Source organism: Streptomyces luteireticuli (assembly GCF_041519305.1).
Taxonomy (GTDB): Bacteria; Actinomycetota; Actinomycetes; order Streptomycetales; family Streptomycetaceae; genus Streptomyces; species Streptomyces luteireticuli.
The window spans coordinates 3932928-3986047 of the sequence record NZ_CP167927.1; the positions used below are offsets into that span (position 1 = coordinate 3932928).

General features: G+C 69.4%; 69 protein-coding genes (2 of these 69 cut by a window edge). 18 read left to right on the forward strand and 51 right to left on the reverse strand.

Annotated elements, in window-relative coordinates:
• Positions 1-272, reverse strand: the 5' portion of a protein-coding gene (gene alr / locus AB8735_RS17265) for an alanine racemase (protein ID WP_372408308.1). 883 nt of this gene lie to the left of the window's left edge; the window shows 272 of its 1155 coding nt (coding positions 1-272); it begins with the start codon at positions 270-272; its stop codon lies off the left edge, out of view.
• Positions 273-339: 67 nt separating this feature from the next.
• Here alr and AB8735_RS17270 point away from each other — a divergent pair, with 67 nt between their 5' ends.
• The 3 genes from AB8735_RS17270 to AB8735_RS17280 are packed head-to-tail and all read left to right on the forward strand — an operon-like array spanning position 340 to position 2457.
• Positions 340-1773: an NAD(P)H-hydrate dehydratase gene (locus AB8735_RS17270; RefSeq protein WP_372408309.1), complete on the forward strand. Its 1434-nt coding sequence runs from the start codon at positions 340-342 to the stop codon at positions 1771-1773.
• A 52-nt stretch (positions 1774-1825) separates the two neighbouring features.
• Entirely contained in the window at positions 1826-2080 is a 255-nt protein-coding gene (locus tag AB8735_RS17275) for an Arc family DNA-binding protein (RefSeq protein WP_372408310.1), read from the forward strand.
• Positions 2077-2457 (forward strand): hypothetical protein, encoded by a 381-nt coding sequence (locus tag AB8735_RS17280; protein ID WP_372408311.1) that lies wholly within the window; start codon positions 2077-2079, stop codon positions 2455-2457. The genes AB8735_RS17275 and AB8735_RS17280 overlap by 4 nt, the downstream gene beginning before the upstream one ends.
• On the opposite strand, the gene AB8735_RS17285 is transcribed toward AB8735_RS17280, so the two are convergent.
• On the reverse strand, positions 2447-5704 hold the full coding sequence (locus AB8735_RS17285; protein ID WP_372408312.1) for an NACHT domain-containing protein: 3258 nt from the start codon (positions 5702-5704) through the stop codon (positions 2447-2449). The two genes, AB8735_RS17280 and AB8735_RS17285, sit on opposite strands and share 11 nt — an antisense overlap.
• 41 nt (positions 5705-5745) lie before the next feature.
• The gene (locus AB8735_RS17290) at positions 5746-6711 is read right to left on the reverse strand and encodes a TetR/AcrR family transcriptional regulator C-terminal domain-containing protein (protein ID WP_372408314.1); all 966 of its coding nucleotides are present in this window, start codon (positions 6709-6711) and stop codon (positions 5746-5748) included.
• Positions 6712-6846: 135 nt separating this feature from the next.
• Here AB8735_RS17290 and AB8735_RS17295 point away from each other — a divergent pair, with 135 nt between their 5' ends.
• Entirely contained in the window at positions 6847-7959 is a 1113-nt protein-coding gene (locus AB8735_RS17295) for an FAD-dependent monooxygenase (RefSeq protein WP_344030969.1), read from the forward strand.
• A 71-nt stretch (positions 7960-8030) separates the two neighbouring features.
• On the opposite strand, the gene AB8735_RS17300 is transcribed toward AB8735_RS17295, so the two are convergent.
• From AB8735_RS17300 to AB8735_RS17310, 3 genes are read right to left on the reverse strand one after another with little or no spacing between them, the layout of a single operon-like run.
• Complete coding sequence (locus AB8735_RS17300; protein WP_344030971.1) at positions 8031-8399, reverse strand: holo-ACP synthase; 369 nt, start codon at positions 8397-8399, stop codon at positions 8031-8033.
• Positions 8396-10243, reverse strand: coding sequence for a glutamine--fructose-6-phosphate transaminase (isomerizing) (gene glmS / locus AB8735_RS17305; RefSeq protein WP_372408315.1), 1848 nt, complete (start codon positions 10241-10243; stop codon positions 8396-8398). The genes AB8735_RS17300 and glmS overlap by 4 nt, the downstream gene beginning before the upstream one ends.
• A gap of 38 nt (positions 10244-10281) precedes the next feature.
• Positions 10282-10557: a hypothetical protein gene (locus AB8735_RS17310; RefSeq protein ID WP_344030975.1), complete on the reverse strand. Its 276-nt coding sequence runs from the start codon at positions 10555-10557 to the stop codon at positions 10282-10284.
• A gap of 209 nt (positions 10558-10766) precedes the next feature.
• Between AB8735_RS17310 and coaA the strand changes: the two genes are divergently transcribed.
• Positions 10767-11756 carry a type I pantothenate kinase gene (gene coaA / locus AB8735_RS17315; RefSeq protein WP_344030977.1) on the forward strand — a complete coding sequence of 330 codons (990 nt, stop codon included), beginning with the start codon at positions 10767-10769 and terminating at the stop codon, positions 11754-11756.
• A gap of 168 nt (positions 11757-11924) precedes the next feature.
• On the opposite strand, the gene glmM is transcribed toward coaA, so the two are convergent.
• From glmM to AB8735_RS17335, 4 genes are all read right to left on the reverse strand, one after another.
• Positions 11925-13283, reverse strand: a complete 1359-nt coding sequence (gene glmM, locus AB8735_RS17320) for a phosphoglucosamine mutase (RefSeq protein WP_372408316.1) — start codon at positions 13281-13283, stop codon at positions 11925-11927.
• A gap of 250 nt (positions 13284-13533) precedes the next feature.
• The gene (gene rpsI / locus AB8735_RS17325) at positions 13534-14046 is read right to left on the reverse strand and encodes a 30S ribosomal protein S9 (RefSeq protein ID WP_344030981.1); all 513 of its coding nucleotides are present in this window, start codon (positions 14044-14046) and stop codon (positions 13534-13536) included.
• A gap of 39 nt (positions 14047-14085) precedes the next feature.
• The gene (rplM, locus tag AB8735_RS17330; protein ID WP_344030983.1) at positions 14086-14532 is read right to left on the reverse strand and encodes a 50S ribosomal protein L13; all 447 of its coding nucleotides are present in this window, start codon (positions 14530-14532) and stop codon (positions 14086-14088) included.
• A gap of 356 nt (positions 14533-14888) precedes the next feature.
• Complete coding sequence (locus tag AB8735_RS17335) at positions 14889-16508, reverse strand: ATP-binding cassette domain-containing protein (protein ID WP_344030985.1); 1620 nt, start codon at positions 16506-16508, stop codon at positions 14889-14891.
• Between the two features lie 56 nt (positions 16509-16564).
• On the opposite strand from AB8735_RS17335, the gene AB8735_RS17340 reads away from it, so the two are divergent.
• Positions 16565-17416 (forward strand): hypothetical protein, encoded by an 852-nt coding sequence (locus AB8735_RS17340; RefSeq protein WP_372408317.1) that lies wholly within the window; start codon positions 16565-16567, stop codon positions 17414-17416.
• A 15-nt stretch (positions 17417-17431) separates the two neighbouring features.
• On the opposite strand, the gene AB8735_RS17345 is transcribed toward AB8735_RS17340, so the two are convergent.
• The gene (locus tag AB8735_RS17345) at positions 17432-18241 is read right to left on the reverse strand and encodes a hypothetical protein (RefSeq protein ID WP_372408318.1); all 810 of its coding nucleotides are present in this window, start codon (positions 18239-18241) and stop codon (positions 17432-17434) included.
• 380 nt (positions 18242-18621) lie between these two features.
• Between AB8735_RS17345 and AB8735_RS17350 the strand changes: the two genes are divergently transcribed.
• On the forward strand, positions 18622-20721 hold the full coding sequence (locus AB8735_RS17350) for a glycosyltransferase family 4 protein (RefSeq protein ID WP_372408319.1): 2100 nt from the start codon (positions 18622-18624) through the stop codon (positions 20719-20721).
• A gap of 24 nt (positions 20722-20745) precedes the next feature.
• Here the strand turns inward: AB8735_RS17350 and truA are convergent, their stop codons facing one another.
• The 31 genes from truA to rpsJ all read right to left on the reverse strand — a co-directional run bounded on the left by truA (position 20746) and on the right by rpsJ (position 38148).
• Positions 20746-21600 (reverse strand): tRNA pseudouridine(38-40) synthase TruA, encoded by an 855-nt coding sequence (truA, locus tag AB8735_RS17355; RefSeq protein ID WP_372408320.1) that lies wholly within the window; start codon positions 21598-21600, stop codon positions 20746-20748.
• A 79-nt stretch (positions 21601-21679) separates the two neighbouring features.
• Positions 21680-22144 (reverse strand): 50S ribosomal protein L17, encoded by a 465-nt coding sequence (gene rplQ, locus AB8735_RS17360; RefSeq protein WP_344030995.1) that lies wholly within the window; start codon positions 22142-22144, stop codon positions 21680-21682.
• Positions 22145-22349: 205 nt separating this feature from the next.
• Positions 22350-23372, reverse strand: coding sequence for a DNA-directed RNA polymerase subunit alpha (locus AB8735_RS17365; protein WP_004946635.1), 1023 nt, complete (start codon positions 23370-23372; stop codon positions 22350-22352).
• Positions 23373-23530: 158 nt separating this feature from the next.
• The gene (gene rpsK / locus AB8735_RS17370) at positions 23531-23935 is read right to left on the reverse strand and encodes a 30S ribosomal protein S11 (protein ID WP_003948617.1); all 405 of its coding nucleotides are present in this window, start codon (positions 23933-23935) and stop codon (positions 23531-23533) included.
• Between the two features lie 65 nt (positions 23936-24000).
• A complete protein-coding gene (gene rpsM / locus AB8735_RS17375) occupies positions 24001-24381 on the reverse strand; it encodes a 30S ribosomal protein S13 (protein WP_344030998.1) in 381 nt (126 codons plus the stop codon).
• 201 nt (positions 24382-24582) lie between these two features.
• Positions 24583-24696 carry a 50S ribosomal protein L36 gene (rpmJ, locus tag AB8735_RS17380; protein ID WP_003956441.1) on the reverse strand — a complete coding sequence of 38 codons (114 nt, stop codon included), beginning with the start codon at positions 24694-24696 and terminating at the stop codon, positions 24583-24585.
• A gap of 59 nt (positions 24697-24755) precedes the next feature.
• Entirely contained in the window at positions 24756-24977 is a 222-nt protein-coding gene (gene infA, locus AB8735_RS17385) for a translation initiation factor IF-1 (protein ID WP_003956442.1), read from the reverse strand.
• A gap of 380 nt (positions 24978-25357) precedes the next feature.
• Positions 25358-26197, reverse strand: a complete 840-nt coding sequence (map, locus tag AB8735_RS17390; protein ID WP_344031001.1) for a type I methionyl aminopeptidase — start codon at positions 26195-26197, stop codon at positions 25358-25360.
• Between the two features lie 121 nt (positions 26198-26318).
• Positions 26319-26978, reverse strand: a complete 660-nt coding sequence (locus AB8735_RS17395) for an adenylate kinase (protein WP_344031003.1) — start codon at positions 26976-26978, stop codon at positions 26319-26321.
• Positions 26978-28291 (reverse strand): preprotein translocase subunit SecY, encoded by a 1314-nt coding sequence (gene secY, locus AB8735_RS17400; protein WP_372408326.1) that lies wholly within the window; start codon positions 28289-28291, stop codon positions 26978-26980. The genes AB8735_RS17395 and secY overlap by 1 nt, the downstream gene beginning before the upstream one ends.
• Before the next feature lie 213 nt (positions 28292-28504).
• Complete coding sequence (rplO, locus tag AB8735_RS17405; RefSeq protein ID WP_344031007.1) at positions 28505-28960, reverse strand: 50S ribosomal protein L15; 456 nt, start codon at positions 28958-28960, stop codon at positions 28505-28507.
• A 1-nt stretch (position 28961) separates the two neighbouring features.
• Positions 28962-29144 (reverse strand): 50S ribosomal protein L30, encoded by a 183-nt coding sequence (gene rpmD / locus AB8735_RS17410; protein WP_171169730.1) that lies wholly within the window; start codon positions 29142-29144, stop codon positions 28962-28964.
• On the reverse strand, positions 29144-29746 hold the full coding sequence (gene rpsE, locus AB8735_RS17415; RefSeq protein ID WP_190066381.1) for a 30S ribosomal protein S5: 603 nt from the start codon (positions 29744-29746) through the stop codon (positions 29144-29146). Before rpsE ends, rpmD begins: the two co-directional genes overlap by 1 nt.
• 46 nt (positions 29747-29792) lie before the next feature.
• The gene (rplR, locus tag AB8735_RS17420; RefSeq protein ID WP_199892313.1) at positions 29793-30176 is read right to left on the reverse strand and encodes a 50S ribosomal protein L18; all 384 of its coding nucleotides are present in this window, start codon (positions 30174-30176) and stop codon (positions 29793-29795) included.
• Between the two features lie 3 nt (positions 30177-30179).
• Positions 30180-30719, reverse strand: a complete 540-nt coding sequence (rplF, locus tag AB8735_RS17425; RefSeq protein ID WP_344031014.1) for a 50S ribosomal protein L6 — start codon at positions 30717-30719, stop codon at positions 30180-30182.
• Between the two features lie 22 nt (positions 30720-30741).
• Positions 30742-31140, reverse strand: coding sequence for a 30S ribosomal protein S8 (rpsH, locus tag AB8735_RS17430; RefSeq protein ID WP_189454761.1), 399 nt, complete (start codon positions 31138-31140; stop codon positions 30742-30744).
• A gap of 208 nt (positions 31141-31348) precedes the next feature.
• A complete protein-coding gene (locus tag AB8735_RS17435; protein WP_004946670.1) occupies positions 31349-31534 on the reverse strand; it encodes a type Z 30S ribosomal protein S14 in 186 nt (61 codons plus the stop codon).
• A 5-nt stretch (positions 31535-31539) separates the two neighbouring features.
• Complete coding sequence (gene rplE / locus AB8735_RS17440) at positions 31540-32100, reverse strand: 50S ribosomal protein L5 (RefSeq protein WP_344031017.1); 561 nt, start codon at positions 32098-32100, stop codon at positions 31540-31542.
• Positions 32100-32423: a 50S ribosomal protein L24 gene (rplX, locus tag AB8735_RS17445; RefSeq protein WP_344031019.1), complete on the reverse strand. Its 324-nt coding sequence runs from the start codon at positions 32421-32423 to the stop codon at positions 32100-32102. Before rplX ends, rplE begins: the two co-directional genes overlap by 1 nt.
• A gap of 2 nt (positions 32424-32425) precedes the next feature.
• A complete protein-coding gene (gene rplN / locus AB8735_RS17450; RefSeq protein ID WP_087927567.1) occupies positions 32426-32794 on the reverse strand; it encodes a 50S ribosomal protein L14 in 369 nt (122 codons plus the stop codon).
• 94 nt (positions 32795-32888) lie between these two features.
• Entirely contained in the window at positions 32889-33170 is a 282-nt protein-coding gene (rpsQ, locus tag AB8735_RS17455; protein WP_019888756.1) for a 30S ribosomal protein S17, read from the reverse strand.
• Positions 33170-33394 (reverse strand): 50S ribosomal protein L29, encoded by a 225-nt coding sequence (gene rpmC, locus AB8735_RS17460; RefSeq protein WP_030368408.1) that lies wholly within the window; start codon positions 33392-33394, stop codon positions 33170-33172. Before rpmC ends, rpsQ begins: the two co-directional genes overlap by 1 nt.
• On the reverse strand, positions 33394-33813 hold the full coding sequence (rplP, locus tag AB8735_RS17465; protein ID WP_106677952.1) for a 50S ribosomal protein L16: 420 nt from the start codon (positions 33811-33813) through the stop codon (positions 33394-33396). The genes rpmC and rplP overlap by 1 nt, the downstream gene beginning before the upstream one ends.
• 5 nt (positions 33814-33818) lie before the next feature.
• Positions 33819-34646, reverse strand: coding sequence for a 30S ribosomal protein S3 (rpsC, locus tag AB8735_RS17470; RefSeq protein WP_199892309.1), 828 nt, complete (start codon positions 34644-34646; stop codon positions 33819-33821).
• Positions 34646-34993, reverse strand: a complete 348-nt coding sequence (gene rplV / locus AB8735_RS17475) for a 50S ribosomal protein L22 (RefSeq protein WP_043264895.1) — start codon at positions 34991-34993, stop codon at positions 34646-34648. Before rplV ends, rpsC begins: the two co-directional genes overlap by 1 nt.
• Positions 34994-35034: 41 nt before the next feature.
• A complete protein-coding gene (gene rpsS, locus AB8735_RS17480) occupies positions 35035-35316 on the reverse strand; it encodes a 30S ribosomal protein S19 (RefSeq protein ID WP_004950443.1) in 282 nt (93 codons plus the stop codon).
• Between the two features lie 12 nt (positions 35317-35328).
• Positions 35329-36165: a 50S ribosomal protein L2 gene (gene rplB / locus AB8735_RS17485; RefSeq protein WP_344031031.1), complete on the reverse strand. Its 837-nt coding sequence runs from the start codon at positions 36163-36165 to the stop codon at positions 35329-35331.
• Positions 36166-36205: 40 nt separating this feature from the next.
• The gene (rplW, locus tag AB8735_RS17490; RefSeq protein ID WP_344031033.1) at positions 36206-36523 is read right to left on the reverse strand and encodes a 50S ribosomal protein L23; all 318 of its coding nucleotides are present in this window, start codon (positions 36521-36523) and stop codon (positions 36206-36208) included.
• Positions 36523-37173 carry a 50S ribosomal protein L4 gene (gene rplD, locus AB8735_RS17495; protein ID WP_344031034.1) on the reverse strand — a complete coding sequence of 217 codons (651 nt, stop codon included), beginning with the start codon at positions 37171-37173 and terminating at the stop codon, positions 36523-36525. Before rplD ends, rplW begins: the two co-directional genes overlap by 1 nt.
• Positions 37174-37181: 8 nt before the next feature.
• A complete protein-coding gene (rplC, locus tag AB8735_RS17500) occupies positions 37182-37826 on the reverse strand; it encodes a 50S ribosomal protein L3 (RefSeq protein ID WP_344031036.1) in 645 nt (214 codons plus the stop codon).
• Between the two features lie 13 nt (positions 37827-37839).
• Positions 37840-38148, reverse strand: a complete 309-nt coding sequence (gene rpsJ, locus AB8735_RS17505; protein WP_003948644.1) for a 30S ribosomal protein S10 — start codon at positions 38146-38148, stop codon at positions 37840-37842.
• Between the two features lie 596 nt (positions 38149-38744).
• On the opposite strand from rpsJ, the gene AB8735_RS17510 reads away from it, so the two are divergent.
• The gene (locus tag AB8735_RS17510; RefSeq protein ID WP_372408334.1) at positions 38745-40889 is read left to right on the forward strand and encodes a PIG-L family deacetylase; all 2145 of its coding nucleotides are present in this window, start codon (positions 38745-38747) and stop codon (positions 40887-40889) included.
• 239 nt (positions 40890-41128) lie between these two features.
• Here the strand turns inward: AB8735_RS17510 and tuf are convergent, their stop codons facing one another.
• The 5 genes from tuf to AB8735_RS17535 all read right to left on the reverse strand — a co-directional run bounded on the left by tuf (position 41129) and on the right by AB8735_RS17535 (position 46293).
• A complete protein-coding gene (tuf, locus tag AB8735_RS17515; RefSeq protein ID WP_372408336.1) occupies positions 41129-42322 on the reverse strand; it encodes an elongation factor Tu in 1194 nt (397 codons plus the stop codon).
• Positions 42323-42493: 171 nt separating this feature from the next.
• Positions 42494-44617: an elongation factor G gene (gene fusA, locus AB8735_RS17520; protein WP_344031042.1), complete on the reverse strand. Its 2124-nt coding sequence runs from the start codon at positions 44615-44617 to the stop codon at positions 42494-42496.
• Positions 44618-44656: 39 nt separating this feature from the next.
• On the reverse strand, positions 44657-45127 hold the full coding sequence (rpsG, locus tag AB8735_RS17525) for a 30S ribosomal protein S7 (RefSeq protein ID WP_030368420.1): 471 nt from the start codon (positions 45125-45127) through the stop codon (positions 44657-44659).
• Positions 45128-45129: 2 nt separating this feature from the next.
• Positions 45130-45501, reverse strand: a complete 372-nt coding sequence (gene rpsL / locus AB8735_RS17530) for a 30S ribosomal protein S12 (protein ID WP_003948652.1) — start codon at positions 45499-45501, stop codon at positions 45130-45132.
• 315 nt (positions 45502-45816) lie between these two features.
• Positions 45817-46293: a helix-turn-helix domain-containing protein gene (locus AB8735_RS17535; protein WP_372408340.1), complete on the reverse strand. Its 477-nt coding sequence runs from the start codon at positions 46291-46293 to the stop codon at positions 45817-45819.
• A gap of 263 nt (positions 46294-46556) precedes the next feature.
• On the opposite strand from AB8735_RS17535, the gene AB8735_RS17540 reads away from it, so the two are divergent.
• Together AB8735_RS17540 and AB8735_RS17545 are read left to right on the forward strand one after the other, a co-directional pair.
• Complete coding sequence (locus AB8735_RS17540) at positions 46557-47174, forward strand: hypothetical protein (protein WP_372408342.1); 618 nt, start codon at positions 46557-46559, stop codon at positions 47172-47174.
• 8 nt (positions 47175-47182) lie between these two features.
• Positions 47183-47389 (forward strand): hypothetical protein, encoded by a 207-nt coding sequence (locus tag AB8735_RS17545; RefSeq protein WP_372408343.1) that lies wholly within the window; start codon positions 47183-47185, stop codon positions 47387-47389.
• A 47-nt stretch (positions 47390-47436) separates the two neighbouring features.
• Here the strand turns inward: AB8735_RS17545 and AB8735_RS17550 are convergent, their stop codons facing one another.
• Positions 47437-47697 (reverse strand): hypothetical protein, encoded by a 261-nt coding sequence (locus AB8735_RS17550; protein ID WP_372408344.1) that lies wholly within the window; start codon positions 47695-47697, stop codon positions 47437-47439.
• 264 nt (positions 47698-47961) lie between these two features.
• On the opposite strand from AB8735_RS17550, the gene AB8735_RS17555 reads away from it, so the two are divergent.
• Positions 47962-48636 (forward strand): hypothetical protein, encoded by a 675-nt coding sequence (locus AB8735_RS17555; protein ID WP_372408346.1) that lies wholly within the window; start codon positions 47962-47964, stop codon positions 48634-48636.
• Between the two features lie 9 nt (positions 48637-48645).
• Here AB8735_RS17555 and AB8735_RS17560 read toward each other — a convergent pair whose 3' ends face one another.
• Together AB8735_RS17560 and AB8735_RS17565 are read right to left on the reverse strand one after the other, a co-directional pair.
• A complete protein-coding gene (locus AB8735_RS17560) occupies positions 48646-48834 on the reverse strand; it encodes a DUF397 domain-containing protein (RefSeq protein ID WP_372408347.1) in 189 nt (62 codons plus the stop codon).
• Positions 48752-49675, reverse strand: a complete 924-nt coding sequence (locus AB8735_RS17565; protein WP_372408348.1) for a helix-turn-helix transcriptional regulator — start codon at positions 49673-49675, stop codon at positions 48752-48754. The genes AB8735_RS17560 and AB8735_RS17565 overlap by 83 nt, the downstream gene beginning before the upstream one ends.
• A gap of 116 nt (positions 49676-49791) precedes the next feature.
• Here AB8735_RS17565 and AB8735_RS17570 point away from each other — a divergent pair, with 116 nt between their 5' ends.
• The 7 genes from AB8735_RS17570 (at position 49792) to AB8735_RS17600 (ending at position 52805) form a co-directional block, all read left to right on the forward strand.
• The gene (locus tag AB8735_RS17570) at positions 49792-49965 is read left to right on the forward strand and encodes a hypothetical protein (RefSeq protein ID WP_372408349.1); all 174 of its coding nucleotides are present in this window, start codon (positions 49792-49794) and stop codon (positions 49963-49965) included.
• Positions 49962-50219 carry a DUF6255 family natural product biosynthesis protein gene (locus AB8735_RS17575; protein ID WP_372408351.1) on the forward strand — a complete coding sequence of 86 codons (258 nt, stop codon included), beginning with the start codon at positions 49962-49964 and terminating at the stop codon, positions 50217-50219. Before AB8735_RS17570 ends, AB8735_RS17575 begins: the two co-directional genes overlap by 4 nt.
• Entirely contained in the window at positions 50216-50785 is a 570-nt protein-coding gene (locus AB8735_RS17580) for a hypothetical protein (protein WP_372408353.1), read from the forward strand. The genes AB8735_RS17575 and AB8735_RS17580 overlap by 4 nt, the downstream gene beginning before the upstream one ends.
• Positions 50786-50980: 195 nt before the next feature.
• Positions 50981-51385 carry a hypothetical protein gene (locus AB8735_RS17585; protein ID WP_372408354.1) on the forward strand — a complete coding sequence of 135 codons (405 nt, stop codon included), beginning with the start codon at positions 50981-50983 and terminating at the stop codon, positions 51383-51385.
• 70 nt (positions 51386-51455) lie between these two features.
• Positions 51456-52034, forward strand: a complete 579-nt coding sequence (locus tag AB8735_RS17590; RefSeq protein ID WP_372408356.1) for a phage tail protein — start codon at positions 51456-51458, stop codon at positions 52032-52034.
• A gap of 73 nt (positions 52035-52107) precedes the next feature.
• Positions 52108-52398 carry a hypothetical protein gene (locus tag AB8735_RS17595; protein WP_372408357.1) on the forward strand — a complete coding sequence of 97 codons (291 nt, stop codon included), beginning with the start codon at positions 52108-52110 and terminating at the stop codon, positions 52396-52398.
• Positions 52399-52511: 113 nt separating this feature from the next.
• On the forward strand, positions 52512-52805 hold the full coding sequence (locus AB8735_RS17600) for a hypothetical protein (RefSeq protein ID WP_372408359.1): 294 nt from the start codon (positions 52512-52514) through the stop codon (positions 52803-52805).
• A gap of 9 nt (positions 52806-52814) precedes the next feature.
• Here AB8735_RS17600 and AB8735_RS17605 read toward each other — a convergent pair whose 3' ends face one another.
• On the reverse strand, positions 52815-53120 hold the 3' portion of the coding sequence (locus tag AB8735_RS17605) for a hypothetical protein (protein ID WP_372408360.1). 162 nt of this gene lie beyond the right edge of the window; only the last 306 of its 468 coding nucleotides appear in the window; the start codon falls outside the window, past its right edge; its stop codon occupies positions 52815-52817.

A 53120-nucleotide genomic window follows, 5' to 3' on the forward strand; every position in this document is an offset into this window, starting at 1 on the left:
GGCCCGCCCGGCGTCCACAGCCAGCACAGCATCCGGCCGGTGTCCCCGGCGGCCCGCAGCGCCAGCGCCTCCTCCGGCGTGGCCGTGCCGACCCAGGCCGCACCGGCCTGCCGCGCCGCCCGGGCGCAGGGCACCGCCCCGTGCCCGTACGCGTCCGCCTTGACCACTGCCATCAGCTGCGCCCTGGGGGCACGGGCCCGCAGAGCACGCACATTGGCCCGGAGCGCGGCCAGATCGACCACGGCACGGGCGCGCATCGGTGTCTCGTTCATCCCCGCCAGTGTCTCAGGCCCGGGGGCCGGAGGTGCGGGCCCGGGGGCCACGGGGAGACTGGGAACCATGAGGACTGGTTTCAGCGTCGAGACCGTAAGGGCCGCCGAGCGCGCGCTCATGGCCGAACTCCCCGAGGGCGCCCTGATGCAGCGCGCCGCGGCCGGACTCGCCGCCGCCTGCGCCGGCCTGCTGGGCCGGGTGTACGGGGCGCGGGTCGCGCTCCTGGTCGGCAGCGGCGACAACGGCGGCGACGCCCTGTACGCCGGGGCGCGCCTGGCCCGGCGGGGCGCCGGTGTGACCGCGGTGCTGCTGGCGCCCGAGCGCACGCACACGGGCGGACTGCGCGCCCTGCGCGCGGCCGGCGGCCGCGCGGTGGAGGCCTCCGCGGGGGTACCGGCCGTCGAACGGGCCGACCTCGTCGTCGACGGCATCGTCGGCATCGGCGGCACGGGCGGCCTGCGCCCCGAGGCACTGCCGCTGGTCCACGCGGCGGAGGGCGCGCTCGTGGTCGCCGTGGACCTGCCGAGCGGGGTGGACGCGGACACGGGCGAGGTCCGGGGGGACGCGGTCCGGGCCGACGCGACGGCCACCTTCGGCGCGTACAAACCCGGTCTCCTCATCGACCCGGCGCGCGAGCACGCGGGCGCGCCCCACCTCGTCGACATCGGCCTGGCCCTCCCCGCCGCCCCCGACGTCGAGGCCCTCCAGCACGCCGACGTCGCCCGGCTGCTCCCCCGCCCCGCCGCGGAGAGCGACAAATACCGCCGCGGCGTCGTCGGCGTCGTCGCCGGCTCCGCCCGCTACCCCGGTGCGGCCGTCATGGCCGTCGCGGGCGCGCTGTACGGCGGCGCGGGCGCGGTCCGCTACGCGGGCCCCGCGGCGGACGCGGTGATCGCCCGCTTCCCCGAGACGCTGGTGACGGCCGGCCCCCCGGCCGCCGCCGGCCGCGTCCAGTCCTGGGTCGTGGGCCCCGGCCTCGGCGACGACCCCCAGGGCCGGCAGGCCCTGGCCGACGTCCTCGCCTCCGACGTCCCCGTCCTCGCCGACGCCGACGCCCTGCGTCTGCTCTCTCCCGAAGCGCTGTACGACCGCCGCGCGGAGACGGTCCTCACCCCCCACGCGGGCGAGGCGGCCGCCCTCCTCGGCCTCTCCCGCGAGGAGGTCGAGTCCTCCCGCCTCGCCTCGGCCCGCGCCCTCGCGTCCCGCTACGGCGTGACCGCGCTGCTGAAGGGCTCGACCACCCTCGTCGCCCCGCCGGCCGGCGGCCCCGTCCGCGTCAACCCCACCGGCACCGGCTGGCTGGCGACGGCCGGCAGCGGCGACGTCCTCAGCGGCCTGGCCGGCGCCCTGCTGGCGGCGGGCCTGCGGGGCGTGGACGCGGCATCGGTGGCGGCCTACCTCCACGGCCTGTCGGCCCGTGCGCTGGGGGCGGCGCCGTTGACGGCGATGGAGGTGGCGGGGGGGTTGCGGGGGGTGTGGCGGGACGTCTCGATCGGGTGATGTCCCGGCAGGAAGGGTACGGGTACGCACCCGTCCCCATACCCTGGGCAACATGACCGACGCCAACATCCGCATCCCGGCCGAAGCGCGTGATCGGCTCGCCGAAGTCGCCGCGGCCGAGGGCCTGTCGCTGCGCGCCTATCTCGCCAGGCTCGCGGACAGCCTCCTCACACCGGCCGAACGCGCCGAAAGGGCCGAACGAACCCGCCGCATGCTGCAGGCATGGAACGGCTACGACCCGAGCCCGGAGGAGGAAGCTCAGCTGGACGCCGAGCTGGACCGCCGCCTTGCCGAGGCGGCCCGGTGAGCGACCACGTCCACATCGTCCTCGACGAAACGGCGATGGTCGCCGCAGGCCAGGGCAACGCCATCACCTCCCGCCTGATCCACCGGGCCAACACCGAAGCCGACTGGTACCTGTACGCGCCGACGTGCGCCCTGGTGGAAGCCGATCGCACCCGCCCCGGCACAGCGGAGCACTTGGCCGCCCTGCCCGGCATCATCGTCCTCGACCTGGATCTGCCCGGAGCGTTGGCCGTCGCACGGGGAGACGCCTGGGCCGCGGCCCACACCCGGCACTCGGCGGAGCCGACCGCGGAACGCCCCGACGGCGCGTTCATCGCCACGGCCGCGCCGGGACATTGGACGGGGCATCCGGTGCGGGTGCTGGACGTCAGTCCCTGACCGAGATGCGGTGACGCCCCTCGACCACATACTGCCCGTTGCACAGCGGCCCGGCATGCTTGATGGACACGTCCACGTCCGCCAAGTCCCGCAGGAACGCAAGGTCGAGGGGCTCGGGGCTCTCGTTCTCGGTGAAGAGCTCGAGGAACCGGAGCCCGGGGTACGCCCGAGGAAGATGGTCCAGGTCATCCCACGTCCATGCGTACATCCTCCGCAGGACCAACCGCTCCACCTGGGGAACCGGAGTCATGCTGGCAAAGTTCCGGATTTCCTCGCCCCGGATCTCCACCTCGCACAGCAGGGGGAAAGTGACCAGACCGTCGCGGTCCAACCCTGGGGCCGTGAACGCCAAGGTACTGAGGGCGGGATGACACCGCAGACCGGCGAACCGGTCCTCGCAGGACGGCCCACTGCCAAGGAACAAGCTCTGCAGGCCTTCCGGCAGCAACACCATCCCTGCCGTGTCCGCTCCGGCCAAGGGCCGCCGCCAGTCGAGACGCAACGTATGAAGCTGCTTCATCCAGAAGAGCGCATTGTCCAAGTCCTCGGGCCGTACTCGCAGTTCGAGATCGAGCAGCCGCAACCCGTCCGGGTTCAGTGACCCCAGGCCCACCGCCCCCTCTGTGTCCGTAACCCGCAAGGACCGCAGCGGTGGGCAACCCTCCAACACCCGCAGGTCGACCGTCCCCGCATGTCCCTGAATCCGCAGATCCCGCAGCACCGGCGTCACCACCTCCCCCAACTCCCCCTCCGCGAACGTCCCCCGGCACCACACCTCCGGCCGCCCGCCCAGCCTCCTCAACGCCCTCAGCTGCGCACCGCTCTTCGCGACGAACGCCAGCCCGTCGTCGTACCGCAGCCGTCCGATCACCGCGTCCGCATAGTGATCCGTGTCGAACCGGTCCCAGGACCAGACCAGTTGGGCCCGCACCTCCCGCCAGGGATGCGTCGCGTACCGCGCCAGCAACGGAATCGCCCGATCGTCCCCCACCGCCGTCGCCGTGACGACCACCGCGTGCGCCACCTCGTCCGGCAGCCCCTCCGGCCCCGGCAGCAGGTCGAGCACCACCTCGCCCGCCTCCGCGAGCGCCTTCGCCGACGCCACGTCCCTCGGGGGGACGAGCTCGGCCGCGGCCCGCTCGACGCGGGTCCGTATCTCCGGGGCGACCTCGGTCGCATGCTCCAGGCAGACCGCGGCCAGCAGGTGCAGCCGACGGCGGTACGACGGCTCCGCCTCGCCGCGCGCCAGCAGCTTGTCCAGCAGTTCCGCCCGCGCCCGCGGCGCCGCGTGGCCGACCGCCATGCGCAGCACGTCCTCCCACTGGGGGTCGTGCGCGTTGTGGACCAGCAGGTCGAAGTCCCAGTCCTCCACCGCCGCCCGGGCGCCCAGGTAGTCCTGGAAGGTGCGGTGGACGAAGTCCAGCGTCCCGTCCGTCGGGCGGCGCAGCAGCCCGCTCCGCAGGACCAGGTGCTTCAGAATCTCCTCCGCGCCGCCCCGTGCCGCGACCGCCGGCATCGCCGGGAGCGCCCGCTCCAGGATCTCCACGGCCTTGTGCCACTCGATCTCCGAACGGCCGTTCCTGATCAGCCAGTAGGCGATCTTCTGGAGGAGGGCGAGCTGGGCCTGCTCCAGCTCCGGACCCTCGATCCCGACCACGATCTCCCGCTCCCGGTCCCGCCGGACGAGGAGCAGGTCGAGCGCCGCGCGGTACAACTCCATCCGGCCGTGCGGCAGACACCCCCGCCGGGCGCGGTTGAGCGCGCAGATCAGCGCGCACATCAGCGGATTGGTGGCCAGCCGCCCCAGATCCCGCTTCTGGACCACGGCCGCGCCCAGCACGTCCCGGAAGCCGCGCAGTTCCCCGTCCGCCGCGGCCCCCGCCGCCTCGTGCCAGCGGCCGATGAACGCCAGCACGTCCGACCGGCTCATCGGCAGCAGCTCCAGCTCCGTGAAACCCAGCTCCGAGAGCCGGCCCTCGCGGACCGCCGACGGACGGGTGGTGACCACGTACCGCGCGTCGGGGTACGCGTCGAGCAGGCCCTTGAGCCACTGCAGGGTGCGGCGGCGGTACGCCTCCGGAACCTCGTCCAGCCCGTCGATCAGCAGCAGGGCCGTGCCCTCGGCCAGCCGCCGGGTCACCCAGCCGCGCGCGCCGGGCAGCCCGGCCAGCGGCCCGGCGACCGTCGTCAGGAACTCCTCCGGGCCGGGGAGGATTCCGTCGCGCACCAGCGTCCGCAGCGGCAGGGTCAGCGGGAAGCAGCCGCTCAAATGACCGAGCCCCGGGGGTAATTCGCCCCTGGCCGCGACCGTGGCGAGCCACTGGAGCAGGGTGGTCTTGCCGGAGCCGGCCGCCCCCCGGAGCAGGACGCGCTTCTGCCCGGCGAGGGCCTCCTCGACCCGCCGCGGGGCGGGCCCCGGCCCCTCGCGGTCCCCGCCCACCAGCTCCAGGCTCAGATAGGCCGTGTCCAGCGGCCAGGTCTCGCCGCTGCCGTCCGAGAGCGTCAGCCCGATGATGGTCAGCTCACCGGCCCGCCGCACGGTGAACTCGCGCAACCGCCGCTCGAACTCCTCGGTTTCGAGCTGCCGCGCCGTGGCCAGCGACCGCGACTCCGGTCTGTGCCCGGCCAGCAGGCACTCCTTCAGAAACCCGAAGTCGGACCAGAGCGCGGCCGCCGGCGTCACCGTCAGCCGCCCGTGCCGCCAGCCGCCCGGGTCCGCGTCCACGACACCGGCCAGCAGCCCGTCCACGAAGACCGCCGCGCCGGACATCCCGGCCCACGGCGAACCGCCGTCGGCCGGCGGCTCGGGCGCGCCGCCCTCGCAGGCCAGGACGTACCGGCCGCCGAGCAGGCCGCTGCCCGGTTTGAGCGTGCCGACGAGCTGCTCGGTGTCCAGTTCCCCACACCCGTCGCGCTGCATCTGCGGATAGCCGATCGCCTGCGCCCCGGGCCAGGTCCGCAGGTCGTACGCCCGTCCCCAGACGAGCGGCTCGAACCCGTCCGCGGCCTCCTCCGGCACGACGCTCCGCTCCGCGAGGAGCAGCGCGGCGTCGCACCGCCGGTCGTCGTCGCGCGCCCACACCACCCGGCAGGGGACCGGCCCGGCCCCGCCGGGGACGATCACCCGGGGCGCGGCGCACTCCCCCACCACATGGGCGGCGGTGAGCACGACGTACGGCGTCAGCAGATAGCCGCTGCCCTGCCCGCTCCCGAAGACCGCCGCGATTCGTTCCTTCGCCGGGTGCACCGCGACCCTCTCCCCTCACTCGGGACGCCAGCGTACGGGCGTCAAGGGCGAGTTGCTCCGGGATCCCCGAGCCCGGCCCCGAGCCCGACCGCGATCCCGTCCAGCAGCCGCCGCAGCCCGAACTCGAAGAGCTCGTCCAGCCGCAGGTCGTACCCGCCCACGGCCTCCAGCTCCCCGATCACCTTGGTGAACGCCGGATAGCGGCCGGACGCCGCCAGCGCCGCGAAGTCGGCCGCCTGGTGGTCCATCCACTCGTCGCCCGTGAGGCCCGTGGCCGCCTCGGCCCGGCGCTCGCCCTCCAGGTGGACCGCGATGCCCACGACATAGCTGTACAGCAGGACGTGCAGGTCGAAGCGAGCCCGTACGTCGAGGCCGAGCTCGTCCAGGGCGGCCAGCAGCCAGTCGCCGTACGCGAGCAGATTGGGAACCGCCAACGGGCGGGTGACGGGCCCGAGATGGGCCAGCCAGGGGTGCTTGCGGTAGAGGGACCACAGGGTGCGCGCGGCCAGTTCGACCCGCGCGCGCCAGCCCTCCGGCGGGTCGTCGGGGAACGACGCCTCGCCGAACGCCGCGTCGGCCATGAGCAGGACGAGGGCGTCCTTGCCGTCGACGTAGCGGTACGGCGACATCGTCGCCACCCCCAGCTTCGCGGCGACACCGCGCATGGACAGGGCTCCCAGCCCCTCCTCGTCCGCGATCCCGACGGCGGCGCGGACGATGCGCTCGCGCGTGAGGTCGCGGTCGGCGGCGGGCGCGTCCGGCGCCGGGGCGGCGGCCCGCCGCGCGGCCGGCTCGCGCGGGGCGACGACGCTGCCGACCCGGGGGCGGGCCTGGATCAGCCCTTCCTGCTGGAGCGTGGTGAGCGCCCGCGCGGCGGTGGCCAGGGCGACGCCCCAGTCCTGGGCGATGCGGCGGGTCGAGGGGACGCGGTCGCCGGGGGCGAGGTCGCCGGCGGCGATGCGGCGCCGGATGTCGTCGGCGATGCGCTGGTAGGGCGGCGCGGTCACGGTTCCTCCTTGAACACCCTGTACTAGAACAGAAGCTAGCACGAGGCCTGCCGGAAGAAGCCTTGGCAAGGCTGTACGTACGTTGTACATTCAGAGCAGTACAGCACGTACACCGTACGAAACGGGGGGACTCCCATGACCACCACTGTTCTCGTCTCCGGCGGCGGCCTCGCCGGCCCCGCCCTCGCCCACTGGCTGCGCCGGCACGGCTTCGCACCCACGGTCGTCGAGCGCGCTCCCGCCCTCCGCCCCGGCGGCCAGGCGGTCGACGTCCGCGGCGTCGCCCTGGACGTCGTCGACCGGATGGGCCTGCTGGAGAAGGTGCGCGGCGCCCGCACCCGGCTGCGGGGCATGTCCGTCCTCGACGGGGAGGGCAACGAGGTCCACCGCAGCACGGAGGCGGTCCTCAGCAGCGGCCGGCTCGACAGCGACGACGTCGAGATCCTGCGCGAGGACCTGGTGCGGTTCCTGTACGAACTGACCGCCGACGGCGTCGAGTACGTCCACGACGACTCGATCACCGCCCTGGAGGAGACCGGCTCCGGCGTCCGCGTCGCCTTCGAGCGCGGCCCGGACCGCGAGTTCGACCTGGTGATCGGCGCGGACGGGCTCTACTCGAACGTGCGCCGCCTGGTGTTCGGCCCGCACCGGGACTTCCTGCACCATCTCGACGCCCACCTCGCGGTGTTCACCGCCGACAACTTCCTGGAGCTGACGGACTGGGAGGTGTACCTCAAGGACGGCGGGAGCGCGTACGTCGTCTACCCGGCGCGCGAGAACCGGGAGTTGCGTGTCACCTTCGGCTTCGAGTCCGGCCCGCTCGACCTCGACCACCGCGACACGGAAGCCCAGCGGCGCCTCGTCGCCGAGCGGATGGAACGCTGCGGCTGGCAGACGGCGCCGATGCTCAAGGCGCTCGCGGACGCGGAGGACTTCCACTTCTCCGCCATGGCCCAGGTGCGGATGGACCACTGGTCCCGGGGCCGGGTCGCCCTGCTCGGCGACGCGGGCTACTGCGGCTCGCCGCTGACCGGCCAGGGCACGAGCCTGGCACTGGTGGGCGCGTACGTCCTGGCGGAGGAACTGGCCCGGGCGGACGGGGACCATGTGGCGGGCTTCGCGGGATACGAGCGGCGGATGCGGCCGTTCGTCACGCTCAACCAGGCGCTGGCGACGGAGAACCCGGGGGCACCGGCGTCGGAGGAGTCGATGGAGCGGGCGAAGTGGGCGATCGGGCTGGACGGGTGAGGGGGTGGAGGGTGGAGGGTGCGCCCCGGCCAGGGCGGGGCAGGGGCAGACCCCCCACCAGAGGCGCACCCTCACCCCTCCGCGATCACCACCGCCGACGCCACCCCCGCGTCATGGCTGAGCGACACATGCCACGACCGCACCCCCAGCCGCTCCGCACACGCCGCCACCGTGCCGGTCACCACCAGCCCCGGGCGCCCGTTCTCCCCGGTCACCACCTCCGCGTCCGTCCACAGCAGCCCGGGCGGCGCGCCCAGCGCCTTCGCCAGGGCCTCCTTGGCGGCGAACCGGGCCGCCAGCGAGGCGGCGCCCCGCCGCTCCCCGCTCGGCAGGTGCAACTCCCGGTGCAGGAACAGCCGTTCCGCCATCTGCGGCGTCCGCCGCAGCGCCGCGTCGAAGCGCTCGATCTCCGCGACGTCGATACCGACCCCGACGATCATTCGACGGTCACCGACTTCGCCAGGTTGCGCGGCTGGTCGACCTCGTTGCCCCGGGCCGTGGCCAGCTCGCACGCGAAGACCTGCAACGGCACGGTGGCGACCAGGGGTTGGAGCAGCACGGGGGTGGCGGGGATCTCGATCAGGTGGTCCGCGTACGGCCGGACCGCCTCGTCGCCCCGCTCGGCGATCACGATCGTCCGGGCGCCCCGCGCCCGGATCTCCTGGATGTTGGAGACGATCTTGTCGTGCAGGACCGACCTCCCGCGCGGCGACGGCACGACGACCACCACCGGCAGATCCTGCTCGACCAGCGCGATCGGCCCGTGCTTGAGCTCGCCCGCCGCGAAGCCCTCGGCGTGCATGTACGCCAGCTCCTTGAGTTTGAGCGCGCCCTCCAGGGCGACGGGATAGCCGACGTGCCGGCCCAGGAACAGCACGGTCCCGGCGCCGGCGAGCGAACGCGCCAGCTCCCGCACGGGCTCCATGGTCCCCAGCACCTCCTCCACCTGGGTGCCGATCCCGTCCAGCTCGCGGATCACCGCCCCGACCTCGTCGCCCCACTTGGTGCCGCGCACCTGCCCCAGGTAGAGGGCGACCAGATAGCAGGCCACCAGCTGCGTCAGGAACGCCTTGGTCGAGGCGACGGCGACCTCGGGCCCGGCGTGCGTGTACAGCACGGCGTCCGACTCCCGGGGAATCGTCGAGCCGTTCGTGTTGCAGATGGCGAGCACCTTCGCGCCCTGCTCCCGCGCGTGCCGCAGCGCCATCAGCGTGTCCATCGTCTCGCCGGACTGCGAGATGGCGATCACCAGCGTCCGCTGGTCCAGGATCGGGTCCCGGTAGCGGAACTCGCTGGCCAGCTCGGTCTCGCAGGGGATCCGGGTCCAGTGCTCGATCGCATACTTGGCGATCATCCCCGCGTGGTACGCCGTGCCGCAGGCCACGATGACGACCTTGTCGACCTCCCGCAGCACGGACGCCGGGATGCGGACCTCGTCCAGCGTCAGCTGCCCGGCGGCGTCGATGCGGCCGAGCAGGGTGTCCGCGACGGCCTTGGGCTGCTCGGCGATCTCCTTGAGCATGAAGGAGGCGTAGCCGCCCTTCTCGGCGGCGGAGGCGTCCCAGTCGACGTGGTACGTCCGCACCTCCGCCGGGGCGCCGTCGAAGTCCGTGACGGTCACCCCTTCCCGGCGCAGCTCGACGACCTGGTCCTGGCCGAGTTCGACGGCCTCGCGGGTGTGCGCGATGAAGGCGGCGACGTCGGAGGCGAGGAACGCCTCGCCGTCGCCGAGGCCGACCACCAGCGGGGAGTTGCGACGGGCCCCGACGACCACGTCGGGGTCGTCGGCGTGCACCGCGACGAGCGTGAAGGCGCCCTCCAGCCGGCGGCACACCTGCCGCATGGCCTCGGCCAGGTCGCCGCAGGAGGAGAAGGACTCGGACAGCAGATGGGAGACGACCTCGGTGTCCGTCTCGGAGACGAGGACGTGCCCGCGCTCCGCGAGCTCGGCGCGCAGGGCGGCGAAGTTCTCGATGATGCCGTTGTGGACGACGGCGACCCGGCCCGGATTGTCCAGGTGCGGATGGGCGTTGACGTCGTTGGGGGCACCGTGCGTGGCCCATCGCGTGTGGCCGATGCCGGTCGGGCCGGACGGCAGCGGCCGGCCGGCGAGCTCCTTCTCCAGGTTGGCGAGCTTGCCCGCCTTCTTCGCGGCGGCGAGCCCGCCGTCGGCCAGCACCGCGACCCCGGACGAGTCGTAGCCGCGGTACTCCAGCCGCCGCAGCCCGGCCAATACGACATCGAGGGCGGACTGCCCTCCCACATAGCCAACGATTCCGCACATGGAGTGCAGCGTACGGCCCCCGGCTCACCGCCGAGGGCTCAACGCCCGCGCTCGATGCGGTCGATGGCGTCCTGGACGAGCTCCAGGTACTCGACCTCCTCGCAGCGCGGCTTGCTGCCCAGGTGGTACTGGTCGAGGCAGTCGCCGAGGTCCTGGCCCAGGTCCTCGTCGGGCAGGTCGTCGCCCAGCTCGGCGAGGACGTCGTCCGCGGTGCACCCCACGGAGGCGTCGTACGTCACGGAGCCGTCGCGCGGCCGCGCCAGGTGCAGGACGGTCTTCCTGATGAGCCTGAGGACGAGCCGGAGTACGAACACGGGGGGTTCCTCGCAGGGTGCCGGGCTGCCGAAGGCTGGGACCGTATTCCCGACCCGCGAGTAGGTACAGGGTTCCGGCGAGAACTTCACCCTCGCGCGTCGACGGCCCCCACAGCTGCCCTACGGGTGCCCTACTCCCACCCCGCAAACCCCGCCGAAACCCTCCAACCCCACACCCCGCAGTGACCCCACCACGGCTCCCGCGCACAATGGGCCCCGTGCCCACCACCTCAGAGCCGTCGCAGCAACGACGCCGCGCAGACTCCTCGCCCTTCGTCGACCTGACCCGGTCCGAGTGGAGCGCGCTCCGCGAGAACACCCCCCTGTCGCTGACGGCGGAGGAGGTCGAGCGCCTGCGGGGCCTCGGCGACGTCATCGACCTGGACGAGGTCCGGGACGTCTACCTGCCGCTCTCCCGGCTGCTCAACCTCTACGCGGTCGCCACGGGGCAGCTGCGCGGCGCGCTGAACACCTTCCTGGGCGAGAAGGGGGCCCAGCGGGGCACTCCATTCGTCATCGGCGTCGCGGGCAGCGTGGCGGTCGGCAAGTCGACCACGGCCCGGCTGCTGCGCGCCCTGCTGGCCCGCTGGCCCGAGCACCCGCGCGTCGAGCTGGTCACCACGGACGGCTTCCTGCTGCCCAACGCCGAGCTGCACCGGCGGGGCCTGATGTCCCGCAAGGGCTTCCCCGAGTCGTACGACCGGCGGGCGCTCACCCGCTTCGTCGCGGACGTGAAGGCCGGCAAGGACGAGGTCTCGGCGCCGGTCTACTCGCACCTGATCTACGACATCGTGCCGGACGAGCGGCTGACCGTGCACCGCCCGGACATCCTGATCATCGAGGGCCTCAATGTCCTCCAGCCGGCCCTGCCCGGCGGGGACGGCCGCACACGGGTGGGCCTGGCGGACTTCTTCGACTTCAGCATCTATGTGGACGCGCGGGCCGAGGACATCGAGCGCTGGTACTACGCGCGCTTCCGCAAGCTGCGCGCGACGGCCTTCCAGGACCCCGACTCCTACTTCCGCCGCTACACCCAGGTCTCGGAGGAGGAGGCACTGGACTTCGCGCGCCGCAACTGGCGCACGATCAACAAGCCCAACCTCCTGGAGAACGTGGCCCCCACGAGGGGCCGCTCCAACCTGATCCTGCGAAAGGGCCCGGACCACAAGGTGCAGCGGCTTTCGCTGCGCAAACTGTGACGTCGCGCGCGCCGTCCTCAAGCGCCGGAGGGCAATTCAGCCCGTCCGGCGCTTGAGGACCTCGCGGCGAAGCCGCGATGCCCCGCGCGGGAGCGCAGGAAACGGTGAAATGGGGGTGCCCCCTCTGAGGGAGGGGCGGGGAGAAAACCCCTTGAGGGACGAACCCCCTTACCCCAGCGCCGACTTCACGACATCGGCCAGCCGCTGAGCAACAGCCCGAGCCTGCTCGATGTCGGCCGCCTCGACCATGACACGAACGAGCGGCTCGGTACCCGAGGACCGAAGCAACACCCGCCCCGTCGCCCCCAGTTCCCGCTCCGCGTCCGTGACCACCTCCGCCAGCTCCTGCGAGGAGCCGACCCGCGACTTGTCCACGTCGCGCACATTGATGAGCACCTGCGGCAGCCGCTCCATGACGCCCGCCAGCTCCCGCAGCGGCCGCCCCGTCGCGGCGACGCGCGCGGCCAGCATCAGGCCGGTCAGCGTGCCGTCGCCCGTCGTCGCGTGGTCGAGCACGATCACATGCCCGGACTGCTCGCCGCCGAGGGCGAAGCCGTTCGCCTTCATCTCCTCCAGGACGTACCGGTCACCGACCGCCGTCTGGACGAGCGAGACGCCCTCCCGCTCCATGGCGAGCTTGAAGCCGAGGTTGGACATGACGGTGGCCACCACGGTGTTCTTCCGCAGCGACCCCGCCTCGCGCATCGCGAGCGCCAGCACGGCGAGGATCTGGTCGCCGTCGACCTCCGCACCGGTCGCGTCCACCGCGAGGCAGCGGTCCGCGTCCCCGTCGTGGGCGACGCCCAGGTCGGCGCCGTGCTCGACGACCGCGGCACGCAGCTTGTCCAGATGCGTGGAGCCGCACTCGTGGTTGATGTTGAGCCCGTCCGGCTCGGTCCCGATGGTGACGACCTCGGCACCGGCCCGCGAGAACGCCTCCGGCGAGACCCGGGACGCGGCCCCGTGCGCGCCGTCGATGACGACCTTCAGCCCGTCCAGGCGGTTCGGCAGCACGCCGATCAGGTGGGCGACATAGTTGTCGAAACCCTGGTCGTAGTCGCGTACGCGCCCGACGCCGGCGCCCGTCGGCCGCTCCCAGGGCTCGCCCGTGGCGTGCGCCCGGTACGTCCGCTCGATGCGGTCCTCCAGCTCGTCGGCGAGCTTGTGCCCGCCCCGGGCGAAGAACTTGATGCCGTTGTCGGGCATCGCGTTGTGGCTGGCGGAGAGCATCACGCCGAGGTCGGCGCCGAGCGCGCCGGTCAGATAGGCGACGGCCGGGGTGGGCAGCACGCCGACCCGCAGCACGTCCACGCCGGCGCTGGCCAGGCCCGCCACCACGGCGGCCTCCAGGAACTCCCCGGACGCCCGCGGATCGCGGCCCACCACCGCCACCGGGCGATGGCCCTCGAACGTACCCGCCTCGGCGAGCACATGCGCCGCCGCGACCGACAGGCCGAGCGCCAGCTCGGCCGTGAGGTCGGCGTTGGCGACGCCGCGCACACCGTCCGTACCGAAGAGTCGTCCCACTGGTGTCCTCCGAAAAACGCGGGAGTTCGGGGCCCGGGGGAGCCCCCTTGTGCATAGAGGTGTCGAGCTGCTGGAGGTTTCGGTTCCCGGTCGGGGGTTTTGCCTCCAGGTATACGCCCCAATACGCCCCGGGGCGCGGGCGCCGATGCGCAGGCGCCCGCACGCGGGCGCCCGGCCGCCAATAGCCGAACGCCCCGGCGGCACGATCCGTGCCGCCGGGGCGTTCGAGCAGTAGCAGCGAACCGCCGGATTAGCGCTTGCTGTACTGCGGGGCCTTGCGGGCCTTCTTGAGACCGGCCTTCTTGCGCTCGACCGCACGGTCGTCGCGCTTGAGGAAGCCGGCCTTCTTCAGGGCGCCGCGGTTGTTGTCCACGTCCGCCTCGTTCAGCGCGCGGGCCACGCCCAGGCGCAGGGCGCCGGCCTGGCCGGAGACGCCGCCACCCGCGATGCGGGCGATGACGTCGTAGCGGCCGTCGAGCTCGAGCACCTTGAAGGGCTCGTTGACTTCCTGCTGGTGCACCTTGTTCGGGAAGTAGTCCTCGAGGGTGCGACCGTTGATCTTCCACTTGCCGGAGCCCGGAACGATCCGGACGCGGGCGATGGCGTTCTTGCGACGGCCCAGGCCGGCGGCCGGCTGCGGGTCGCCGAAGCGGGACGCGAGGGACTCGGAGGTGTACTCCGACTCGACGACCTCGGTCTCGGTGGTGTACTCCTCGACGGCCTCGTCTTCGATGACGGGGGTCTCGGCGGTGGTCTCAGCCACGATTCTCCTCAGACTTTCTGGTTCGGCGGTGGCCGGGACTTAGCCCTGCTTGACCTGGGTGATCTCGAACGGAGCGGGCTGCTGGGCGGCGTGCGGGTGCTGGTCGCCCGAGTAGACCTTCAGCTTCGAGAGCATCTGACGGCCGAGGGAGTTCTTGGGCAGCATGCCCTTGATGGCCTTCTCGACAGCCTTCTCGGGGTTCTTGTCGAGCAGCTCGTCGTAACGGACGGAGCGCAGACCGCCCGGGAAGCCGGAGTGGCGGTAGGCCATCTTCTGGGTCTTCTTGTTGCCGGACAGGTGCACCTTGTCGGCGTTGATGATGACGACGAAGTCACCCATGTCCATGTGCGGCGCGTACACGGGCTTGTGCTTGCCGCGGAGCAGGGAGGCGGCCTGGGAGGCCAGACGGCCCAGGACGACGTCCTGCGCGTCGATGATGTGCCACTGGCGCGTGACATCGCCGGGCTTGGGGCTGTACGTACGCACGGTCGTAGCCTTCGCTTCTTCAGTGAATTGGGTCCTGACACGGTCCGTACCGGACGATCACACAACCTTGGCCGCACAACGGGGACGCAACCCGCGCACGGACCGCCGGCGATCAGACCTGACGGACAAGCGTAAGGGCCCCTCGCGTGAGAACGACCAAGCCAATACGCATAACGAACTCGTAGAGTACCGGGCGGGCACTGCCGGGGTCAAAACACATGGTCCCACCGGGGCCGGGCGGGGGCCAGCCGACCAAACAGCCCGTCCGGCGTTTGAGGACTTCGCCCGAAGGGCGAATGGGGTCCGGGGTCTCCCCGGAAGAAACGGTGAAAGGGCGGGCCAGGGGCAGACTCCCCCTACCTCCGCCGCACCACCCGCTTCTCGTCCCACACCGGCTCCCCCGCTTCCCGCACCACCCCGTCCGACCCGAAGACCAGGAAGCGATCGAACGAACGCGCGAACCAGCGGTCGTGCGTCACCGCCAGCACCGTCCCCTCATACGCCTCCAGTCCCTCCTGGAGCGCCTCGGCGCTCTCCAGGTCCAGGTTGTCCGTGGGTTCGTCGAGCAGCAGGGCCGTCGTGCCGGCCAGCTCCAGCAGCAGGATCTGGAAGCGCGCCTGCTGCCCGCCGGAGAGCCGGTCGAAGGGCTGGTCGCCCTGGCGCTCCAGCTCGTAGCGGCGCAGCGCGGACATCGCCCCGCCCCGGTCCTTGGCGTGCTCCGTCCACAGGATGTCGACGAGGGTGCGGCCCAGCAGCTCGGGGTGGGCGTGCGTCTGGGCGAAGTGCCCGGGCACGACCCGCGCCCCCAGCTTCCACGCGCCCGTGTGCGCCACGTCCTCCCCGGCCAGCAGCCGCAGGAAGTGCGACTTCCCCGAGCCGTTGGACCCGAGCACGGCCACCCGCTCCCCGTAGAAGACCTCCAGGTCGAACGGCCTCATCAGCCCGGTCAGCTCCAGCCCCTGGCAGGTCACGGCCCTCAGGCCGGTGCGCCCGCCGCGCAGCCGCATCCGGATGTCCTGCTCGCGCGGCGGCTCCTGCGGCGGCCCGGCCTCCTCGAACTTCCGCAGCCGGGTCTGCGCGGCCTGGTAGCGGGAGGCCATGCCGTCGTTGTACGCCGCCTTCTGCTTGAGCGTGAGCACCAGCTTCCTCAGCTGGGCGTGCTGCTCGTCCCACCGCCGCCGCAGCTCCTCGAAGCGGGCGAAGCGCTCCTTCCGCGCCGCGTGGTACGTGGCGAAGCCACCGCCGTGCACCCACACATCGCTCCCCGCGGGCCCCGGCTCGACGCTGATGATCTTCTCCGCGGCCCGGGCCAGCAGCTCCCGGTCGTGGGAGACGAACAGCACCGTCTTCGCCGTCTCCCGCAGCCGCTCCTCCAGCCAGCGCTTGCCGGGGACGTCGAGGTAGTTGTCCGGCTCGTCGAGCAGCAGCACCTCGTCCGTGCCGCGCAGCAGGGACTCCAGCACCAGCCGCTTCTGTTCGCCCCCGGAGAGGGTGCGCACCTGCCGCCACTGCGCCTTCTCGTACGGGACGCCGAGCGCGGCCATCGTGCACATGTCCCAGACGGTCTCGGCCTCGTACCCCCGCGCCTCGGCCCAGTCGGAGAGCGCCTGCGCGTACTCCATCTGCGCGGCCTCGTCGTCCCGCTCCATGATCGCGAGCTCGGCCCGGTCGACCGCCCCCGCGGCCTCCCGGATGCGCGGCGGCGCCACGGACACCAGCAGGTCCCGCACCGTCCGCCCGTCCCGCACGGACCCGACGAACTGCGGCATCACCCCGAGCCCGCCGCTGACCGTGACCGACCCCCCGTGCGGCTGGAGCTCCCCCGCGATCAGCCGCAGCAGCGTCGTCTTCCCGGCCCCGTTGGCCCCGACCAGCGCGATCGCGGCGCCCTCGCCGACCCGGAAGGAGACGTCCCCGAGCAACGGCCGCCCGTCGGGCAGGAAGTACTCGAGGTGGCCGGCTTCCACATGTCCCATGCCTCCGCATTCTGGCGCCTGCCGGGGCCCGGACCAACCGGATTACGATGCGCCCCATGAGTTTTGGGCAGGGGGACCCGCAGGGACAGCGCCCGTGGGGGCCGCCGCAGGGGCCGGGGAACACCCCGGACTGGGCGGCGCTGGCGGACGACACGGCGGCCCGCGGACGGCGGCGCCGGCTGCTGCTGATCGGCGGGGGCGTGCTGGCCGCCGCCGGTGTGGCGGCGATCGTGGCGACGGCGATCGTGGCCAGCGACAAGGGCGGCGACGGGCCGAAGAAGCAGGCCGCCGCCGGGCCCACGGCGAGCGGAACGCCCGCCGCCGCCGAACCCACCTTCGCCCCGGTCGCCCCGCCCTCCCCGCTGGACCCGCGCGACTTCATATCCGACAAGGGCAAGGACACCGCCCCGCTGACCCCGGCCACGCTCTTCCCCGAGGCCAAACCGTCGGTCGCGGGCCGGGCGTACGAGCGGACCGCCACCTCGTCCGGCACGGACTGCGCGGAGGTGACACAGGGCGGCCTCGGCTCCGTCCTCGCGGAGAACGGCTGCCGCCAGGTCCTGCGGGCCACCTATGTGCGCGACGGCGTGGCCGTCACCGTCGGCGTCGCCGTCTTCGACAACAAGGCCGCGGCGGACCGGGCCAAGGACCGGTCCACGGGCAACATCGCCGCCCTGACCGGCGGGAAGAGCCCCGACTTCTGCCGGGCGACGGCTTGCCGGCTGACCGCCAACGCCGAGGGCCGCTACGCCTACTTCACCGTCGCGGGCTACACCGGCAACAAGCCTGTGACCAGTGACGACACCAAGGCGCTGACCGCCGGGCGGGACATCTCGACATACGCCTTCGGACGGGTCCTGACCCGCGGACGGGCGGCGGCAGCGGCCGCGGCGGCGACGCCCCGCTAGCCCGTCGGACACCCCCTAGCCCTCCTCGGTACCGGCTCCCTCCGCGTCGTCCCCGTCCTCGCCCGTCCCGCCCCGCTGGACCGCGACGGCCTTGCGGACCTGGGCCGAGACCAGCCGGTCGGGGATCTGCACGCGCTCGGGGTCGCCCAGACCGGTGGCGAAGAACATCGACAGCACATCACCCGTACGGACCACGGTGATCAGGCTGGGCGCCTCCTCCACCGCGTTCGACAGCCGGAAGGCCGCCGCCTCGTCGCCCAGCTTCGGCGCGGCCACGGTCTCCACGGCGTCGAACACCTGGGACTCGCCCTCGCCGGTGCGCATCCGGAAGCCGCCCGTGCAGGCCCCCGCCGCGTCGCGCAGCCGCCGGAAGACGGCCGCGGCCTCGCCGGGCCGGTACTCGGAGACCCGGATGGTGCCGAGCAGACCCTCCAGATCGTCGTCCTCCCCCGCCCCCGCGAAGGTGCTGACCACCGAGCCCAGCGGCTTGGGGTCCGGCTCGGAGCCCAGCGCGTTGGCCAGCGGCAGGCACGCCGGCTGGTCGCTGCCCGGGGTGCCGCGGCCGGCCGTGCCCGGCGGGGCCTCCTCGATCACCAGGCCCGGGACCTCGGTCTTCTCCAGCTCGGCGCGTCTGAGGCGGCCGGTGGGCCCGTCCTCGTCGGCCTTCTTCGGTCCGACGGCCCCGGCGGCTCCGGCGGCCTCTTCGGGCGCCCGCCCGCCGGCGCTCCCGCTCGCGCTCTTGCCGTCGCCCTCGTGGCCCGTCCGGCCGCCTCCGCAGCCGAGCGTCAGTCCCAGCACCACGGCCACGGAGACCGCAGCCGTCACTCTCGCCTTCACTCCCCCAGCCTCCCAGTCCCACGGGGCCGGTCCGCCCGCGCCACACCGGCGCATCCGCGGTGCCGTCCCACCCCTCCCCCGGTCGAAAGACCGCCCGGCACCGGCGTGCCGACGGCCCCTCCCCGCAGTATCGACAGAGCAGTCATATTTCGCATGCGGATTCGAAACCGGGTACCCCACAACCACCCCCGCGTGATGCAGGCCACAATGTAGGCTGCGCGGGCAACCGAAACCCCTGCCAGCAGCTCTAACCGATACGAAACGGCCGCCTTCAGCACGGAGCGGACCGGCAGGGGACGGACCCCACACCCAGGCCAGGGGGAAGGACGGACGCGACGCCGGCATCAGCGGGCCGCGCACACACCGCCATGAAGATCTCTTTCCTGTTGCAGAACGCCTACGGCATCGGCGGCACCATCCGCTCCACCTTCAACGTCGCCGGCGCGCTCGCCGCCCGGCACGACGTGGAGATCGTGTCGATCATCCGGACCGGCAAAGCCCCCCGCCTGCCCCTGCACCCCAAGGTCAAGCTGGTCAATCTGATCGACAACCGCCCCGAGGAGGGCACCGACCGGGAAGACCCGCTGCTCGCGCAGGACAGCGCCTACATCCCGCCCAAGGAGGCCAAGGGCGCCCACTTCAGCGCCCTGACCGACCAGCGCGTCGCCGAGCACCTCGCCCAGACCGACGCCGACGTCGTGGTCGCCACCCGCCCCGGCCTGGTGATGTACCTCGCCGGCTTCGGCCAGGAGGGCAGCTACCTCAAGGTCGGCCAGGAACACCGGATCTACGGCACCCACGAGCCCGGCATCCGTGCCGCCCAGGACCGTGCCATCCCCTTCCTGGACGCCCACACCACCGTCTCCGAGGCGGACGCCCGCACCCACCGCGAGCAGTTCCCCGACGTCAAGACAAAGATCATCTGCATCCCCAACGGCTGCCCGCCCTCCGAGGTCGAGCCCGCCGACCCGGCCACCAAGCTCGTCGTCGCCGCCGGCCGCCTCATCCCGGTCAAGCGCTACGACCTGCTCGTCGCCGCCTGGGCCACCGTCCACGCCACGCGCCCCGACTGGAAGCTGCGCATCTACGGCCGCGGCCCCGAGCTCGCCAAGCTCCGCGCCCAGGTGGAGAAGCTCGGCCTCGTCGAGACGATCACCCTCATGGGCGCCCACTCGCCCATCGAGACCGAGTGGGCCAAGGGCTCCATCGCCGCCGTCACCTCCCGCGAGGAGTCCTTCGGCATGACGATCGTGGAGGCCATGAACTGCGGCGTCCCCGTCGTCGCCACCGACTGCCCGCACGGTCCCGGCGAGATCATCTCCGACGGCAAGGACGGCCTCCTCGTCCCCGTCGGCGACAGCGAGGGCATCGCCCGGGGCCTGCTGAAGCTGATCGAGGACGACGAGCTCCGCCGCTCCATGGGCGCCGCCGCCAAGATCTCGTCCCAGCGCTACGCCCCCGAGGCCATCGCCGACGCCTACGAGGACCTGATCCGCAGCCTCGGCGTGGACACCACCCCGGCGTCGGCCGCCTCCGCCCCGGAGAAGGCCGCGCCCTCCCGCACCCTGCGCAGCACGATCGGCAGGATGATCCGCCCGCTGCGCGCCAAGCCGGTCGCCCAGCCGGCCCGCAAGCCGGTCACGGAGGCGCTCAAGGAGATCGTCCGCCGGCCGCTGAAGGCCACCGCCTCCACCCGGGTGAACGCCGCCGGCGACCTCGTCGTCTCGGTCGACCCCCAGGGCCTCTCCGGCGACGACCTCTCGCTGACGGTGACCCGCCGCAAGGAGGGCAAGCCGATCGCCGTCCCGCTGGCCACCCCGGCCACCCCCGGCGCCCCCTACACCGCCGTCCTGGAGCGCGAGAAGCTGCGCCTCGGCGAGGGCCGCTGGGACTTCCACGTCGTCCGCGACGAGGACAAGGCCCGCCGCCGCGTCGTCTCCCATCTGGCCGAGGGCAAGGGCCTGTTGGACCTGGAGCCGCTGCCGGGCGCCCCGTTCACCTGGGCCATCGCCTACCCGACCGTGGACGGCTTCCTGGCCCTGCGCGCCTGGCACCGCCCGGCCCACGCCGAGGCCGTGACGATCCGTCAGGCCGAGACGTCGTTCACCGTCGAAGGCACCCTGTACGGCACGGAGTTCACCGAGGACACCAAGCCGTTCGTCATCGGCACCCCGCGCGCCGAGACCGCCGCCGACATCTCGGCCGAGGTCACCGTCGTGGACCCGACGACCTTCCGCTTCACGCTGCGCAACTCCCAGCTGAAGGCCGCGCGCGGCGACGAGGGCGCCATCTGGGACCTGGCCCTGCGGCTGGCCGGCGACGCCGAGCCGGTGCGGATCGGCCGGATCGTCGGCGACATCGTCGACCGGAACAAGACCGACATCTACCCGGTCGTCGGCGGCGTCAAGCCGTACCTCACCGTCAACAGCGACCTGGCCGTCAGCTGCCCCGCACCCGAGGGCAGCTGACGCCGCGTCGGCCCTGAGCCCGCGTCAGCAGCAGCCGGCTCCCGGGAGCGTCCGCTTGTTGCGGGCCTCCCGGTTGCGGGCGGCCAGCTCGGAGTCGTCCGGGTAGCCGACCTCCTCCAGGGTGAGCCCGTGCGGCCGCACCACGTGCACCGCCGAGTCCCGCACCCCGGCCGCCAGCACCTTCCCCGGCCACTCCACCGGCCGGTGCCCGTCGCCGACGAACAGCAGCGCGCCCACCAGCGAACGCACCATGTTGTGGCAGAAGGCGTCCGCGCGCACGGTCGCGGTGATGATCCCGTCCGCGTCCCGCTCCCAACTCAGCTGCTGGAGCGTACGGATGGTCGTCGCGCCCTCGCGCTTCTTGCAGTACGCGGCGAAGTCGTGCTCGCCGACCAGCCGCTGTGCCGCCGCGTTCATCTTCTCCACGTCCAACGGCCAGTCGTGCCACAGGACATGACCGCGCAACAGCGGATCGACACCGCCCGGGTGGTCCACGACCCGGTACGCGTAGCGCCGCCAGATCGCCGAGAAGCGGGCGTTGAACCCGGCCGGCGCCTCGGCCGCCCGCCACACCCGGACGTCGTGCGACAACCGGCCGGCCAGCCGCCGCAGCAACTTGTCCTCGTGCTCGGCCCACACCTCGGCGGGCAGATCGACGTGCGCGACCTGGCCCCGGGCATGCACCCCGGCGTCCGTACGGCCGGCGACCGTCAGCTCGTACGTCTCCTTGGACCGCGTCACGGTCCGGATCGCGTCCTCCAGCTCGCCCTGCACCGTCCGCTGGCCCTCGCGCTGCTTGGCCCAGCCGGAGAAGTCCTTGCCGTCGTACGACAGGTCCAGCCGCACCCGCACGAAACCGGGCGCCACCTCGTCACTCACCGAGAGTTCCTCTCACAGAAATGCGGGACGGGCCCGCCCCCGGAAGGGGCGGGCCCGTCACTGACACGCATCAGCGGTGTCAGGCGTCCTTCGACTCCTCGGCCGGAGCCTCGGCGGCAGCCTCGGACTCCTTGACCGCACGCTTGGTGGCGGCCTCGGCCTCGGCAACGGTCGCCTTCTTGGCGATCTCGCCCTCGACCAGCTCGATCACGGCCATGGGAGCGTTGTCGCCACGGCGGTTACCGATCTTGGTGATGCGGGTGTAGCCACCCGGACGCTCGGCGAAGCGCGGAGCGATCTCGGTGAAGAGCACGTGCACGACGCTCTTGTCCGTGATCGTCTGCAGCACCTGGCGACGGTTGTGGATGTCGCCCTTCTTCGCCTTGGTGATCAGGCGCTCGGCGACCGGACGCAGGCGGCGAGCCTTGGCCTCGGTCGTCGTGATGCGGCCGTGCTCGAAGAGCGAGCGGGCGAGGTTCGCCAGCATCAGCTTCTCGTGCGCGGCACCGCCGCCCAGACGGGCACCCTTGGTGGGACGCGGCATGGTGTTTCTCCTAAGTGTCTGCCCCGGCCGTATCAGGTACCGGAGTCAGTATCCGAGCGAGCGGTTGCCCGTCGGAGATCCGGACTGCCCCGAAGGGGCGAGTCCGGAAGGGGCGCGGGGCGGTGTCGACTATGCGACTCCGTCGCGGTGCGCGATCAAGCACAGCGCACCCGCACCCGAAGTACGGACCGGATGGCCCGAGCTCTTAGTACTGCTCGGTCTCGACGAAACCCGCATCCGCGTCGTCGTCGGCGCCAAAGGCGTCGGCGGCAGCGGTGGGGTCGAAGCCGGGGGGCGAGTCCTTCAGCGCCAGACCCATACCGGCCAGCTTCGCCTTGACCTCGTCGATCGACTTCGCACCGAAGTTGCGGATGTCGAGCAGGTCGGCCTCGGAGCGGGCGACGAGCTCACCCACGGAGTGGATGCCCTCGCGCTTGAGGCAGTTGTACGACCGAACGGTGAGCTCGAGCTCCTCGATCGGCAGCGCCAGGTCGGCGGCCAGGGCGGCGTCCGTCGGGGACGGACCCATGTCGATGCCCTCGGCGTCGATGTTCAGCTCACGCGCGAGACCGAACAGCTCGACCAGCGTCTTGCCGGCGGACGCCATGGCGTCGCGCGGCCGCATGGCCTGCTTGGTCTCGACGTCGACGATCAGCTTGTCGAAGTCGGTGCGCTGCTCGACACGGGTCGCCTCGACCTTGTAGGTGACCTTGAGAACCGGCGAGTAGATGGAGTCGACCGGGATACGGCCGATCTCCTGGCCCACCTGCTTGTTCTGGACGGCGGAGACGTAGCCGCGACCGCGCTCGACGGTCAGCTCCATCTCCAGCTTGCCCTTGGCGTTCAGGGTCGCCAGGACCAGGTCGGGGTTGTGCACCTCGACACCGGCCGGCGGGGCGATGTCCGCGGCGGTGACCAGACCCGGGCCCTGCTTGCGCAGGTACATCACGACCGGCTCGTCGTGCTCCGAGGAGACGACCAGCTGCTTGATGTTGAGGATCAGGTCGGTGACGTCCTCCTTGACGCCCGGCACGGTGGTGAACTCGTGCAGGACACCGTCGATGCGGATGGACGTGACCGCCGCACCCGGGATCGAGGAGAGGAGCGTACGGCGCAGGGAGTTGCCGAGGGTGTAGCCGAAGCCCGGCTCCAGCGGCTCGATGACGAACCGGGAACGGAACTCGTCCACGACCTCTTCGGTCAGGGAGGGACGCTGAGCGATCAGCATGCGTTCAATCCTTCAGTCATGGACACCCACTATTTGATGTCCTGAACTCTTACAAGGGTACGGGCGGTACGGCTCCGAAGAGCCGTACCGCCCAGACCCTCAAGGCAACCGCGAAGCGGTCGGCGCGTCAGACGCGCCGGGTCCGCTTCGGAAGCGCGTCAGACGCGGCGACGCTTCGGCGGACGGCAGCCGTTGTGCGGGGTGGGGGTGACGTCCTGGATCGAACCGACCTCGAGGCCCGTGGCCTGGAGGGAACGGATCGCGGTCTCGCGGCCGGAGCCCGGACCCTTGACGAAGACGTCAACCTTGCGCATGCCGTGCTCCTGCGCGCGACGCGCGGCCGACTCGGCGGCCATCTGCGCGGCGAACGGGGTGGACTTGCGCGAGCCCTTGAAGCCGACGTGGCCGGCGGAGGCCCAGGAGATCACGTTGCCCGTGGGGTCGGTGATCGAAACGATGGTGTTGTTGAACGTGCTCTTGATGTGCGCGTGGCCGTGAGCGACGTTCTTCTTTTCCTTGCGGCGCACCTTCTTGGCAGCGCCCTGACGACCCTTGGGGGGCATCTCTTATCTCCTACGGGAGGTGGTCGGTCCTACAGCGAAGACCGCTGACGAGCGTCCGCTGAGGACTACTTCTTGCCCGGCTTCTTCTTGCCGGCGATGGCGCGACGCGGGCCCTTGCGGGTACGGGCGTTCGTGCTGGTGCGCTGGCCGTGGACGGGCAGGCCACGACGGTGACGGAGGCCCTGGTAGCAGCCGATCTCAACCTTGCGGCGGATGTCGGCCTGGATCTCGCGACGGAGGTCACCCTCGGTCTTGATGTTGGCGTCCACGTGCTCGCGGATCTTGACCAGGTCCTCCTCGGACAGGTCACGAACGCGGGTGTTCGGGTTCACACCGGTGGCGGCGAGGGTCTCCTTCGCCAGGGTGCGGCCGATGCCGAAGACGTAGGTGAGTGCGACCTCCACACGCTTTTCGCGCGGGATGTCAACACCGGAAACGCGTGCCATTGACTGGCTCCAGATGTTCGTCGGAGGTCTTCCACAGAACCACTCCCGACGGCCGGCCTCTTATGTCTCAAAGATTTGGTACCGAGCGGGTCCCCGGCCTCCGAGCCGAGGGTGTCGCCCTCCATCACAGAGAGGGACGGGTCCTGCGTATGTACATATTGCTCGCGTCGCGCGAAGGAACTGCGGAGTGCAGGTCCTGCGTCAGCCCTGGCGCTGCTTGTGGCGCAGGTTGTCGCAGATGACCATGACCCGGCCGTGGCGGCGGATCACCTTGCACTTGTCGCAGATCTTCTTGACGCTCGGCTTGACCTTCATGGGTGTGAGGTTCTCCGGGTCAGTGCCATCACCCCGCGGGAACGGGGCGGCGGCAAGATCTACTTGTAGCGGTAGACGATCCGTCCGCGCGTCAGGTCGTACGGAGAGAGCTCCACCACGACCCGGTCGTCGGGAAGGATACGGATGTAGTGCATCCGCATCTTGCCGCTGATGTGCGCGAGGACCTTGTGACCGTTCTGGAGCTCCACCTTGAACATTGCGTTCGGCAGAGACTCGATCACGGTGCCCTCGATCTCGATGGCACCTTGCTTCTTGGCCACGCTTCGCCTTTCGAATCGGCTACCTTGATCGACTTCGGGATTCGTACCCCCGCGCGAACGCGGGCATGCGGATACACGAGAGCCGACGCGTCAGTCTACGTCAGGGCAACCGGAAAGACTAATCCAGGGTGGTGCCTGCCCACCCCGCGAGATCACTAACCGGCCGCCCCGCTGTCCTGACACCCCCCTCACGCCGCCTTCACGCCGTGAACGGCCCCACCGCTCCCATGGACACACCCCGGGGCGCCCCACGGGCTCCACGCGGCCGCGCCGGCCCCGACCGCCGACGCCACCCTCGCGGGCTCGGCGCCAGGGCGCCTCACAAGCTTCGCGCGGCTGCGCCGGCCTCCGGCCGGCGGAACACCGAGCCCGGGACCGGCTCAGCCCAGAGGATCAGGCGCAGCCGTAATCCCCAACTCCGCCAGCTTCGCCTTGCCGCCGTCGACCGCCGTCAGCACCAGCGGGCCGTCCTCCGTCACGGCCACCGAGTGCTCCCAGTGCGAGGACCAGGTCAGGTCGTCCGTGAGGACCGTCCAGTCGTCCTCCAGGACGTGGGTGCGGGGCGTGCCCAGGGAGACCATGGGCTCGATCGCGATGCAGAAGCCGGGGACCAGCTTCGGGCCGCGGCCCCGCTTGCGGGAGACGTAGTTCAGCAGGTGCGGGTCCATGTGCATCTCGGAGCCGATGCCGTGCCCGCCGTAGTCCTCGATGATCCCGTACTTGCCGGTGGCCGGACGCGGCTGGCGGCGGATGTACGTCTCGATGGCCCGGGAGATGTCCACCAGCCGGTTGCCGTTCTTCACGGCAGCGATGCCGGCCCACATGGACTGCTCGGTCACCCGGGAGAGCTCGATCAGCTCCGGTGCGTGACCGGTGCCCACGAACGCCGTGAAGGCGGCGTCACCGTGCCAGCCGTCCACGATCGCGCCCGCGTCGATGGAGATGATGTCGCCGTCCTTGAGGACGGTCTCGGCGGACGGGATGCCGTGCACGACGACCTCGTTCACCGAGGTGCAGATCGTCGCGGGGAAACCGCCGTACCCGAGGAAGTTCGACTTGGCGCCGTGCTCGGCGAGCACCTTGCGGGCGACCTCGTCCAGGTCCTTGGTCGTGGCCCCGGGCACGGCCGCCTCCCGGGTGGCCGCATGGATGGCGGCGACGACCAGCCCCGCCTCGCGCATCTTCGCGATCTGGTCCGGCGTCTTGATCTCTACCGCCATGGGGGCCTTCCTCTCGACGCCGCGGGCTCCGCGACGAATGTGCACGACAACTGTTCACACAAACACTACGGCCGCGACGCCCGGAGGGGCATCGCGGCCGTGTGCCACGGAGGGGGTGGGGTCAGGAGGCGTCCCGCGAGGGGAGGGCCTCCATGGCCCGCTGGGTCACCTCGTCGACCTTGCCGAGCGCCGAGATCGTCGCCACGAGGCCCTGGGCCTTGTAGTAGTCGATGATCGGCTCGGTCTCGCTGTGGTAGACCTCCAGCCGCTTGCGGACCGTGTCCTCGCGGTCGTCGTCGCGCTGGTACAGCTCGCCGCCGCAGACGTCGCAGACGCCCTCGGTCTGCGGCTGGTTGTAGATCGCGTGGAAGACGTGGCTGCTGTCCGCCCGGCAGATCCGGCGGCCGGCGATCCGCTTGACGACCTCGTCCTCCGGGACCTCCAGGTCCAGGACCGCGTCCAGCTTGAGGCCCTTGCCGGACAGGTACGCGTCCAGCGCCTCGGCCTGGCCGATGTTGCGCGGGAACCCGTCCAGCAGGAAGCCGCCCTCGGCGTCCTCCTGGCCCATCCGGTCCTCGGCCATCCCGATGGTGACGGAGTCCGGCACCAGCTGGCCGGCGCGCATGAACTCCTGGGCCTTCACACCGAGCGGCGTGCCCTGGCTGATGTTCGCCCGGAAGAGGTCGCCCGTGGAAATGTGCGGGATCGCAAGGTTCTTGGCGAGGTACGCGGCCTGCGTACCCTTGCCGGCGCCGGGCGGCCCGACGAGGACGATTCGCATCAGCGGAGGAACCCTTCGTAGTTGCGCTGCTGAAGCTGGCTCTCGATCTGCTTCACAGTCTCCAGACCGACACCCACGATGATCAGGATGCTGGTTCCCCCGAACGGGAAGTTCTGGTTTGCGTTGAGTGTGACCAGCGCCACGGTGGGCACCAGGGCGATCAGGCCCAGGTAGAGAGAGCCGGGCCACGTGATGCGGTTCAGCACGTAGCTCAGGTACTCCGCGGTGGGTCGTCCCGCCCGGATGCCCGGGATGAACCCACCATACTTCTTCATGTTGTCTGCAACTTCTTCGGGGTTGAAGGAGATGGCGACATAGAAGAAGGCGAAGAACACGATCAGCAGGAAGTAAGTGACCATGTAGATCGGGTGGTCGCCCTTGACCAGATTGGCCTGGATCCAGTTGGCCCAGCCCGCCTTGGAGTTGGTGAACTGCACCAGCAGGGCCGGGATGTAGAGCAGCGACGAGGCGAAAATCACCGGGATCACACCGGCCTGGTTCACCTTGAGCGGGATGTAGGTGGACGTCCCGCCGTACGAACGGCGGCCGATCATGCGCTTCGCGTACTGCACGGGAACGCGGCGCTGCGCCTGCTCGACGAAGACCACCAGCGCGACCATCGCGAGGCCGCAGAGGATCACGAGTCCGAACTCCAGCCAGCCGTCCATCAGCTTGCCCTGGAGCTTGATGGCCCACAGCGCGCTCGGGAAGCCGGCCGCGATCGAGGTGAACATCAGGATCGACATGCCGTTGCCGATACCGCGGTCGGTGACGAGCTCACCGAGCCACATGATCAGCGCGGTTCCCGCGGTCATCGTGGTGACCATGGTGATCGTGGTGAAGATGGAGTGGTTGGGAACGATTTGATTGCCGACCGGACAGGTGCCGAAGAGCGCGCCATTGCGCGCGACGGCGACCAGGCCGGTGCCCTGCAGCACGGCGAGCGCGACGGTCAGATAACGCGTGTACTGCGTAATCTTCGCCTGCCCCGTCTGTCCCTCCTTCTTGAGGGCTTCCAGTCGGGGGATCACAACCGTCAGCAGCTGCAGGATGATGCTTGCCGTGATGTACGGCATGACCCCCAGCGCGAAGATCGTGATCTGCAGCAGCGCGCCACCACTGAACATGTTCACGAGGCCGAACAGACCCTGACCACTCTTGGCCTGGTCGACGCACGTCTGGACCTTCTGGTAGTCGACACCGGGTACCGGGATGTGCGCCCCGAGCCGGTAGAGCACCATGATGCCTAGCGTGAACAGCAGCTTCTTGCGCAGGTCGGGCGTCTTGAACGCCCGGGCGAACGCGGTGAGCACGGTGCCTCCTGCGCCTCCCACGCGCCCGCGTGAGAGGTAACGGTCTTGAGGATCGACGAATACTTATCAGTCAAAGCCGCACGGCCTGGGAAGCCTGAACCCCCCATAGGTACAGCAACAGTCCACGCCACCTTACCGGCGACCGTGCCCGGCTTGGAACGACCAACCGGGGATGCCCCTGATGGGACATCCCCGGTTGTCAGATCAACGAACTCAGATGAGCTCGGTGACGGTGCCGCCGGCGGCGGCAATCTTCTCCTGGGCGGAGGAGGAGACGGCGTCCACCGTCACCTGCAGCGCCACGGAGATCTCGCCCTGGCCAAGGACCTTGACGAGCTCGTTCTTGCGAACAGCACCCTTGGCGACCAGGTCGGCCACCGTGACCTCGCCACCCTGCGGGTAGAGCGCGGCCAGCTTGTCCAGGTTCACGACCTGGAACTGCTTGTGGGCGGGGTTCTTGAAGCCCTTCAGCTTCGGGAGGCGCATGTGGAGGGGCATCTGCCCACCCTCGAAGCGCTCCGGAACCTGGTAACGGGCCTTGGTGCCCTTGGTACCACGACCGGCCGTCTTACCCTTCGACGCCTCACCACGACCCACACGGGTCTTGGCGGTCTTGGCGCCCGGGGCGGGACGGAGGTTGTGGACCTTCAGCGGGTTGGACTCCGCCATGTCAGTCGACCTCCTCGACCGTGACGAGGTGGCGGACGGTCTGCACCATGCCGCGGATCTCGGGACGGTCCTCCTTGACAACCACGTCGTTGATCTTCTTGAGACCAAGCGAGCGCAGGGTGTCGCGGTGGTTCTGCTTGCTGCCGATGTAGGACTTGGTCTGCGTGACCTTGAGGCGAGCCATTACGCACCCGCCCCTGCACGCGCACGCAGCAGGGCGGCGGGCGCGACGTCCTCGAGCGGCAGACCACGACGGGCGGCGATCTCCTCGGGACGCTGCAGTCCCTTGAGGGCCTCCACCGTGGCGTGCACGATGTTGATCGGGTTCGAAGAACCGAGCGACTTCGACAGGATGTCGTGGATGCCGGCGCACTCGAGCACCGCGCGCACCGGGCCACCGGCGATAACACCGGTACCGGGGGACGCGGGCTTGAGCAGGACGACACCGGCCGCCTTCTCGCCCGTGATCGGGTGCGGGACGGTGCCCTGGATACGGGGGACCTTGAAGAAGTTCTTCTTGGCCTCTTCCACGCCCTTGGCGATGGCAGCCGGAACTTCCTTGGCCTTGCCGTAACCGACACCGACCGTGCCGTCACCGTCGCCCACCACGACCAGCGCGGTGAAGCTGAAGCGGCGACCACCCTTGACAACCTTGGCGACGCGGTTGATCGCGACTACGCGCTCAACGTACGCGGTCTTCTCGGCGGCAGCGCCACCGTCGCGACCCTTCCGGTCCCGCCGCTCGCCGCCACCGGCACCGCTTCCGCGGCGCTGGGGTCCAGCCATTGGAATTACCTCTCTCTGTTACGTCCGCTAGCTCCGGAACCGGGGCTTAGAACTTCAGCCCGGCTTCGCGGGCGGCGTCCGCCAGAGCGGCAATGCGCCCGGCGTACTGGTTGCCACCGCGGTCGAACACGACGGCCTCGACACCGGCGGCCTTGGCACGCTCGGCGACCAGGGCGCCAACCTTCTTGGCCTGGGCGCTCTTGTCGCCCTCGCCACCGCGGATCGAAGCGTCCAGGTGGGACGCCGACGCCAGGGTGTGGCCCTGGAGGTCGTCGATGACCTGGGCGGTGATGCCACGGTTGGAACGCGTCACCACGAGACGGGGGCGCTCAGCCGTACCCGAAATGTTCTTCCGGATGCGGATGTGACGGCGCTGCTTGGCGGTGCGCTTGTACGCGTCGCCCTTAGCAATCTTGACACCGTATGCCATGGCTTACTTACCAGCCTTTCCGACCTTGCGGCGGATGACTTCGCCCTCGTACTTGACGCCCTTGGCCTTGTACGGGTCGGGCTTCCGCAGCTTGCGGATGTTCGCGGCGACCTCGCCGACCTTCTGCTTGTCGATGCCCTCGACAGTCAGCTTGGTCGGGGACTCCACCTTGAAGGTGATGCCCTCGGGCGCCTCGATCAGGATCGGGTGGCTGTAGCCCAGGGCGAACTCCAGGTTGGAGCCCTTCGCCTGGACTCGGTAACCGACACCGCTGATCTCGAGCTTCTTGCTGTAGCCCTGGGTCACGCCGGTGATCATGTTCGCCACCAGCGTGCGGGACAGACCGTGCAGGGCCTTGTTCTGACGCTCGTCGTTGGGGCGGGTGACGGACAGAACGCCGTCCTCGCCCTTAACGATCTCGATCGGGGCCGAGAGGGTCAGGCTGAGGGTGCCCTTGGGGCCCTTCACCTGGACCGCACGGCCGTCGATGGTGACGTCCACACCAGCGGGAACCTGGATGGGCAGCTTGCCAATACGCGACATTAGCTATTCCTCCGTTCCCGGGTTACCAGACGTAGGCGAGGACTTCCCCACCCACGCCCTTCTTGCTGGCCTGCTGGCCGGTCAGGAGACCGTGGGACGTGGAGATGATCGCCACGCCCAGGCCGCCGAGGACCTTCGGCAGGTTGGTGGACTTTGCGTAGACCCGGAGGCCCGGCTTCGAGATCCGCTTGATGCCCGCGATGGAGCGCTCACGGTTCGGACCGAACTTCAGGTCGATGACGAGGGACTTGCCGACCTCGGCGTCCTCGACCTTCCAGCCGGAGATGTAGCCCTCCTGCTGCAGGATCTCGGCGATGTGCGCCTTGATCTTGCTGTGGGGCATGGCCACGGTGTCGTGGTAAGCCGAGTTCGCGTTCCGCAGACGGGTCAGCATGTCTGCGATCGGATCGGTCATGGTCATGTTTGGCCTTCGGCCTCTCTCGCCGTGGTTTCCTATGTGCGCCATCCCTCTCCCCGAACAGGGTCGGGACGGGTGCGGCGCGGGGACCTACGGCGTAGTAAGACGAATTGGGCGGCGGGGGCCCAACCCTTCAACTCTACGCGAGTTACGGGAAGGGCTCCCGCCTCCAGATTGCTTACCGAGAGTCCTGGTCAACCCAACTGGGTTGTTACCAGGAGCTCTTGGTCACGCCCGGCAGCTCGCCACGGTGAGCCATCTCACGGAGGCACACGCGGCACAGGCCGAACTTGCGGTAAACGGAGTGCGGCCGGCCGCAGCGGTTGCAGCGGGTGTACGCGCGGACCGAGAACTTCGGCTTGCGCGCGGCCTTAGCGATGAGGGACTTCTTCGCCATCTCGCTCACGCCTCCTTGAACGGGAAGCCGAGGTGACGAAGGAGGGCGCGGCCCTCGTCGTCGTTGGTCGCCGTGGTGACCACGGTGATGTCCATACCCCGGACGCGGTCGATCTTGTCCTGGTCGATCTCGTGGAACATGACCTGCTCCGTGAGACCGAAGGTGTAGTTGCCCCGACCGTCGAACTGCTTCGGGGACAGACCGCGGAAGTCGCGGATGCGCGGGAGCGCCAGCGACAGGGTGCGGTCCAGGAACTCCCACATGCGGTCGCCACGGAGGGTGACGTGGGCACCGATCGGCTGGCCCTCGCGCAGCTTGAACTGCGCGATGGACTTACGGGCCTTGGTGACGGCCGGCTTCTGGCCGGTGATCGTGGTGAGGTCGCGGATGGCGCCCTCGATCAGCTTGGAGTCGCGGGCGGCGTCGCCCACACCCATGTTGACCACGATCTTGGTCAGACCGGGAACCTGCATGATGTTCTCGTAGGAGAACTCCTCACGCAGCTTGCCGACGATCTCTTCGCGGTAGCGCTGCTTGAGACGCGGCGCGTTGGTGGTGGCAGTCATCAGATGTCCTCACCGGTGCGCTTGGCAACGCGGATCTTGTTGCCGTTGTCGTCGAAGCGGTAACCGACGCGGGTGACGACCTTCTTGCCGTCCTTCTCCACGACGAGCTGAACGTTGCTCACGTGGATCGGGGCCTCGGTCGTCACGATGCCGCCGGTCTGCGAACCGCGAGCGGTCTGGCCGGCCTTGGTGTGCTTCTTGACCCGGTTGACACCCTCGACGAGGACGCGGTTCTCACGGGGCATGGCCACGATGACCTTGCCCTGCTTGCCCTTGTCCTTGCCGGTGATGACCTGAACCAGGTCGCCCTTCTTGATCTTCATGCTTACAGCACCTCCGGCGCGAGCGAGACGATCTTCATGAACTTCTTCTCGCGCAGCTCTCGGCCCACGGGGCCGAAGATACGGGTGCCGCGGGGGTCGCCATCGTTCTTGAGGATGACGGCCGCGTTCTCGTCGAAGCGGATGTACGAGCCGTCGGGACGGCGGCGCTCCTTGACGGTGCGAACGATGACGGCCTTGACGACGTCACCCTTCTTCACGTTGCCACCGGGGATCGCGTCCTTGACGGTGGCGACGATGACGTCACCGATGCCCGCGTAGCGGCGACCCGAGCCACCGAGAACACGGATGCAAAGGATCTCCTTGGCACCAGTGTTGTCGGCGACGCGAAGTCGCGACTCCTGCTGGATCACGTCTATCTCCTGATCGTCTGCCGGTTCCCGGCAGGGGCTCCGAGGAGCCCCTGCCGAGCCTGGCGGAACTTATCTGAGGGAGAACCCTCAGAAATTACTTGGCCTTCTCGAGGATCTCGACGACGCGCCAGCGCTTCGTGGCGGACAGCGGCCGGGTCTCCATCAGGAGGACGCGGTCGCCGACACCGGCGGCGTTCTGCTCGTCGTGCGCCTTGAGCTTGTTGGTACGGCGGATGACCTTGCCGTACAGCGCGTGCTTGACGCGGTCCTCGACGGCGACGACGACGGTCTTGTCCATCTTGTCGCTGACGACGAGACCCTCACGGGTCTTGCGGAAACCGCGCTCGTTCGTCTCAGTCACATTCTTCTCGCTCATCAGGCGCTCTCCACCGTCTCGATGCCCAGCTCGCGCTCGCGCATCAGGGTGTAGATCCGGGCGATGTCCTTACGGACGGACTTGAGCCGACCGTGGTTCTCAAGCTGCCCGGTCGCCGCCTGGAAGCGGAGGTTGAACAGCTCTTCCTTGGCCTCACGGAGCTTCGCGACGAGGTCCTCGTCGTTGAGCTCGCGCAGCTCGGTCGCCTTGATACCAGCGGCCATCACGACTCACCTGCCTCGCGCCGAACAATGCGGCACTTCATCGGAAGCTTGTGAGCAGCGCGGGTCAGCGCCTCACGAGCAACCTTTTCGTTCGGGAAGGACAGCTCGAACATCACCCGACCGGGCTTGACGTTCGCGATCCACCACTCCGGAGAACCCTTACCGGAACCCATGCGGGTCTCGGCCGGCTTCTTCGTCAGCGGACGGTCCGGGTAGATGTTGATCCAGACCTTGCCGCCACGCTTGATGTGACGGGTCATGGCGATACGAGCGGACTCGATCTGCCGGTTCGTCACGTAGGCCGGGGTCAGGGCCTGGATGCCGTACTCACCGAACGCGAGCTCGGTGCCACCCTTGGCCATGCCGTTCCGCTTGGGGTGGTGCTGCTTGCGGTGCTTGACCCTGCGAGGGATCAGCATGTCGGTCAGGCCTCCGTTCCGGTGCTCTCGGCCGGAGCAGCGGCAGCGGCCTCGGCCTTGGGGGCCTCGGCAGCGGCGTTCTGCTGCGGCTTGCGGCCGCGGCCGCCACGCTCGCCACCACGGCCACCACGGGCCGGGCGGTCGCCGGCGCCGCGCGACGGGCGGTTGCCCGCACGGGCGGCGGCGTTCTCGGCGCGGACCTCGGCGATGTTCTTGACGTCGCCCTTGTAGATCCAGACCTTCACGCCGATGCGGCCGAAGGTGGTCTTGGCCTCGAAGAAGCCGTAGTCCACGTTCGCACGGAGCGTGTGCAGGGGCACACGGCCCTCGCGGTAGAACTCCGAGCGGGACATCTCGGCGCCGCCGAGACGGCCACCACACTGGATCTTGATGCCCTTGGCGCCGGCCTTCATCGTCGACTGCATGCTCTTGCGCATGGCACGACGGAAGGAGACGCGGGAGGACAGCTGCTCGGCGACGGCCTGGGCCACCAGCTGAGCGTCGACCTCGGGGTTCTTGACCTCGAGGATGTTCAGCTGGACCTGCTTGCCGGTCAGCTTCTCCAGCTCGCCGCGGATGCGGTCCGCCTCGGCGCCGCGGCGGCCGATGACGATGCCCGGACGAGCGGTGTGGATGTCAACGCGGACGCGGTCGCGGGTGCGCTCGATCTCAACCTTCGAGATACCGGCGCGCTCCATGCCCTTCGTCATCATGCGACGAATGGCAACGTCTTCCTTGACGTAGTCCTTGTACAGCTTGTCGGCGTACCAGCGCGACTTGAAGTCGGTGGTGATGCCGAGCCGGAACCCGTGCGGGTTAACCTTCTGGCCCATTACCGGGTTCCTTCCTTGCTGCTGACGACCACGGTGATGTGGCTGGTCCGCTTGCGGATCCGGTAGGCACGGCCCTGGGCACGCGGACGGAACCGCTTCAGGGTCGGGCCCTCGTCGACGTACGCCTCGCTGATGAACAGCGTGGAGGCGTCCGTGTGGTCGTAGTTGTGCGCGGCGTTGGCAATGGCGCTGTCCAGCACCTTGCCCACCGGCACGCTCGCGGCCTGCGGGGCGAAACGCAGGACCGCCTGAGCCTCCGTGGCATCCATGCCACGGATGAGGTCCACCACGCGGCGGGCCTTCATGGGCGTGACGCGGATGTACCGCGCCTGGGCCCTGGCTTCCATGGTTGTCCCTTCGGTGTCAGTCATAGTCGTTCGCACCCCGCTTAGCGGCGCTTCGACTTGCGGTCGTCCTTGACGTGGCCGCGGAAGGTGCGGGTCGGCGAGAACTCGCCGAGCTTGTGGCCGACCATCGACTCGGTGACGAACACCGGGACGTGCGTCTTGCCGTTGTGCACCGCGAGCGTGTGGCCGAGCATGGCCGGCACGATCATGGAGCGACGGGACCAGGTCTTGATGACGTTCTTGGTACCGGCTTCGTTCTGAGCGTCCACCTTCTTGATGAGGTGTCCGTCGACGAAGGGTCCCTTCTTGAGACTACGCGGCATCTAAACCCGCTCCTAGCGCTTCTTGTTCGTCTTGCGGCGGCGGACGATGTACTTGTTGCTCGCCTTCTTGGGAGAACGAGTACGACCCTCCTTCTGACCCCACGGGGAGACCGGGTGGCGACCACCGGAGGTCTTGCCCTCACCACCACCGTGCGGGTGGTCAACCGGGTTCATCGCGACACCGCGGACGGTCGGGCGAACGCCCTTCCAGCGCATACGGCCGGCCTTGCCCCAGTTGATGTTCGACTGCTCGGCGTTGCCGACCTCGCCGACGGTGGCGCGGCAGCGGACGTCGACCAGGCGGATCTCACCGGACGGCATGCGCAGGTGGGCCATGACGCCCTCCTTCGCCAGCAGCTGCACGGAGGAACCGGCGGAGCGGGCGATCTTCGCACCGCCGCCGGGACGCAGCTCGATGGCGTGGATGGTCGTACCCACGGGGATGTTGCGCAGCGGCAGGTTGTTGCCCGGCTTGATGTCGGCCGTGGGGCCGTTCTCAATCCGGTCGCCCTGGCCGAGGCCGCGCGGAGCGATGATGTAGCGCTTCTCGCCGTCCACGTAGTGGAGCAGCGCGATGCGCGCGGTGCGGTTCGGGTCGTACTCGATGTGAGCGACCTTGGCCGGCACGCCGTCCTTGTCGTGACGACGGAAGTCGATCACGCGGTAGGCGCGCTTGTGGCCACCACCCTGGTGGCGAACGGTCACACGACCGGCGTTGTTACGGCCGCCCTTGCTGTGCAGGGGGCGGACCAGCGACTTCTCCGGCGTGGACCGCGTGATCTCGACAAAGTCGGCGACGCTGGAGCCACGACGGCCCGGGGTCGTCGGCTTGTACTTGCGGATACCCATTTCTCAGTCCTCGTCCGATTTCGGACGATCCAGACCGCCCTTAGGCGGTCGGACCGCCGAAGATGTCGATTCGGTCGCCCTCGGCGAGGGTCACGATGGCGCGCTTGGTGTTGGCACGCTTGCCGAAACCGGTCTTGGTGCGCTTGCGCTTACCCTGACGGTTGATCGTGTTGACCCCGGTGACCTTGACCGAGAAGACCGTCTCGACGGCCTGCTTGATCTGGGTCTTGTTGGCGCGCGGGTCGACGATGAACGTGTACTTGTTCTCGTCCAGCAGCGCGTAGCTCTTCTCGGAGACGACCGGCTTGACCAGCAGGTCGCGCGGGTCCGAGAACGTCTTGCTGGTGACGTCGCTCATCAGGCGGCGCTCCCTTCGGTCTCAACGGCCTTGGGGCCAGACACGAAGGACTCGAAAGCGGCCTGGGTGAAGACCACGTCGTCGGAGACGAGCACGTCGTACGTGTTCAGCTGGCCCGGCTCCAGGATGTGAACCTGGGGCAGGTTGCGGGCGGACAGCCACGCGGCCTCGTCGGAACGCTCGGCGACCAGGAGCACGTTCTTGCGCTCCGAGATCTTGCCCAGCAGGACCTTGGCGGCCTTGGTGGACACCGCGCCGTCGACCACGCCGGAGACGACGTGGATGCGGCTGTGACGCGCCCGGTCGGTGAGGGCACCGCGGAGGGCGGCGGCCTTCATCTTCTTCGGGGTCCGCTGGGAGTAGTCACGCGGCACGGGACCGTGCACGACGCCACCACCGGCGAACTGCGGCGCGCGGGTCGAACCCTGACGGGCGCGACCGGTGCCCTTCTGGCGGTACGGCTTCTTGCCACCGCCGCGGACCTCGCCACGGGTCTTGGTCTTGTGCGTGCCCTGACGGGCAGCGGCCAGCTGCGCGACGACGACCTGGTGGATCAGCGGAACGCTGACCTTCGCGTCGAAGATCTCCGTGGGGAGCTCGACGGTCCCGGCCTTGTCGCCTGCCGGCGAAAGGATGTCAATGGTGCTCATCGGTTACCTCAGGCCCCCTTGGCCGCGGTACGGACCAGGACGAGGCCGCCGTTCGGACCAGGAACCGCGCCCTTGATGAGGAGCAGGCCCTTCTCCGCGTCAACGGCGTGGACGGTCAGGTTCTGGGTGGTGACCCGCTCGTTGCCCATGCGGCCCGCCATGCGGAGGCCCTTGAACACACGGCCCGGGGTGGCGCAGCCACCGATCGAACCGGGGGAGCGGTGCTTGCGCTGGGTGCCGTGCCCGGCGCCGAGGCCACGGAAGTTGTGGCGCTTCATGACACCGGCGAAGCCCTTGCCCTTGCTCTTGCCCGTGACGTCGACCTTGACGCCGGACTCGAACACGTCCGCGGAAATCTCCTGGCCGAGGGTGTACTCGGCGGCGTCGGAGGTGCGGATCTCCACCAGGTGGCGGCGGGGGGTCACGTCGGCCTTGGCGAAGTGGCCCTTGAGGGGCTTGTTCACCTTGCGCGGGTCGATCTCGCCGAAGGCGATCTGGACCGACTCGTAGCCGTCGGCGTCGTTGGTGCGGACCTGCGTGACCACGCAGGGACCGGCCTTGACAACGGTGACCGGGACGACACGGTTGTTCTCGTCCCAGACCTGCGTCATGCCGAGCTTCTCGCCCAGGACGCCCTTGATCTGCTTAGCCATCTCGCGCGTCACCTCAGAGCTTGATCTCGATGTCGACGCCAGCCGGCAGGTCGAGACGCATAAGCGAGTCAACCGTCTTCGGCGTGGGGTCGAGGATGTCGATGAGGCGCTTGTGCGTGCGCATCTCGAAGTGCTCGCGCGAGTCCTTGTACTTGTGCGGCGACTTGATGACGCAGTACACGTTCTTCTCAGTGGGCAGCGGCACCGGGCCCGCGACCGACGCACCAGTGCGGGTCACCGTCTCGACGATCTTCTTCGCCGAGGAGTCGATGACCTCGTGGTCGTAGGCCTTGAGCCGGATGCGGATCTTCTGTCCCGCCATGGCTACTTCGTAGTCCTGTCTCTCGTAACGCTCCGGAACTCGGTCGGCTGTGCGGCCGCACAGTCCCTCCCCGCTCCACCTCCGACCCACGCGGTCGGGCGTGTCGCGCCCCTTCCAGCAGATCTCCCCGAAGGAAGATCCCTGCTCAAGGGGTTCGTGGGGGAAGAACACCCACCGAGTGCCTGGCTGGGGCCCCGCTGACACTTCCCGGAAGATTCCCGTACTTCCACCCCTCATAAGGGGTGACGAGTACTGCGGGACTCGCTTCCAGTCCTCCCGGCGGGAGGCGCGCAGCATCGGCACTCAACCGAGCAACCTGAACAGTGTGCCATACGGGCCCGAAGCGGCGCCAATCGAAGCCGAAGACGGTACCCCGACCGGCCCAGATGTCAAACCGCCGGGCCGACATTCCCGGCAGAACGGCCATCCTTCCCGGAGAACACCTGTCCGCCGCCCCGCCACGCCATGGTGGCCGAATCCCGGGCCGTCCCCGATCGGGGAACCAGGCTTTGTTACGACTTGGGCAACCCGCCGGGCCTCTTCCCCGTCCCTTCACACAGCTGGGGGGCGCTGGACAACGAAGCGGAGTCAGGTAGTTGAACATCTCACAGCGCAGAGCCGTTCCCTACGAGAACGCTCGTCCGGTCTCGCGCCGGGCCGTGCTCGCCGGGATCGCGGCCGTGACCGCCGTCACGGCCGCGGGATGCAGCGACAGCGGCTCCGGCCGGTCCGCCGCCCGCCCCTCCCCCGTCCGCGCCGTGGACCCGCGCTCCACCCAGCCGTTCGACGAGCCCAAGGGCCCGCTGCTGCTCCAGATCATGGCCCACCCCGACGACGACCTGTTCTTCATGAACCCCGACGCCCAGCACCTGGTGCGCGCGGGCGTACCGGTCGTCTCCGTCTATGTGACGGCCGGCGAGGCCATAGGACAGAACTGGGTCGAGGGGATGCCCCCGGAGGCCAAGAAGCACCACGACAAGGCCGCCTACTCCTCCTCCCGCCACCAGGGCCTCCGTCAGGCCTACGCGACGATGATCGGCAAGGACCACTTCACGAAGTGGGACAAGTCCGTCATGGACCTGCCGGGCGGCGTCAAGGCCGAGACCAACGAGCTCACGGCCGGCGGCCGCCGGGTGCGGCTGGTCTTCCTCAACATCGCGATGCTCTCCGAGCACAACATCCGCCTCCCCCAGCTGTGGAACGAGCTGGGCGTGCGGATGGAGTCGCTGGTGGCCAAGGACTCGCCCTGCACCACGGTGAGCACCTACAAGCACGGCACCCTGGTGGACGCACTGGCCGCGATCATGGACCGCTTCCGCCCGACGGTGGTCCACACCATGGACCCGGACCCGGACTTCCAGGTGCACGACGCCACGCACCCCAAGGACAACGACTACGGGGCGTGCTCCGACCACCGCGACCACACCCCCACCGCGCTCTTCACCTGGAAGGCGCTCTCCCAGTGGGTCGCCGACACGACCAAGCGGGGCGGCCACCCGCCGCGCTTCGTCACCACGTCCTTCCGCGGCTACTACAACCAGCGCTGGCCGCACGGTCTCCCCAAGGAGATCGTCGAGCAGAAGCACCGGCTGATCCGCGAGTACGGCGGCGAGCCGACCTGGCACTGCGGCAACGACGGCGGCTGCGGCGACTACGGCCAGGGCGGCGACCGTCCGCTGCGCAACCGCAAGGCCTGGATCCGCTCCACCCACTACCGCCACCCGGGCGCGACGCCCGTCGTGGACAGCGACAAGTCCGGGCGCCTGGAGGCCTACGGGGTGCTCGGTCTGCACGCCGTGCGCTGGCAGGAGACCTCCCCCGGCAGCGGCCGCTGGGGCGCCCCGCAGAACCTCGGCGGCGGCCCGCTGGCCCCCGCGCTCGCCACGGTGCTCGACTCCGCCGGCCGCCGCCTCGTCTTCGCGATGCGCTTCTCCGCCCTGGAGGGCGAGGGACGGGCCGACACCCGCGAGATCGTCGTCCTGGAGCAGCGCTCCCCCGGCGGCCCGTTCAAGGCCTGGACGGGCCTCGGCAACCCGGAGCACCACCCCGACCGCGGCCGCCGCGTCGGCATGCCGGCCGCCGTCACTGCCCCCGACGGCCGCGTCCACCTCTTCGTCCGCAACGCGGGCAAGGGCGTCTCCACGCGGGTCCGCGAGCCGAACGGCAAGTGGGGCAAGTGGCGCAACCTGGCCGGCCAGGAGATCCAGGAGGGCCTGACGGTCCTGCTGGACCGCGACCACCGGATCCACGTCTTCGGCGCCGGCCGCGACACGGTGCACCACTGGAGCCAGGACGACCCCGGGGCGCCGATGCGCTTCCTGCCCCTGGACGACCTCCCGCAGCCCGCGGGCGACCCTGTCGCCGCCTCCGTCGGCCCCGACGGCAAGGTCGTCGTGGTCTACCGCCGCCCGGCGTCCGCCGAGCCGGAGGCGTACCGCCTCACGGGCGGCGCCGACACGGAGCGCCTGGACCGCTCCGCCGCCCGCGACCTGCGCGGCTACGGCGCGCTGTCCGCGACCCCGCTCCCCCAGCGCGGCCACGACGACGCCCTGATGCTCCTCGGCCGCGCCCTGGACGGCCATGCGCAGCTCACCGACGCGTCCTCGGAGGACGCCCACCCGACGGTCGTACGCGACCGCCCGGTCCCGGTCGGCACCCCCGCCCTCCACGCGGACGGCTCCCAACGCCTGGCGGTGGTCGCGATGGGCGCGGACGCGACGCCGTGGATCTGGCGCCAGTGAGGATCTGAGCCCCTGGCCCGCCCTTTCACCGTTTCTCACCGCGCTCCGCGCGGGTTGTCCTCAAGCGCCGGACGGGGTCCGGGGTCTCCCCGGGAAACGGCGAAAGGGCGGGCCAGGGGCAACTCCCCGCGAAGCGCACCCACCCGGACCCACACCCCAACGCAGAGAGGGCCCGCACGTCCGAAGACGTGCGGGCCCTCTCTTGACCGCTAGGTCAGACCACAGGCAAGTCGCAAAACTTACTTGGTGATCGCGGTGACCTGGCCGGCGCCGACGGTGCGGCCGCCCTCACGGATGGTGAAGCGCAGGCCCTCCTCCATCGCGACGGGCTGGATCAGGGAGACGGACATCTCGGCGTTGTCGCCGGGCATGACCATCTCCGTGCCCTCCTTGAGGGTCACAACACCGGTCACGTCAGTCGTACGGAAGTAGAACTGCGGACGGTAGTTGTTGAAGAACGGGGTGTGACGGCCACCCTCGTCCTTCGACAGGATGTAGGCCGTGGCCTCGAACTCGGTGTGCGGGGTGACCGAACCCGGCTTGATGATGCACTGGCCGCGCTCGACGTCCTCGCGCTTGATGCCACGGAGGAGCAGACCGACGTTCTCACCGGCCTGGCCCTCGTCGAGCAGCTTGCGGAACATCTCGATGCCGGTGACCGTGGTGGTGGTCTTCTCGGTCTTGATGCCGATGATGTCGACGGTCTCGTTGACCTTCAGGACACCACGCTCGATACGACCGGTGACGACGGTGCCACGACCGGTGATCGTGAAGACGTCCTCGATCGGCATCAGGAACGGCTTGTCGACGTCACGCGCGGGCTGCGGGATGTTCTCGTCGACAGCGTTCATGAGGTTCATGACCGACTGGCCCCACTCGGCGTCGCCCTCAAGCGCCTTCAGCGCCGAGACCTTGACGACCGGAGCGTCGTCGCCCGGGAACTCGTACTCGTTGAGGAGCTCACGGACCTCGAGCTCGACGAGCTCCAGGATCTCCTCGTCGTCCACCATGTCGGCCTTGTTCAGGGCGACAACGATGTACGGAACGCCGGACTGGCGGGCCAGGAGCACGTGCTCCTTGGTCTGCGGCATCGGACCGTCGGTCGCGGCGACCACGAGGATCGCGCCGTCCATCTGGGCGGCACCGGTGATCATGTTCTTGATGTAGTCCGCGTGACCCGGGCAGTCAACGTGGGCGTAGTGACGCGACTCGGTCTGGTACTCGACGTGCGCGATGGAGATGGTGATACCGCGCTGCCGCTCCTCAGGCGCCTTGTCGATCTGGTCGAACGGCGTGAAGGGGTTCAGCTCCGGGTGAGCGTCGTGCAGCACCTTGGTGATGGCCGCGGTAAGGGTCGTCTTACCGTGGTCAACGTGACCGATGGTGCCGATGTTGACGTGCGGCTTAGTCCGCTCGAACTTCGCCTTCGCCACGGGTTCCTCCTGGGAGTGGTTCTGTACGCCTGCTTCACGGCGCCAGGGATCTTTGCTGGGAAGCCGCCCGCCGGGGCGCCCGCTGCTGAAATCTTGCGATTTGCCGCGGTATGCCCCGACGTTCGGTGTCAAGCCTAAAGCGTCAGCCTCGTCTGTGGAGACGGGAGCTGGTTACTCGCCCTTGGCCTTCGCGATGATCTCCTCGGCGACGTTCCGCGGAACCTCGGCGTAGGAGTCGAACTGCATCGAGTAGCTTGCGCGACCCGAGGTCTTGCTGCGGAGGTCTCCGACGTAGCCGAACATCTCCGACAGCGGAACCAGGCCCTTGACGAGCTTGGCGCCGTGACGGTCCTCCATGGCCTGGATCTGGCCACGGCGGGAGTTGATGTCACCGATCACATCGCCCATGTAGTCCTCGGGGGTGGTGACCTCGACGGACATCATCGGCTCGAGCAGAGCCGGCGACGCCTTGCGAGCACCCTCCTTGAACGCCATGGAACCGGCGATCTTGAAGGCGAGTTCGGAGGAGTCGACGTCGTGGTAGGCACCGTCGAGCAGCGTCACCTTGACGCCGGTCAGCGGGTAGCCGGCCAGAACACCGAACTCCATGGCCTCCTGGCAACCCGCGTCCACGGACGGGATGTACTCCCGCGGGATGCGGCCACCGGTGACCTTGTTCTCGAACTCGTAGCCATCGCCCTCGAGGGGCTCGATGGCCATCTGCACCTTGGCGAACTGGCCGGAACCACCAGTCTGCTTCTTGTGCGTGTAGTCGATGCGCTCGACGGCCTTGCGGATCGTCTCGCGGTACGCGACCTGCGGCTTGCCGACGTTGGCCTCGACGCGGAACTCACGGCGCATACGGTCGACCAGCACGTCGAGGTGCAGCTCGCCCATACCCGCGATGATGGTCTGGCCCGTCTCCTCGTCCGTGTGGACCTGGAAGGACGGGTCCTCCTCGGCGAGGCGCTGGATGGCGACACCCAGCTTCTCCTGGTCGCCCTTGGACTTGGGCTCGATGGCGACCTGGATCACCGGAGCCGGGAAGTCCATGGACTCCAGGATCACCGGGTTCGACGCGTCGCAGAGGGTCTCACCGGTGGTGGTCTGCTTCAGACCCATGACGGCGACGATGTCGCCGGCACCCACCGAGTCGATCTCCTCACGCTTGTTCGCGTGCATCCGGTAGATCTTGCCGATGCGCTCCTTCTTGCCCTTCACGGAGTTCTGGACCTGGGATCCAGCCTCCATGCGGCCCGAGTAGACCCGGACGAAGGTGAGCTTGCCGAGGTGCGGGTCGCTCATGATCTTGAAGGCAAGGCCGGCGAACGGCTCGTCGTCGGACGGCTTGCGCTTGACGACCTCGTCGGGGTTGTTGACGGCGTGGCCCTCAACAGCCTCGATGTCCAGCGGCGACGGCAGGTAGCGGACGACGGCGTCGAGCAGGGGCTGAACGCCCTTGTTCTTGAACGCGGTACCGCAGAACACCGGGGTGACGGTGACGGAGTCGGCGCCACCCTTCGACGCGAGCGTGATGCGGCGGATGGCCGCCATCAGCTGCTCCTCGGTGGGCTCCTGGCCCTCCAGGAACAGCTCCATCATCTCTTCGTCGTTCTCGGCGACGCCCTCGAGGAGCTTGCCGCGCCATTCCTCGGCAGCCTCGATGTGGGTGTCCGGGATGTCGACGACGTCGTACATCTCGCCCTTGGCGGCCTCGGCGGACCAGACCAGAGCCTTCATCTGGACGAGGTCGACCACGCCCTTGAAGTCGGCCTCGGCACCGATCGGCAGCTGCATGACCAGCGGAACCGCGCCCAGGCGGTCGACGATCATGTCGACACAGCGGTGGAACTCGGCACCGGTGCGGTCCAGCTTGTTGACGAAGCAGATACGCGGCACGCCGTAGCGGTCCGCCTGACGCCAAACGGTCTCGGACTGCGGCTCAACACCGGCAACGCCGTCGAACACCGTCACGGCACCGTCGAGCACGCGCAGCGAGCGCTCCACCTCGACGGTGAAGTCGACGTGGCCCGGGGTGTCGATGATGTTGATGGTGTGGTCGACGTTGTTCAGCGGCCAGTGGCAGGTCGTCGCGGCAGACGTGATCGTGATGCCACGCTCCTGCTCCTGCTCCATCCAGTCCATGGTGGCAGCGCCATCGTGGACCTCACCGATCTTGTACGAAACACCGGTGTAGAACAGGATCCGCTCGGTGGTGGTCGTCTTGCCCGCGTCGATGTGGGCCATGATCCCGATGTTGCGGACCTTGGCCAGGTCAAGCGAAGTGGTGGCCATATGGCTCAGTCTTCTCTCGGTTCTCGATGGGGGTAGCGACTACCAGCGGTAGTGCGCGAAGGCCTTGTTGGACTCGGCCATCTTGTGCGTGTCCTCGCGCTTCTTGACCGCAGCGCCCAGACCGTTGGAGGCGTCCAGGAGCTCGTTCATGAGGCGCTCGGTCATGGTCTTCTCGCGACGGGCGCGGGAGTAACCGACGACCCAGCGGAGCGCCAGGGTGGAGGCGCGGCCCGGACGGACCTCGACCGGCACCTGGTAGGTCGCGCCACCGACACGGCGGGACTTGACCTCGAGGGCGGGCTTGACGTTCTCGAGCGCGCGCTTGAGCGTGATGACCGGGTCGTTGCCGGTCTTCTCGCGCAGACCCTCCATGGCGCCGTACACGATGCGCTCGGCGGTGGAGCGCTTGCCGTGCAGGAGGATCTTGTTGATCAGCGACGTCACCAGAGGGGAGCCGTAAACCGGGTCGATGATGACCGGGCGCTTCGGGGCGGGGCCCTTACGAGGCATTCTTACTTCTCCTTCTTGGCGCCGTAGCGGCTGCGAGCCTGCTTACGGTTCTTGACGCCCTGCGTGTCGAGGGAGCCACGGATGATCTTGTAGCGAACACCCGGCAGGTCCTTCACACGGCCACCGCGGACGAGCACGATCGAGTGCTCCTGCAGGTTGTGGCCCTCACCCGGAATGTAAGCGGTGACCTCGATGCCGCTGGTCAGACGCACACGCGCGACCTTACGCAGGGCCGAGTTCGGCTTCTTCGGGGTGGTCGTGAAAACACGCGTGCAGACGCCGCGGCGCTGGGGCGAACCCTCGAGTGCGGGCGTCTTGTTCTTCTCGACCTTGTCCTGCCGGCCCTTTCGGACCAGCTGCTGGATCGTAGGCACCGTTTCTCCGGTTTCTGTGTGCCGATCACGATAAAACTAACCTGGAACGCGGCTCCGACCCACGCGGTCGGGCGTGTCGAATACTGCAGACCTCCGCACGGAGCGGATTGGTGCAGATTTCGGTGTCTTTGAACCGTTCGGGCCCCTTGGGGACCGTTCGGGCCCGGCCTCTCGCGCGGTCTGAAGGCACGCACAAGAGCCCAGGGACACCCCAGGCACAAGGTCAGAGCGTACCTACAGCATGGGCCACGGTCAAAACAAATGCACACGCGGAGGACGTACCGATGTGCAGCATATGTCCGGATTGAGTAGTCCTCAACGCCGGGCGGCCGCCCCTCGCCGCCCCGTCTCCGCCGCCGCCCGACCGGCCTGCGCGCCGCCGCTCACGGCCAGGATCATCTCCGTCATCTCGACGAACTGCCGACGGTGACTGCCGGGAATCCCGAGCAGGACGGCCGCCTCCTCGGGGGTAACCCCCTCGCTCCGGCCGGCCGTCACGCCCCCGGGACCGCCTCCCGGCAGCGGCAGCTCCGCCTCCGTTGCCCTGCCGGACCTGATCAGCACCTCGCGCAGCCCCACTCCGAGCACTCGCGCCAACCCTCGCATGGTGTCCAGGTCGGGCATGCTCTGCCGCTGCAACAGCCGGGTCACCGCGGCGCGGTGCACACCGGCGTCCTCCGCCAGCCGCGACTTGCCGCCGCCACGCGGGCTGTCGATGTCGTACCCGCGCTCCCGCATCAGGTCCTCGACCCAGCTCGCGAACCGCTCCAGTTCCGAGGTCTTGCTCCCCATGGCACGCTCCCTCCGCACAGCAGACCCTACCGGTCGTTCGCGCACGCAATACCAACAATGAACAAGTCTTCGGAGAGCAAGGGTGAAGGCTTGGTGGACATCGGAAGCAAAGTTTGTGTTGCGCGCTCGCACGCACGATCTATACGCTGAGTGCCACCTCAGCAACCTTGAGCTGATGTGGCCCCATGCGCATCACCTGTATCCGAGGAGGACCCGATCCCCTCATGCCTGTCCGCGCTCGTCCGTACACCGCAGGAGCAGTCATGACCCACAGTCCCAGCAACCGGCCCGACCGCGCCGCCATATGGCTGGGCATCCTCCTCCGCCAGTTCCCCGAACTGAGCCAGGAGCTCGCCCCAAGCCGTACCGCCGCGCCGTCGCCCACCGGCCGTTCCTCACGATCCGCTCCCGGAACAGCAATCCGGCTGTTCATCTCCGACACCATCCGCGACATCACGGACGGAGTGGTCGAACTGGAGGAGGCGGTCTGCGAGAAGCTCCGTCTGCCCCGCCCCCACCGGGGCACGGTCGAACAGCGACTGGCCCGGCTCGTCGATCTGCTGGACCGCACGGCAGCGCACCCCCTTCTGGCGGAGCACATCCGCAACGAGGCCCGCCGCATGGCGCGGCGCTGCTCGCTCGCCCTGGGCGAGGTCGAGACGCCCGTACGTGTGGAAGGCCGCTGCCAGCACTGCGGCTCCGTCTCCCTGCGGGTCTTCCCTCACCGGGAGACCGTCGTCTGCGTCAATCCCGGCTGCCGCTGTTCCACCCAGGACTGCGCCTGCCACACAGACGGCAAGCACCGCCACTCCTGGGTGCGCGCCGAATGGCAACAGCTCGCGGAAGCGACCGGTCTGGAAGGAATGGAGGGGATGCGTTGAAGCTGTCGATGTTCCCTGCCGAAGCCACTCTGATCACCACCGCCATGGCGGCCCGCGAGGCCGCAGTGTCTCCTGATGTCATCTATAAATGGGTCCAGTTGGGCCACTTGAACCCTGCCGGCCGCCAGGGCCGGTCGAGCCTCTACCGCTTGGAGGATGTCTTCGCCGCCGAGCGCGCTACGCGCCGACCGCACGAGTTGCGGGTCCGGGCCTGAGATGGCGGGCCGGGGCTCGGAACCGCGCCCCGGCCCACCACCCGGCCTCACTCGTTGCTGTGGTGTATTCGCAGCACTTGGGCCTCCGACGGCCCACCCTCCGAGTCCATCGCCTGCACCGCTTCCTGCCACCCGCTGACGAATCCGTCCAGCACCGCCGCATCCACCGTCCTCTCGGCCACCTTTCCCACGACGGCCGCCAGCACCTGGGCCACCTCATCGGTGAACGTCCCCGAATGACCGGCCTCGGCCGCCACCTCCATGGTCGCCGCCACGACATCGACGAGCCGGTCACTGTGCGCGCTCACCGGGCGAACCCTTCGCGCATCAGGAATCGCTCACTCATGCCACCCCCAGGTGCTGTCTGCCAATTCAACGCCGCCCCCCGTGACATCTCCCGTGCACCCATGGCTTTCAGCCAGGGCACCCAGGAGTGTGTGCGATCGCCCTAACCTAACCCGAGCCACTGACACACCGTCCGCTCAGGGGAACAGCGCGCGACGGCCCCCGGCACGCGGCAACTTAGGATCAGCCGCGAAGGGGGCGGAAACCGGACGGCAGGAGAACCGGGCGTGTGGGGGCGGCAGGACAAGAAGGACGGCGACGGGTTGCCCGACGCGATACGGGAACAGCTCCGCGAGGCGGACGCCCTGCATGTCGCGCTGGGCATCGCCTTCGACCGCTATACAGAGGTGCGTGCGGCCGTCGAGGAGATGCTGGACCGGGGCGACGGCCTGCCGGCCAAGCCCGAGCGGGACTTCTTCGACGGCCACAGCGGTATGCGGGAAGCCTTCACTGAGATGGCGACCACATATGTGAACGCGCGCGGCGACTACTCGTACTTCAACCTTGTCACCGGAAACACCCCGGAGCCCCTCCCGGTGCTTCACAAGGACCTCAGCTCCCTCATCAAGTCCTCCAAGCGCACCCTCAAGAACCTGGAACGCCTGGCAAGGAGGGTGGAGCGACGCCACAAGCGGCTGCTCGACCTGCACTCGACGCTGGAGCCGATCCGCGCCCGCATCCATGTGGCCCTGACCGCCGCGGCCCACGAGCTGGCGTGGGTGCACCCGATGACGAGCGGCAGGTACACCCTGGAGACGCGCCTCAACGCGGCCGCGGACGAGCTGCGCGAACTCGACGCGGGGATCGTGGTGTTCCTACCGGCCATGGTGATCCCGGACCGGTATCGGGACGTGGAGGGCACGATTGCGAAGGTCCGGGAGGAGCTGCTGCGGATGCGGTGAGAGGTCCGTTCACCCCCGCACGTGGGCGACGAAGGCGCCCCAGGCGGGGGCGGGGAAGGCGAGGGGTGGCCGATGGGGGGCCTTGGAGTCCCGGACGGGGACTATGCCGGGTATGTCATCGGCGACTTCGACGCAGCCGTCGGAACCACCGCCCCCTCCGCCGCTGTAGCTGCTCTTGCGCCAAGCCACCGCGCTCATGCTCACGTTTGTACTCCTCTGCCACTGCTTCGATCAACGCCAGTGAGTCCTTCGGCGACAGCGCCACCGACCTCGTGAACTCAAGCGCCCTGGTGTACAGAGCGACCTTTGCCGGTGCGTCGTGCAGACCACCCGACATGGCGCCCTCTGTATAGACCACCGGCGGAGCGTCCTCGAACTCCATGACCTTCACATCACCCTGCAGCGGCGGAGCCCCCGCGCTGTACGGCACCACCTGGAGCAGGATGCGCCGCCTGCGCATCATCACGGCCAAGCGCTTCAACTGCTCATACATCACCGACGCTCCACCGACCGGCCGCCGAAGCACACTCTCATCGATAACCACGGTCAACATCGGCCGTGTTGGGTGCTCAAGGATGAGCTGACGCTGCATCCGCGGGGCGGCCCATGCGTCGATGGTCTCTTCCTGCTCCAGCGGCCAGGCGCCGAGAATCACCGCCTTGGCATAGGCCTCCGTCTGCAACAGGCCGGGAACAAACCTCATGCTGTACTCATGGAGGGCCACGGCCAGCCCCTCAAGATACCGGGCCCCCTCGAAGTAGTCGTCATACTCCGACTCCAGGTCGATCAGCTCCGTACAGATCCGCTCGAAGAGCCCATCCGTACCCAGCTCGACATCAATCCGCTTCGCGTAGTCGAGTTGCGGCTTCCTGACCCCGGACTCGAACTGCCCGAGGTACGACCCGGAACAGGCCACCCGCACCCCCAGCCCGGTCTGCGTGAGCCCGGCCTCCTCCCGCTTCCGCTTCAGCTCCTGTCCGAAGAACCGCCACCCGAACTTCGACGGCTTCGTCCGACCCGATCCAACACCCTTGGCCACAGGCTAACTCCCCGACCGTGCACGGCAATTGCATCCAGCTCTCGCTTGCCGAGCGTAGTTTCACGCCACCACGCTGGAAGCTCCTTCCGCCCAGCACAACCCGAAGGGGACGTTCCGTGTCGTACCGCGAAGGGACCTATGTCGTGGACACGCGTACCGCGACGCTCGCACAGGTCATGGCCACCGTCGGCCGCAGCGTCTACGTGAGACCGCCCGGCGGCGGCCGCGAGTGGGAAGCCCCACCGGAGGCGCTCCGCCTCGCGACGCGCGAGGAGAAGCAGGCCCGATGAGCACCAACTGCCCACACGCCAACGGCTGGACGACACTCGACCGCGGAGCCCGCCGTTGCGACGACTGCGGCGTCGAACGCCACGACTCCTACGGCCCCCTGCGGCTCCCGCCGGACGACGACGCCCTCGGCGCGAAGTCCGGCACCGACCGCGCCACCGCCGCGGCGACCGCCATCGCCCTCCTGGGCACCCGCTTCCTGGAGGCCCGCGCCCGCCTGCTCCGGCGGCGCCCCCGCTGGGCGGTGGCCGCGTGAACACCCTCATGGACGCCCGCCCGGGCACGATCCTGACCGTCCCCTGGCGGACCAGGTACAGCGACCAGCAGGTGTCGGCCCACCTGACCGTGTCGGAGGACGGCCGACGCGCGGAGGGCCGGTTCGTCGGACCCGCCGGACCCGCGAACGGCCCGTGCACCCCTCCCCCGCCGCCCCAGGACCTCTACGCCGAGGGCGACGTCTCGACGACGACGCTCACGGAGACGGACTTCTGCCGCCCGGAGGTGGAGTTCGCCCTGGGCGTCCGGCTGCACGGCTGCCGCCAGTACGCGGCGGACAAGGCGCGCTACGGCACCCGCCCGGTGTGGCTGCGCGCCCTGGACGGCGACCCGTCGTGGGCGTGCGTCCTGTTCCGCGAGGACGAGACACTGACGACGCTCGTCTGGCAGGGCGGCCCGCGCCGCCTCTGGGACGAGGCGGAGGCGGCGTACGCCTGGTGGCTCGGCCAGGGCTCGCCGCCGCCCGAGCACTTCGGGATGACGGTGGACGGCGACGGCAGTCGCGTATGGCTGGACCACCCAGAGAACGTGATCGACACCGCGTAACGCGCGCCCCCAAAACTTCTTGTTGCGCTCTCGCGCGATCTCATTCAGAATAGCTGCAGCGGCGGAGCTGCGTCCTCAACAGGGCGGCAGCATCCGCCGCTTCGCGTTGGGCGGGCCGTACAGCCCCTCCCTCTCCCTCCGCACGCCGTGCGCCCGCCCAGCGCGTCCCGCCTGCTCGAAAGGAGCACTCATGTAATGGAAGCCCCCATCACGTTCCCCGATGTGGAACGCCTCATCATCGACCACCTCAAGCTCCGCTCGGAGCTGGCCGGGGTGACCATCGACAACCACCCGCCCGCCGGCTTCGACGGCACACAGAAGGCGGTGCTGGTCTCCCGGACCGGCGGCGCCTGGGTGGACGACCTCCATCTCGACCAGCCGCTCGTCGAGTTGGAGGTCTACGGCCCGGACAAGACGGCGGCGCACACACTGTCGCTCCTGGTCCGCACCGCGCTCCTCCAGCTCCGGGGCACCGTCTACGGATCGGCGGTCGTCCACGACGTCGTCGAGACAGAAGCGGTTCGCTGGTTCCCGGACTACAACCGGCCGGGGGCCAACCGCTACCGCACGACGGTGTGGTTCGCACTCCGTCCCGCCTGACTTTCCTCTGCACAGGCCCTGCCGACCGACGGCAGGGCCTTTTCTCATCCCTTTCCTCAAGGAGAACCTCATGCAGAACCCCAACGAGATCCGCGTCGCCGGCACCGGCCGGATCCTCATCGCCAAGGTTGGCGCCGACGCCCCGGCGGACACCACCGCCGAGTGGGGCGCCGCCTGGCACGATCTGGGTTACACCAGCACCGACGGCGTGAAGTTCGGCCGCAAGGGCAAGACCGCCAACGTCGACACCTGGCAGTCGCTGACCCCGGCGCGCACGATCTACACCGAGCGCGAGCTGACCGTGAAGTTCGGCATGCTCCAGCTCAACGAGGACACGCTGCCGTTCTTCTTCGGCGGCGGCGATGTCGTCGAGACGGCCCCGAACTCGGGCCTCTACAAGTACGAGATCCAGAGCGACCAGGGCGAGGACGAGCGCGCGCTCGGCATCGAGTTCAACGACGGTGGGGACGTCCGCTACCGATTCGTCGTCCCGCGCGGTCTGGTGACCGTCAGCGACGACATCGACCTCAACCGCAAGGGTGCGGTCAAGCTGGGCGTCACTTTCACCGCTCTGTCCTCCAAGCCGGGTGCCGCGCTGGCGACTTGGCTGATGAAGGACAAGGCGTACGCGGTCGGCGCGGCCAAGTAATTCCCCGACGGGTGCCGCCCCATGTGGGCGGCACCCGCCTTCCTCCCTCCCCTACTTCTCAACAGGAGCAGTCATGCCCGCATTCGACGTCAACGCCGCCCGCGCCCAGCGCCTGGAGGCCCAGGGCCGCGCCTGGTCGTTCTCCCTGGACGGCGACACCTTCGAACTCCCCACGGAGATCAACCACCGCACGGCCCGCGGTCTGCGCGAGCTCGACGACAACGACGTCGACGGCCTGCTGGGCCTGCTGATGGGCAAGGAACAGTTCGCCCGTTTCGAGGAGCACGACGTCACGATGCAGGACATCGCGGCGATTCTTGAGGCCTACGGCAAGGAGACGGGGCTGGGCCTGGGGGAAGACTGAGCCTCGACGCGTTCGTAGAGGAACACGCCGAGGCTCTCGAAGCCGATCTGCTGCGGCATTACGGCGTGGACTTGCTGGACTGGCACCGGGGGTCGTTGTCTGCGCGACGGCTCATGGTGCTGGTCAAGCACTTGCCACGCGACAGCGCAGTCAACCGCGACCTGCACGGCGAGACCGTGGAATGGGATCCGAACACCCATCTTCTGGCGGCGATCACCGATCACCTGGCTGTCGCCAACTGGATCACCATCTCCATGAACAGCGACGAGGACGCGGAACCGCTTCCCTATCCGGAACCAGTCCCGAGGCCGGGCCACGACGATGAGGCGATCGAACTTCCGGAGGTGGAGGAAGGGCGACCGGAAACCCTTCACGAACCGGACCAACTCATTCGCTTCTTCGCCTGATTCCTGCCGTCATGTGGTTTCCATACTCGACCTCAAGTAATCCACAAAAGCGAGCACTCCCCACGTCATGAGCTGCATGAGGATTATGCAGGCCAGCCCGCCCCATAGCATGACCCAGGCCCAGGAGCGCTGTTCGAGCTCTCTGACCGTGCGCACCCTGCGCGAGGGAGATTTTGGGTCATAGACGATATCCAGAATCTCGCCAGCCTCGGAAACCCTTGGGCCCCACAGCGGACTGCGATAGGTGAAACGCTGCCCCTCAAGGGTCCTGAAATTAAATTTCTCGGAAACCTGCCCCTCAGACCTGTAGTGTTC

What these genes read in the sequence shown, in the direction of transcription:
- AB8735_RS17270 (WP_372408309.1), top strand. Translation starts at nt 340, where the DNA reads ATGAGGACTGGTTTCAGCGTCGAGACCGTAAGGGCCGCCGAGCGCGCG.
- AB8735_RS17275 (WP_372408310.1), top strand. Translation starts at nt 1,826, where the DNA reads ATGACCGACGCCAACATCCGCATCCCGGCCGAAGCGCGTGATCGGCTC.
- AB8735_RS17295 (WP_344030969.1), top strand. Translation starts at nt 6,847, where the DNA reads ATGACCACCACTGTTCTCGTCTCCGGCGGCGGCCTCGCCGGCCCCGCC.
- AB8735_RS17300 (WP_344030971.1), bottom strand. Translation starts at nt 8,399, where the DNA reads ATGATCGTCGGGGTCGGTATCGACGTCGCGGAGATCGAGCGCTTCGAC.
- glmS (WP_372408315.1), bottom strand. Translation starts at nt 10,243, where the DNA reads ATGTGCGGAATCGTTGGCTATGTGGGAGGGCAGTCCGCCCTCGATGTC.
- coaA (WP_344030977.1), top strand. Translation starts at nt 10,767, where the DNA reads ATGGGCCCCGTGCCCACCACCTCAGAGCCGTCGCAGCAACGACGCCGC.
- AB8735_RS17335 (WP_344030985.1), bottom strand. Translation starts at nt 16,508, where the DNA reads ATGGGACATGTGGAAGCCGGCCACCTCGAGTACTTCCTGCCCGACGGG.
- AB8735_RS17340 (WP_372408317.1), top strand. Translation starts at nt 16,565, where the DNA reads ATGAGTTTTGGGCAGGGGGACCCGCAGGGACAGCGCCCGTGGGGGCCG.
- AB8735_RS17350 (WP_372408319.1), top strand. Translation starts at nt 18,622, where the DNA reads ATGAAGATCTCTTTCCTGTTGCAGAACGCCTACGGCATCGGCGGCACC.
- rplQ (WP_344030995.1), bottom strand. Translation starts at nt 22,144, where the DNA reads ATGCCGCGTCCCACCAAGGGTGCCCGTCTGGGCGGCGGTGCCGCGCAC.
- AB8735_RS17365 (WP_004946635.1), bottom strand. Translation starts at nt 23,372, where the DNA reads ATGCTGATCGCTCAGCGTCCCTCCCTGACCGAAGAGGTCGTGGACGAG.
- rpsK (WP_003948617.1), bottom strand. Translation starts at nt 23,935, where the DNA reads ATGCCCCCCAAGGGTCGTCAGGGCGCTGCCAAGAAGGTGCGCCGCAAG.
- rpsM (WP_344030998.1), bottom strand. Translation starts at nt 24,381, where the DNA reads ATGGCACGCGTTTCCGGTGTTGACATCCCGCGCGAAAAGCGTGTGGAG.
- rpmJ (WP_003956441.1), bottom strand. Translation starts at nt 24,696, where the DNA reads ATGAAGGTCAAGCCGAGCGTCAAGAAGATCTGCGACAAGTGCAAGGTG.
- map (WP_344031001.1), bottom strand. Translation starts at nt 26,197, where the DNA reads ATGGCGGTAGAGATCAAGACGCCGGACCAGATCGCGAAGATGCGCGAG.
- AB8735_RS17395 (WP_344031003.1), bottom strand. Translation starts at nt 26,978, where the DNA reads ATGCGAATCGTCCTCGTCGGGCCGCCCGGCGCCGGCAAGGGTACGCAG.
- rplO (WP_344031007.1), bottom strand. Translation starts at nt 28,960, where the DNA reads ATGGCGGAGTCCAACCCGCTGAAGGTCCACAACCTCCGTCCCGCCCCG.
- rpmD (WP_171169730.1), bottom strand. Translation starts at nt 29,144, where the DNA reads ATGGCTCGCCTCAAGGTCACGCAGACCAAGTCCTACATCGGCAGCAAG.
- rpsE (WP_190066381.1), bottom strand. Translation starts at nt 29,746, where the DNA reads ATGGCTGGACCCCAGCGCCGCGGAAGCGGTGCCGGTGGCGGCGAGCGG.
- rplR (WP_199892313.1), bottom strand. Translation starts at nt 30,176, where the DNA reads ATGGCATACGGTGTCAAGATTGCTAAGGGCGACGCGTACAAGCGCACC.
- rplF (WP_344031014.1), bottom strand. Translation starts at nt 30,719, where the DNA reads ATGTCGCGTATTGGCAAGCTGCCCATCCAGGTTCCCGCTGGTGTGGAC.
- rpsH (WP_189454761.1), bottom strand. Translation starts at nt 31,140, where the DNA reads ATGACCATGACCGATCCGATCGCAGACATGCTGACCCGTCTGCGGAAC.
- AB8735_RS17435 (WP_004946670.1), bottom strand. Translation starts at nt 31,534, where the DNA reads ATGGCGAAGAAGTCCCTCATCGCTAAGGCCGCGCGCAAGCCGAAGTTC.
- rplE (WP_344031017.1), bottom strand. Translation starts at nt 32,100, where the DNA reads ATGACTGCCACCACCAACGCGCCGCGTCTCAAGCAGCGCTACCGCGAA.
- rplX (WP_344031019.1), bottom strand. Translation starts at nt 32,423, where the DNA reads ATGAAGATCAAGAAGGGCGACCTGGTTCAGGTCATCACCGGCAAGGAC.
- rpsQ (WP_019888756.1), bottom strand. Translation starts at nt 33,170, where the DNA reads ATGAGCGAGAAGAATGTGACTGAGACGAACGAGCGCGGTTTCCGCAAG.
- rpmC (WP_030368408.1), bottom strand. Translation starts at nt 33,394, where the DNA reads ATGGCCGCTGGTATCAAGGCGACCGAGCTGCGCGAGCTCAACGACGAG.
- rplP (WP_106677952.1), bottom strand. Translation starts at nt 33,813, where the DNA reads ATGCTGATCCCTCGCAGGGTCAAGCACCGCAAGCAGCACCACCCCAAG.
- rpsC (WP_199892309.1), bottom strand. Translation starts at nt 34,646, where the DNA reads ATGGGCCAGAAGGTTAACCCGCACGGGTTCCGGCTCGGCATCACCACC.
- rplV (WP_043264895.1), bottom strand. Translation starts at nt 34,993, where the DNA reads ATGGAAGCCAGGGCCCAGGCGCGGTACATCCGCGTCACGCCCATGAAG.
- rpsS (WP_004950443.1), bottom strand. Translation starts at nt 35,316, where the DNA reads ATGCCGCGTAGTCTCAAGAAGGGACCCTTCGTCGACGGACACCTCATC.
- rplB (WP_344031031.1), bottom strand. Translation starts at nt 36,165, where the DNA reads ATGGGTATCCGCAAGTACAAGCCGACGACCCCGGGCCGTCGTGGCTCC.
- rplW (WP_344031033.1), bottom strand. Translation starts at nt 36,523, where the DNA reads ATGAGCGACGTCACCAGCAAGACGTTCTCGGACCCGCGCGACCTGCTG.
- rplD (WP_344031034.1), bottom strand. Translation starts at nt 37,173, where the DNA reads ATGAGCACCATTGACATCCTTTCGCCGGCAGGCGACAAGGCCGGGACC.
- rplC (WP_344031036.1), bottom strand. Translation starts at nt 37,826, where the DNA reads ATGGCTAAGCAGATCAAGGGCGTCCTGGGCGAGAAGCTCGGCATGACG.
- rpsJ (WP_003948644.1), bottom strand. Translation starts at nt 38,148, where the DNA reads ATGGCGGGACAGAAGATCCGCATCCGGCTCAAGGCCTACGACCACGAG.
- fusA (WP_344031042.1), bottom strand. Translation starts at nt 44,617, where the DNA reads ATGGCCACCACTTCGCTTGACCTGGCCAAGGTCCGCAACATCGGGATC.
- rpsG (WP_030368420.1), bottom strand. Translation starts at nt 45,127, where the DNA reads ATGCCTCGTAAGGGCCCCGCCCCGAAGCGCCCGGTCATCATCGACCCG.
- AB8735_RS17535 (WP_372408340.1), bottom strand. Translation starts at nt 46,293, where the DNA reads ATGGGGAGCAAGACCTCGGAACTGGAGCGGTTCGCGAGCTGGGTCGAG.
- AB8735_RS17540 (WP_372408342.1), top strand. Translation starts at nt 46,557, where the DNA reads ATGACCCACAGTCCCAGCAACCGGCCCGACCGCGCCGCCATATGGCTG.
- AB8735_RS17545 (WP_372408343.1), top strand. Translation starts at nt 47,183, where the DNA reads ATGTTCCCTGCCGAAGCCACTCTGATCACCACCGCCATGGCGGCCCGC.
- AB8735_RS17560 (WP_372408347.1), bottom strand. Translation starts at nt 48,834, where the DNA reads ATGAGCGCGGTGGCTTGGCGCAAGAGCAGCTACAGCGGCGGAGGGGGC.
- AB8735_RS17575 (WP_372408351.1), top strand. Translation starts at nt 49,962, where the DNA reads ATGAGCACCAACTGCCCACACGCCAACGGCTGGACGACACTCGACCGC.
- AB8735_RS17585 (WP_372408354.1), top strand. Translation starts at nt 50,981, where the DNA reads ATGGAAGCCCCCATCACGTTCCCCGATGTGGAACGCCTCATCATCGAC.
- AB8735_RS17590 (WP_372408356.1), top strand. Translation starts at nt 51,456, where the DNA reads ATGCAGAACCCCAACGAGATCCGCGTCGCCGGCACCGGCCGGATCCTC.
- AB8735_RS17595 (WP_372408357.1), top strand. Translation starts at nt 52,108, where the DNA reads ATGCCCGCATTCGACGTCAACGCCGCCCGCGCCCAGCGCCTGGAGGCC.
- AB8735_RS17600 (WP_372408359.1), top strand. Translation starts at nt 52,512, where the DNA reads ATGGTGCTGGTCAAGCACTTGCCACGCGACAGCGCAGTCAACCGCGAC.